Genomic DNA, 57671 nt, shown 5'->3' with positions numbered 1-57671 from the left:
TGATTTGAGCTGTTTTGGATCTTCCAGCGCTGTTACTGTAGCTGATATGTTTAATTCCTGTGATTCATTAAAGAATATTAATCTATCAAATTTCAGCGCTTACAATATTTATATTGCAGACAGAATGTTTGCAAATTGTCCGAGCCTTGAATATTTGGATATGAGTTGCCTTGATCTGTCAGGTGCAGCAAATACTGATGCAATGCTCTTTGGCTGCTACAACTTAAAAGCGGTTATGACACCTAAGGCTACAAAAGGATTTATGGATTTTCCCACTTTAATGGTTATTGATAATAACATAGACGGAAAGCCGGACGTGGCAGGAACTTACCATAAAAATCCTGTATCAAATTCTATAAACAGAATGATCCCTTTTGATGAAAACACTATGACATATGCACCTGCCTTGGATACTCCTAAGGATGATCCTGTAAGCGAGAATGTTTATGGCGCCAAGGAGATTACGATAAAAGGCATAACTTACCGGTTTAACAGTGATGGCAGCGCAGTTGTAACGAAGATTACCGCGAAAGGAAATGTATCTGTAAATAAGGTTACTTATGAGAAGATGACACATCCGGTAAGAAAAATTGAAGCAGGTGCTTGCAAAGGAAATAAAAAAATAAAATCGTTAAGTATAGGAAAAAACGTAACTATAATTGGAAAGGACGCGTTTAAAGGCTGTAAAAAACTTAAGAAGATTAAATTTGATGCAAATAAATCATTGAAGATTGAAAAAAATGCGTTTAAGAAAATTGCAAAGAAGGCAACAGTTTCTGTAAAGGGTATAAAAGGTAAGAAAAAAGCCAAGCTTGTAAAGACTTTGAAGAAACAGATAGGGGCGTAAGTATGAAAAAATATAAGAATGCATTTTTGATTGTTGCAGGATTTATTCTGATAATCTGTATGTCATCGCTAAAAAGTGAGGCAAGAACATATTCAAACGAAGTCGGAACGATTAATAATTTTAGCAATGTAAAGAATCGATTGGCCGGAAGTATTTCATATTTTGCACCGGGAAACTATCAGTATCTAACCGGGATGAATAATACTGTTAAAAAAATGAAATTCATTACAAATGCTGATGTATCTCCGTATAACGGTATGCCAAGTACCTCTGTTGGAAATGGCGTGACTGCATACTATGACTCAAAAAACGGAATAGTATATATATGCACAACCGCGTCTAAACTTATTTTTGATTCGGCGCAGGCGGTTTTCTCTGAATACAGAGCACTGGAAGAGATTGATTTCTCAGGTGCCAATGTTTGCTTTTATAAAGATGTTGATTCCACAAAAAACATGTTTTATAACTGCAGAAATCTTAAATTCGTTGATCTTAGTACCTGCGATACGTCGAATGTAACCGATATGACTTCAATGTTTGAAGGCTGTGAAAAATTAAAGAGTGTGAAGCTTGGCAACTTCAAAACGTCAAAGGTTACATCTTTCAGACGAATGTTCTACGGATGTGAGAGATTGGAGAACCTGACGCTTCGAAGCTTTGATACATCAAACGCCAGTGACATGAGAGGAATGTTTGGAAAATGCAGAAACCTTAAAGAACTGGATGTTTCAACATTCGATACTTCCGCAGTAATGTATATGGGTTATATGTTTGGACAGTGTAACGGTCTTACAGCTTTGAATCTCAGCTCCTTCGATACCAAGGCAGTATTAAACATGGGATCAATGTTTGAAGGCTGTGAGAATCTTGGGTCATTGGATCTGTCTTCCTTTGATGTGAGCAGTGCGACTTATCTTAATGCGATGTTCTACGGATGTCGCAGCCTTAAGTATCTGAACCTGAGCTCTTTTGAGCTTTCGCAGAATACAATTACAGGTGCGGGATTCCTGAAGGGCTGTAAAGCAATTACTATTCTTGATGCACCGAAGAAGGTTGCAAAAGAGATTGATCTTCCAATCGAATATTATATTGACAATAATAAAGATGGAAATCCTGATACAAAGACAAAATATTCTAAAATGGCGGTTACAAATAAAAGCAACAGATACATATTCTGGGTAGAAAAGCCCGTTGTAGCGCCTAAAAAGACTCCGACTATAACCAAGGTACACTCATTTGGTATCGACTATGATATACATCCGGATGGAAGAGTAGTCGTAACAAAGATAAGTGTCCTGGAAAATGTAGCTATAGATACTGTTAAAGCAAAGGGTGTGAGATACCCCGTAACAGAGATAGCGGATGGCGCATGCAAAGGAAACAAAAATATTCAGACTATAGAAATAGGTTCTTCAGTTAAGTCTATCGGTAACAGTGCATTCTACGGATGCAAAAACCTTAAGAAGGTAACTATAAATGCGAATAATCATTTGCATGTGGGCTCTAATGCATTTAAAAAAATGAGCAGAAAGACCGTGATACAAGTAAAGGGCATCAAGGGAAAGGCAAAGAAACAGCTTGTAAAGACGATTAAAAAGAATACGAATGCTAAGGTAAGATGACCTTTATGAAGGAAATACGGGGAAATAATGTATGAAAAAGATATTTAGATATATGATGTTTGTCTTTGTTGTTTTATTTGCACTTGTTCTTACGCCAAAGACAGCTTTAGCGGCAAGTAAAACTGCAGGACAGCTTTATAATGGGACAACCTTTAATAAAAAAATCAAGAAGATTACGGTTGGCGAAGAGGATAGCAGCTATATTGCCAGTGGTGTTAAGAAAATTATTTTTACAAGAGATAGTAAAACGTATCAGGCATTAAAAAATAGAACAGTAGCTTTACCTAAGGAAACAGTTGGAAGCGGCGCTACTGCTTATTATGATGCAGCGGAAGGTACTGTTTATGTTTACTCAGCAAATCAAATGATTTTTGACACCGACTGCAGTAACATGTTCACCGGCTTTGATAATCTGGAAACTATTACATACGATAAGCTTTCAAGCGTTAATGTAACTAAGGTTTCAAGAATGAAGAATATGTTTGACTTCTGCAAAAAGCTGACCTATTTTGACGCAAAGATGTTCAAGGGAATCAAAGCGACAAATGTATATGGAATGTTTGCAGGATGTCAGTCTTTAAAAAGTATTGATCTTAGCGGGATTGATTTGAGTTCTGTAACAGACTTATCCTACATCTTTGATGGTTGCAGCAATCTTGAATATATAAGCTGGAAAAAATTTGATACATCTAAAGTTACAACGATGAAAGGCGTATATCGCGGCTGTAAGTCGATTAAAACCATAGTCTTTCCTGATTGGTTTACGATGCCAAATGTAACAGATATGATGTTCTGTTTTGATGGCTGCTTAAGTCTTGTGTCTGTTGATTTCGGAAAAATGACCGCAGCAAAAGTAACCAATATGCAGCAGATGTTTGAAGGTTGTACATCCTTAAAGTCGATCACCCTGTCAAAGCTTAATACGAGCAAGGTGAAAGATATGTCATGGATGTTTGCAGGTTGTACAAGCCTTGAATCTGCTGATCTTCATACTTTTAATACATCAAATGTTACCGATATGGGACACATGTTTAAGGGCTGCACAGGCTTGAAAACAGTCAATTTAAGCGGCCTTGATATAAGGAAAGATGAATCGGTTGCTGAAATGTTTTGCGGCTGCAGCTCCTTGGAATCACTGGATTTAAAAGATTTGGACTTTTCTACGGTTTGCAGTAAAACTTATTATGCTGATTTGATTTTAGGGTGCGATAATTTAAAAGTACTTACATCACCTAAAAATGTCACCAAGGCTATACCGCTTAAGGCGACCTTTGCTCTTGATGATAATAAAGATGGCAAGCCGGATACTGCTGAAAAATACAAAGTATTTCCTATATCCAAGACAAGCCACAGATATATCAGGATATCTGATGAGAAGCAGACGGGAGATTACAGCGGATCTCAGGAATACCAAAATGATCCGGTTGTAGAATCCAAGCCTGTCGATAAGAGTGTAAAAGTGGGCAGCAATACCTACATAATTCATCCTGACGGAACTGCTACGGTAACTAAGATCGCAGCTAAAGGAAAAGTAAAAATAGACGAAGTAAAAGCTTTCGGAGCTAAGCACCCTGTAACAAAAATTGCAGATAATGCAGCAAAGGGAAATAAAAAGATTAAGTCCCTTACCATTGGTTCAAAAGTGACATCTATTGGTAAAAACTCATTCAAGGGCTGCAAAAAACTCAAGAAAGTAACAATTAAAGCCAATAAGAATCTTAAGGTTGGAAAAGGTGCTTTCAAAAAACTTCCCAAGAGGGCTGTGATTCATGTCAAAGGAATCAAAGGCCATGCTAAGAAGAAGCTTGTTAAGGCAATAAAGAAGCAAACAAATGCAACTGTTTCTTGACTTTTCATTACATGATAGTTAAACTAGTTTGCAGAGCGTTGAAGATGTGGGGCATGCCCCAAGATGTTCTGTTTTCCATAACAGAGAAACTGGTCGGCGGCTGAGAGCCAGTTTGGTAAAGACAGTTCGGAATTTTCGCATCGGAGCTACAATTTCATTAAGAATTAAGCGTCTGTCATTTGATGACAGGAATCAGGGTGGTACCGCGGATTATATTCGTCCCTTACATCGTTTTTGATGTAAGGGATTTTTTTATTGGTATTTAGAAAAAGTTCCTTAGATAAAACGATATCAGAACTTCATTTTTTAAGGAGGATTCACATGATAAAAGAACAATTGGAAAAAATCAGGGAGAGCGCGCTTAAGCAGATCGGCGAGACAGATGGTCTCGACATGCTTAATGATATTCGTGTTAATTTCCTTGGAAAAAAGGGTGAGCTTACAAGCATCCTTAAGAGCATGAAGGATGTTGCTCCCGAGGACAGACCTAAGGTTGGTCAGATGGTTAACGAGGTTCGTGAGGAGATTGAGAAGAGCCTTGAAGCTACCAAGAAGAAGATGGAAGCAGCTGTTCGTGAAGCTAAGCTTGCCAGCGAAACCATCGATGTAACTCTTCCTGCCAAGAAGAATAACGTAGGACATCGTCATCCCAACGCAATTACACTTGAGGATGTTGAGAACGTATTTATCGGAATGGGCTACGAAGTTGCTGAAGGTCCCGAGGTTGAGAAGGACTACTACAACTTTGAGGCACTCAATATTCCTGCAGATCACCCCGCAAAGGATGAGCAGGATACTTTCTATATCAGCGGAGATCTGCTTCTTCGTACACAGACCTCATCTACACAGGTACATGAGATGGAGAAGGGCAAACTTCCTATTAAGATGATTGCCCCCGGCCGTGTTTTCAGAGCAGACGAAGTAGACGCTACACACAGTCCCAGCTTCCACCAGATCGAGGGACTTGTTATTGATAAGGACATCACATTTGCTGACCTCAAGGGAACACTTGCTGAGTTTGCAAAGGAGATTTTCGGCGAGGATGTTAAGGTTAAGTTCAGACCTCATCACTTCCCGTTCACAGAGCCCTCTGCAGAGATGGACGTAAGCTGCTTCAAGTGCGGCGGTAAGGGCTGCCGTTTCTGTAAGGGTGAAGGCTGGATCGAGATCCTCGGTTGCGGTATGGTTCATCCTCACGTTCTTGAGATGAGCGGAATCGACCCTAACGAGTACACAGGCTTCGCATTCGGACTCGGACTTGAGCGTATCGCAGTTCTTAAATATGAGATAGACGACATGCGTCTTCTGTACGAGAACGACATTCGATTCTTAGAACAGTTTTAACTTAAATAGAAAGTGAGGTTGCGCAATGGACGCAAATTTATCATGGATTAAAGCATACGTACCGGATTTAAACGCAAGTGATCAGGAGATCCTCGATGCACTTACACTTTCCGGAACAAAGGGCGAGGGATTCCATCGCCTTGATAAAAACTTAGAGAAAATCGTAGTTGGTCAGATCGACAAGATCGAGCAGCACCCTGATGCTGACAAGCTTGTAATCTGCCAGGTTAATATCGGATCCGAGGAGATTCAGATCGTTACCGGCGCAAAGAACATGAAGGAAGGGGACAAGGTTCCCGTAGTTCTTGATGGCGGAAGAGTTGCCGGAGGACATGACGGAAGCCCGAATCCCGAGGAAGGTATCAAGATAAAAGCAGGTAAGCTTCGCGGAGTTCCCAGTGCGGGCATGATGTGCTCAATTGAAGAGCTTGGTTCAAGCAAGGATTATTATCCTAACGCTCCCGAGGACGGACTTTATATCCTTCCCGAGGACACAGAGGTTGGAGCAGATGCTGTGGAAGTTCTCGGACTTCACGACACAGTATTCGAGTTCGAAGTAACAAGTAACCGTGTAGACTGCTACAGCATCCTCGGTATTGCAAGAGAGGCAGCTGCTACATTTAAGCTTCCTTTCAAGGCTCCTGTTGTTAAGGTTGAGGAGACATCTGAGAAGGCTTCTGATTACATTTCAGTAGAAATTAAGGATGCAGACCTTTGCTCACGTTACTGCGCAAGAGTTTGTACAGACATCAAGGTTGGTCCTTCACCCGAATGGATGCAGAGAAGACTTGCTGCAAATGGTGTAAGACCTATCAACAACATCGTTGATATCACAAACTATGTAATGCTCGAGTATGGTCAGCCCATGCACGCATTTGATCTTTCAACAATTGCAGGAAACAAGATCGTAGTAAAGCGCGCTAAGGACGGCGAGAAGTTCATAACACTTGACGGACAGGAGAGAAATCTCGACAGCGAAGTTGTCATGATCTGCGATGGCGAGAAGGAAGTTGCAATCGGCGGTATCATGGGTGGCGAGAACTCTATGATCACAGAGGACGCTAAGACAGTTCTCTTCGAGGCTGCTACATTTAACGGACCCAACATCCGTAAGAGTGCAAAGAGAATCGGACTTCGTACAGATGCATCAGGCTTCTTTGAAAAAGGTCTTGATCCCAACAATGCTGAGGACGCAATCAACCGCGCATGCCAGCTTGTAAATATTCTTGGCTGCGGTAAGGTTACAGCCGGAATTGTTGAGGCTAAGTCACCTATCAAGGAGCTTAACAGAATCAAGTTTGAGCCCGACAGAATAAATGCACTTCTCGGAACAGATATCGACAGACAGACAATGCTTGATATCTTCGCAAGAGAAGAACTCGTATATGATGAAAAAACAAATGAGATCGTTGTTCCCAGCTTCAGACAGGATCTCATCGGTATGTGTGATATTGCAGAGGAAGTTGCAAGATTCTATGGCTATGACAAGATTCCTTCAACTCTTCCTAAGAACGCACCTACAACAGGTAAGCTTACTTTCAAGATGACAGTTGAGAAGACAGCACGCGAAGTTGCTCAGTTTTGCGGATTCTCACAGGCATACGGCTATTCCTTCGAGAGCCCCAAGGTATTTGATAAGCTTCTTTTACCTGAGAATGCTCCTGAGAGAAATGCGATTAAGATTTCCAACCCGCTTGGTGAGGATTTCTCAATCATGAGAACAATCCCGCTTAACGTTATCCTTACAAGCCTTGCTACAAATTACAAGCGCAGAAACAAGGATGTTAAGCTCTATGAGATAGCTAATATCTATATTGCAAAAGAGCTTCCGCTCAAGGAACTTCCTGATGAGAGATCACAGTTTGTTCTCGGATTCTATGGAGATGGCGACTTCTTTACAATGAAGGGCGCTGTTGAAGAGTTCCTTGGCCAGATCGGCATGGCAGATGACCTCGAATATGATGCTAAGGCAGGTAAGCCTTTCCTTCATCCCGGACGTCAGGCTCTTATAAACTTCAAGGGCGAGACTATCGGATATCTCGGAGAGGTTCATCCTGAGGTACTTGACAACTACGGAATCGGAACAAGAGCATATATCGCAGTTCTTGACCTTCCTTCAGTTGTTCCGCATGCAAGCTACATGCGCGTATACACAGGCATTGCAAAATTCCCTGCTGTAACCCGTGATATCAGTATGGTTGTTCCTACAGCTGTAACAGCCGGTGACATCGAGAAGATGATCAAGCAGCGCGGTGGTAAGAAGCTTGAGAAACTCGAACTTTTCGACATCTATGAAGGTTCACAGATTGAGAAGGGCTTCAAGTCTATGGCTTACTCACTTGCCTTCAGAGACAAGGAAAAGACCCTTGCAGACGATGAAATAAACGCAGCTATGAAGAAGATTCTTAATGGCCTTGAAAGCCTTAACATCTCACTTAGAAGCTAATATTATTTTCTAAAAAATGATGGAAGCCTTCCCTCAGATAAATGGGTGGAAGGCTTCTTTATGCCCATAATCTATTTTCAGTAATTTTTTTGATACCGGATGCAACATATTTGCCTCCAAATCTGTATATAGTATAGAACCTCAAAAACGCAGATTTATTCGGAGGATTTATTATGAAAAAGAATATTATCGCAGTTGTATTAGGACTTATACTTGCATCCGGTTTGTTCGTAGGTGCCGGAAAATATATTGCTTATTCTCGTAGACTGGTACCTGCTGAGCCTATGGCTCAAGAAAGCGAAACAGAGCTAAAATACAGTGAAAATAGCAATTCCTACGGGGCAACGGATAAAAAAGAATTTGATAAGAAGCTTGTTGAGTTTATAGAAGAGAATGGGTACGAAAACAAGAACTACATGATATCGCCTACATCTCTCAGAGCAGCACTTGGAATAGCAAATATTGTCACTTCAAAAATGATGGAAAGATATGTTGAGGTTCCGGCTTACATAACTGATGTAAGCTTCAGACATTCGCACATACGTCATTATAATGTGAAATATTACTATACACTTCATTATAGTTATGAAGGGCAGGAGTATGAAGTCGAAAAGGTAAGTAGAATGGCTCCTAACGAGAATCTTGATAGGGCATGGCTTGATCCTGTATATATGAAAAATGTGGAAATTGTTAGTAAAGAGAAGCATGTTATATACGGATTTGTGCTCCTGGCTGTTTCCGCGATATTTGGATTTATAACAGTATTTATAACAATTTTAAGAAAGAAAATATCCAAGATAAAGCAGGAAAAGCAGAACTATCAAAATTATCAGAATGATCAAGTCTATAATATGTTCTCAAGAAAATATATGAACGAACAGATTAGATCCATAAACTATGGTAAGTTTCCGATAGGACCAATTATTTCTGGTATTTATGCAGCTGTATTTGCATTTTTGGGAGCGATTACATCCATTCTCGGTGCTGTATTTACAAAAAATCCGAGCGGGGCACGAATACAAATAAACGGAAGACTTTTGCAGGGACAGGAATCAATCGATACAGCTATGAAGTGGGGAAAGGTACTTCTTAGAGTTGGAAGTGTTGCATTCGTTGTGGCTTTCATAATGATTGTACTAACAGTTATATTATTTACACGTTATAATAATGAGATGAGATATCAGCGAGACGCAATATAAAAGACAAAGACAAAGTAAGCGAATGATTATTCATCATTGCGCTTACTTTGTTTTTTAGAATAATATTTTTTGACATATTTATAGATGGAATTTTTATGATCATCTGAGAGATTATCGTATGTTTCTATAATAAACGAAAGCTTTGGATCCTCAGAGTTAATCATATATTCAGGAGCGGAAGAGGGTTCGGTATTTGTAGAAGCACTATTGTTTGAAGTGTCTATGAAGGCTTCCATGAATTGTGTTAGTGCAGCGGCTTGAGATATGCCGGATTTTGAGCAAGCTTCTTTAAAGTTGTCGGTAAGATCTTTTTTTAACTTATAACCTTTTGTAATATAGCCGACCTTCTCCTGATAGCGCTGAGACCATATTGTTTGATTTTTTGGGTTACCTACAGGCATATTGTAATAACCTCCTATAATTGTTATAATAAAACTAATCTGAGTGGAGCGATGCGAGAAGTTTTGGGCTCGCCCCACTCGTCGCCTTAATTAAGAATTACTTTTTTTCAGGTTCTGTGATTAGTTCTTGAAGATACGCCAAAATTTTTTCTTTTGGCGTATCTTCTTCAATTAGCTTGATAATCATTTTGATGATGCCGATGAACATATAGTTAGTCATTTCTTCATTCTCCATGATATTTCGCTCCTTTCTCGCTTGACCCACGACTATTATATGATAACATAAGGTGCACCATATGTAAATGTGCTTTATATGCGACCTTTCGGCTTTTTATGAAAGAGGCCTCTATGACTGTATACAGACTTGATAGTAAAAAAATCATGTTTCCGGATCCCCGGCTTGCAGAAGATGACGGTCTTCTTGCAATAGGCGGGGATCTTTCTATGGACAGGCTTATTCTGGCCTACAGCAATGGAATCTTTCCGTGGTATACGGAGGGTGAACCGATATTGTGGTGGGCTCCCAAGGAACGCTTTATTATCAGGCCTGCTAACATTCATGTGTCTCATTCAATGAGAAAGTTTTTCAGAAAGCATGAGATATCAATACGGATAAACCGCGATTTTGCTGATACGATGCATAGATGCAGAATCAAGAGGGAGTTCACGGAAGAGGGAACATGGATAACCGATGACATGGAGACAGCTTATAAGAGGCTCTTTGACAATGGCTTTGCGCTGAGCGTGGAATCTTTTATTGATGGAGAACTTGCAGGCGGTCTGTATGGAGTAAGTCTTGGCAGATGCTTTTTCGGTGAGAGTATGTTTTCTGAGATGGAAAACGGGTCAAAAATTGCACTTATACTGTTCTCAAAGGTACTTGAAGAAAATGACTATGTAATGATTGATTGCCAGTTTGAGACAGAGCATCTAAAGAGCATGGGTGGGGAGATGATCAGCTTTGATGAGTATAGGGCACTCCTTGTGGAGGGCTTTGACCGAAAAGTGAAACAATAGGATTTTTTGATAATTTATTATTTTTTTGTCAACTATTATTCATATGTGATGTTATAATTTTAGCAGAAGATGTCGGCATTTTAGGGGAGAATAATCTGTATGGAAGAATTATACCTTAGCGCTGAAAACCTGCTTCGTTACATAGTTGAATTTTCAACCTTATTATTGGAATTCTTTGGCATATGCATTCTTGTATATACCGGCTTAAAAAGCTTTTATCTCTGGATAAAAAAGGATGGCTCAATTAGACTGGAGCTAGCACAGGGAATTGCACTTGCGCTTGAATTTAAGCTTGGCGGCGAGGTTCTGAGAACAGTTGTTGTCAGGGAATGGGCAGAACTCGGCATTCTCGGCGCTATCATTGCGCTCAGGGCAACGCTGACCTTCCTTATCCATTGGGAAATTAAAAACGAGGAGAAGGCTTTGCAACCTACGCTCAAGGAAAGTCTTGAAAGTAAGGAAGAGCATAAAGTCTGACTTCATCTTATGAACACTTTTAATCTAATGACATATCCCGTGACTTACGGGTTAATCGCAATTAACATAATCATTTTCATTTTAATAAATCGTAAGGTATTAAGCGTAGGGCAGCTTGGCTCATCCTATATTCAGACGCTCCAGGAGAAGGAGTTCTACAGGATTGCTACAAGCGCCTTTACTCAGAAGGAATTCCTGCACCTTGCCTGCAATATGTATTCTCTTTATAACATCGGACGTGTGCTGGAAGATGCACTGAAGTCCGATGTCTTTGCTATATGCTATTTCACTATCATGATCGTGGGCGGCGCGATTTCCGCAAGACTTCACAAAAAGGGCTCGCCCTTTACTCTCAGCATCGGAGCCTCCGGCGTTATCTGCGGCCTCATCGGGATTTACATGGTAATTGCATTTTCTGTCTGGGGATTTTCCGCCTTAACCTCCATGATTCCAACAATTGTTATTCTTGCTCTTATGACCACTTCCAAGAAAATTGATTCCATCGGCCATTTCACAGGCCTTCTCTGCGGCATTCTTGGAGGAATTGTGTTAGTGAATATCTATCATTTCGGATGAGCTTTCTCATGTTTTTCTGATTACCTTTAAGTGCCTGCTTTGTTGGAAAAAGGTAAATGTGGGCTTTGGATTTTTTATGGAAACAACAAGTTCTAACACTAATTCTTGATTTGTTGTTCGACCTTTCGCCAGGCACAATAAAAGTGAGTATTTCCTTCTGATTTGTTGTTAGGCATTTCTCCAAGAACAATAAAAATGTAATTTCCTTCTGATTTGTTGTTTGGCTTTTTTCTGGGAACAACAAATGTGACTATATCATCCTGGTTTGTTGTTTGACCTTTTTCTAAGCACAATAAATTTTGATAATGCTACTTGAATTGTTGTTTGAGCCTTTCCTCAGGTACAATAAAAATCGGTATTTCTTGTTTATTTATTGCATATGAAATTTGTTGTCACTAACTTGAAGAAGTTCTTGATAAAACCAAATATATTTAGTAGCTGATTAGTCGCAGAGAACTTGAATGCTGCGGAATATATACTGTGTTAGTGTTGGCACATTATTTTAAATAAAAAACTATATATAACCTTTTGCTTAAAAAACGATTAACACGCTCATCTGATGCTGGGCGTGTTTTATAATGGGAATAAGGTTGATACTAATGTTACTTAGGAGGTGGGTTTAATGAGAAAAATAAAGAAAGTTTTATCCATTCTGATATGTATGGCACTATGTTCATGCTTGTTGCCTATGGGATCAGCGAAAGCAGCTACAGATTTTAAAGCTGCGGTAACTCTTATTCTGTTTGATGATAATGGAAATATTATTTCTGAAGGGTCGTTTGGTGAAGCAAATGTTGTGTTAAAAAATAACAATAAGCCCTATGATACATATACTCCTGAGGATGGAATTGTAATACAAAATTGCACCGTGGCTGAAGGAGATGTATATAGTTTAGCAGGAGTAGTTGTTGACGAGGGATATGATACATTTGAGTGTAATATGTGGTTTATAAATTTTACTGCAGCAAGTTGGAACCAAAGTGATGTTATTCAGGCAGATATAACATTTAAGGTTCCCGAGGGATATAGTCCTGCAACAGTTAAAAGAATATATCAGCACAATTTAGATGAAGAAAGTATACAAAAGGTTAATTGTATAAGTTATACAGATACAACTGTCACAATATCAGCAGATTTGGGTGTACAAGGGCAAAATACTAATGCAGATCCTAAGGTATGGGGACTTAAGGACGAGTTACTTCTTGAGATGAAGAAGACTCAAGATATTAGTCAAAAGACAGCTGTTCTTTCAGCTGAAGAGTTCACCTACACAGGTAGTCCCATTACTCCTGAGGTTAAAATTGAAGGACTGACTAAGGATGTTGATTTCAAAGTTGAATATTCAAACAATATAGAGGTTGGTGAAGGCACGGTTACTATTACCGGAATAGGAGCTTATAAAGGTAAAATAACAAAAACATTTAAGATAAAAGCTAAGGAATACAGTAATTCAGAATATGTCGATGAAACGGGTGGAGCAAACTACATCCTTAATACAGATGCAAATGGTAATACAACCGCAATTTATACAGGACCAACAAATAAGAAATCGAAAAAGATTACAATTCCTTCAAGTATAACTCTTCCTGACGGAACAACAGCTAAAGTTACCCAAATAGATGCAAACGCATTTAAAGGTTCCAAAGCTAAACAGATTACAATACCAAGCACAGTAACTAAGATCAGTAGTAAAGCTTTTGCAGGATCTGAGGCAAAGAAGATTATAATTAAGACCGATAAGAAGGGAAATATATCAATTGGAAAAGGTGCTTTCAAGAATATGAAAGCCAAGAATGTACAGATTGTTATAAAAGGATGCAAAGGTAAAGCAAAAGATAAGCTAGTAAAGAAGATTAAGAAACAGGCACCTAAGGGTACGAAGGTTAAATAATCAATTATTGGAACAAGCAGGCATGTGCCTGCTTGTTCTTTTCTATAAGTGGAAACAGTCTTAGTGATTTAAAAATTGATTATTCTTAATTGACGGTAATTTAATAATAATATTTTTATAAAATGGTTTGGCACGTTTCGTGACAAGACTGAAGTCATTGACAATTTACCTTCTTGTATTGATTAGGCTATAGTAAATGTCAAAATAAAATTATGAATTCATCTGTGAAAAAAGCTATGGATTTTTGATAAAGAAAATAACTTAAATGTTGATTTAAATAGGGTGTTTAATTGAAAGAGAGGTGCGTTTATGAGGTTTATGAGAAGAGTAGGAAGCTTAATTTTATGCGCTGCGATGGTGGCTTGCTTAATGCCTGGGGTGGTTGCGCGTGCTGCGACTGAGGTTGAGGTAGTTGTCAGAGATAAGAACTCCGAAAAGACAAATGATAAAGCAAAACTTGTATTTAGTGAGGCAGATGCATTTGATACTTATAACGAGCTTGATACCATAGAATTCAGATTTTGGAAACTGTCTGAGGAAGATGGTATGTGGTATCAGGAAGCAAAGGAGCATGCGGATGAGGGATATGATTTGTTTGCGCTTGGGTGTAATTTAGAGACTTTTACATCTCAAAAATGGACTGAAAGATACATGACTGTCAGAATAACATTTCCGATTCCTGATGGCTATGATTCTGCTTCATTGACTCGCGTTTTTGATTACATTGAACCACCTGCTTATGAAAACGCAGACAGAGTGAAAGCAGTAAGCTCTACTAAAAATAGTTCAACGATAGACGTTGTATTAGCGGCAAGAGGCAATGCAGGATATTACCTTACTGGTGAGATTTTCTTCCAGATTAAAAAGACTGAAGATATCAGCGGAAAGAAAGCCACACTTTCGGCAACAGAATTTGATTACACAGGAAGTCCTATAACACCTGATGTTACTATAGAAGGTCTGGTAAAAGATCGTGATTACACTGTGACATATAAAAATAATATTGAACCCGGAACAGCTACAGTTACCATCACCGGTATTGGATCTTATAAAGGGACAATTGATCTGACCTTTACAATAAAACAAAAACAATATAAAGATGAGGAAGTGTCTGATCAGGAATCGGGTGCAGATTATGAGGTTAATACAGAAGCCGATGGAACTACCATTGCTACCTATAAAAAATCAACAGATAAGAAGGCTAAGAAAATAAGTATTCCTTCTGAAATCAAGCTTCCAAACGGAACAACTGCAAAGGTGACTAGAATTGGAGCTAAGGCATTCAAAGGTTCAAAGGCTGAGCAGATTACTATTCCGTCGACAGTAAAGAAGATTGATGCCAAAGCTTTTGCCGGATCATCAGCTAAAAAGATTATTCTTAAGACAGACAAAAAACCAAATGTTTCTATTGGGAAAGGCGCATTCAAGAACATGAAGGCTAAGAATATAACAATTCAGATTAAAGGATGTAAAGGGAAGGAAAAAGCTAAGTTAATTAAAAATGTACAAAAGCAATCATCAAAGGGAACAAAGGTAAAATAGGGTTCCTTAGATTTGCAAAGATAACTGGCGTGTTTTTATAGGAGGGATTATATTATGACAATGAAGAAACTATATAAAGCAATAATGCCAATGTTTATGGCATCCGTAATATTTTTGGGTGGAGTGTCGGCAGAAAAGATAATTGCTCATGCAGACGCGTCGCCGTCGCCATGGCAAGTTTTTATAATGAAAACGGGAGCGAGGGTTAAGATCAATTTCTATGATGACCCGGCAACAGCAAGCACATATGCAGCAGATCCCAATACAGCGTTTTATTTTCATCATACAAATGAAAATGACCTTAATAATATCGGGTATGATTCAGCGTCAGATAGTATTACATTAAACAATGTTACAATTAAGAACTATGACGATGGAACATATATTTATTCACAGATGCCTAACTTTACGAATATTAAAGGCTTAAAGGCAAAAGGAAAAAATGTATTTGATGAGGATGTATATGTAGCTTTTCCATGCCTGAATGGTTACACCAATACCTTTCTTATTGACTTGGATCCCGGTGCTTCTTTTACTTTTTATGCAAGTTGGTGGAATGGAGCAGAAGATGATCTATATGATAAATTAACAGTGGGAGATGGTGTTACAAAAAATAAAACAGAGACACCTGTTACAGGTGGAATACTTGCAAAATATACATTTGAACGCAAGGCAATTGATATCGCAACTCTAAAAGATAAAGCAACACTATCACCTCCAACTGCTGATTATACTGGTGCAGCCATTACTCCTGAGGTTAAAATTACAGGTCTTACAAAGGATGTGGATTTTACTGTTGCTTATACGAACAATATTGAACCAGGTACAGCAACTGTTACTATAACAGGAATAGGCGCATATACAGGATCATTTACACTTGAATATACTATTAACAAGAAAGAATATAAGCAGGAAGAAGTAAAGGACGAAAAAACAGGCGCAAGTTATGAAGTAACAACAAATGCTGACGGAACAACAGTTGCGACTTACAAGACGACTACAAATAAAAAGGCAAAGAAGATTAAAGTTCCTGAGACCGTAACACTTCCTGACGGGTCAACAGCAAAAGTTACACAAATTGGATCAAAAGCCTTTAAAGATTCCAATGCGACTCAGATTACTATTCCTAAATCTGTAAAGAAGATTAGTGCCAAGGCTTTTGAAGGATCATCAGCAAAGAAAATCATCATTAAGACTGATAAAAAGGCTAAAGTTTCAATTGGTAAAGGTGCATTTAAGAAGATGAAGGCTAAGAACACAACAATACAGATTAAAGGATGCAGTGGAAAGCCTAAGCAAAATCTTAAAAAGAACATCCAAAAACAGGCTTCGAGCGGAACAACAGTAAAATAAAACTTTTAATTTTTTCTGATAATATATTATATTCCTCAATTTTATAGCATGTTTTTGAAATTTAGCCTTAAAAATTCATGTTTAAAGAAAGGAAAATACTTATATGAAGTCAATTAAAAGAATAGAGTCTATTAGTCTTGCTATATTGATGATTGTTGCATGTGTATTTCTGATGCCAGCATTGACTGCTAAGGCAGCAACAACATTTACTATGGATGCAGAAGAACCTACAGGGACAAAATTCAAGGTTGATTTTTCGACAGATACTGCGATAACCTATCAACAAATTGAACAATGTACTTGCGGTTTCCAGCAACTTGTAATAGATGGGGACGATTTATCCCCACAAGAATGGCCTGAAATAAAGCAACGTATGCCGGAAGGATATGATGATTTGTATATGTATGCTCCCAATATATATCTTTATAACACTGATTTCACACCGGGCAGATGCAACGGTACACTCACAATACCAATTCCCTCATTAAATAAAAAAGAAGAAGCTTATGATGCAAGAATTATTTGTAATTTTGACATGGAAGAAGAGCATTACGAAGTTATTCAGCCTTCTTCAGTTACCGATAAAACAATAAGCTTTAATACTTTTTTATTAGGAAGAGAGTCTGGTGGTAATATACAATTTTCAGCTCATTTTTATATCGCATTCAAACCACACACCCACACCTGGGATGAGGGCACAGAGACAAAGAAAGCAACCTACACTGAGGATGGCGTAAAAACCTACAAATGCACAGTATGTGGTGAGACGAAGACCGAAGTTATACCTAAATTGCCGGTAACCAATGAAGCAGTACAGGATGCGCAGGCAGCTGCTGAATATACATTTACAATTGCAAATGATGGAACAGCTGAAGCAACATTCGTTAAGCCTACGAATAAAAAAGCAAAGAAGTATACTATTCCTGAGAATGTAACACTTCCGGATGGATCAACTGCAAAAGTAACACAGATTGGCTCTAAAGCATTTAAGGATTGTAGTGCGAAACAAATCACTATTCCTAAAACTGTAAAAAAGATTGCTGCTAAAGCTTTTGAAGGTTCATCAGCAAAGACGATTATTCTTAAGACTGATGCAAAGGGTAAAGTTTCAATTGGAAAAGGCGCTTTCAAGAAGCTTAAGACTAAGAAAACAACAGTCAAGATTACAGGATGCAAAGGGAATGCAAAGAAGAAACTCTCTAAGCAAGTAAAAAAACAGGCTTCAAGCGGAACTACAGTAAAATAATTTGTTACAACTAATGATAGTATCTATGTATCATATCTCTTCAGAGAGGCTGTTGCACTATTGTGTGTGGCAGCCTCTCTGAAATTTTATAAGCCAAACACCACTTTTTTTCATAAATCCCCATAAACGAAAAATAACAACAATAATGTCGCAATGATGGATATGTATTCTCCTCCAAACTACAAATAAAATAGTATCAACAAAGAAAAACTAAGTTTGTCATTCGTTTTATTAAAAAGGAGGCGAAATTTTATGACAATCACTTGGAAACAGAGTACATATTCATTTTTTCTTGCTGCAATTCAGTTGATCCTGGGCATTAGTTGGTGTGTGGCTGGAAAGAGCAGATGGCTGTACCTCATGGCATTCGGACTTGTGATAATTCAGGTTGTGAATGGAATATCCTGCAGGATCCGTGAGAAAAATGAAGAATCAAAGTAAAAGTGTGGTATTATTGTTTAGCATGTAAAAAGTATTTTGAGAGGAGAACCAAAATGGGATTATTAAGAGGACTTATACTTGGTGCAATAGAAGGTTGTATAGCAAGCAGCATCATGAATGAGAAATCAGGAATGGTGAAGAATATTGTTCTTGGTATCGTTGGTGGATGCGTTGGTGGTTTTGTGTTCGGTCTTGCAGGCTTATCAGCAAGCGGACTTATAGGAAACCTTATCATTTCAACAATCGGTGCATGTATCTGCATCTGGATTGGAAGAAAGCTTTCCAGTTCTGACAATAAAGATTGAACCTGAGAAAATCGCACTATCTGAGCAGCACATATTCATTAGTGAATAGAGCGCTGCTCTTTTTATTTGTATAATTCATATAAATCATTTGGAAAAAGAGGGAGCATAAGGAATTATGGATGCAGTATACAGGAAAACTGTATGTGTTGCTGTAATAATAGCGTCTGCTGTTTTTCTAAGCGCAATCATTTTCAGCAATCATATTGGGACAAAAGCAAGTAAGGAGAATGACGCAATGAGTGAAGAAGTTACTTTCAGGAAAAATCCTATTATAACGGATATTTATACAGCCGATCCGGCTCCGATGGTGTATGGGGATACTCTTTATCTCTACACGACACATGATGAGGATGAGCTGATAAATGATTTTTATACTATGAGGGATTGGAGATGCTTTTCCACCAAGGATATGGTGAACTGGGAGGACCATGGATGCATTTTCTCTCTGGAGGATATCTCCTGGGCGGACGACAGGGCATGGGCTCCGCAGGCGATTGAGAGAAACGGTAAATTCTATCTGTATTGTCCTGTTCATAAGAGAAACGGCAGTATGGCAATAGCTGTAGGAATTTCAGACAATCCGGCAGGCCCTTTCAAGGATTTGGGCCATCCGCTTGTTGATGAGGGAGATTGGAACGACATAGATCCTACGGTTTTCATCGATGATGACGGACAAGCCTACCTTTATTTTGGCAACCCTGAACTTAGATATGTTCTTCTTAATGAGGATATGATATCTTACGACAAGGAAGTTGGAGTTGTGAAGATACCCATGACAGAGGAAGCCTTTGCAAAGGGCAGTCATGATACCGGAACCTCCTATGGTGAGGGCCCCTGGTTTTATAAAAAAGACGGCCTCTATTACATGGTTTACGCTGCTTTCGGTGTGGGACAGCAAAATGAGCACCTGGCATATTCGACTTCGGATTCTCCGACAGGTCCCTGGAAATATGGCGGAGTTCTGATGACAGAAGAGGGCGGAGTGTTTACAAATCATCCCGGAATTGCTGACTTTAAGGGACATTCGTACCTGTTTTATCACACAGGAGAGCTACTGGGGGGAAGTCTTTTCCACAGAAGTGTATGCGTAGCGGAATTTAAGTATAACGAAGACGGTTCCATAGACACTATTTCAAAGTGTGATGGAATACCGGCCATAAAATGAGCAAATGATTGAAGGCTCCCAAGGGTATAGCGTTTATCTACCTTTGAGAGTCTTTTCATGTGGTGTGATAAATTTGTGATAGTAATATTGATACTATCAATATTACAATATCCAAGGTGATTTTGAAAAATACTGCGATTCTGGGAAAATCCGTATCTGAGATTTTGACCCTCACCAATGATGGACTTACTAAGGAAAATAACACCGGTATGTTTGTGACTATCTGGTTAGGTATTCTGGAGATATCAACCGGAATACTTACCTGCGGAAATGCCGGTAATGAGTATCCTGCGATTATGAGAAAGGGTGGCAGTTTTGAGATTTTCAAAGATAAACACGGCTTCGTTCTTGGCGGAATGGAAGGCGTGAAATACAAAGAGTACACTATTCAGATGAATCCGGGAGACAGGATTTTCCTTTATACAGACGGGGTGCCCGAAGCAACGAATAACGTGGAAGATATGTATGGTATCAAACGCATGATAGGTGCACTTAATAAAGAACAGGAAGCTCCTTTGGAAGAACTACTGAAAAATGTTCGCACGGATATTGGATCCTTTGTCAGGGATGCGGAGCAATTTGATGACCTCACAATGATGTGCCTCGAATACAGAGGATAGTTTTAATCATATATTTATGTGTAGTTTATCAGGTTTTTATTTCATTAATGCATAATGTAAAGTGTATATGAATACACAAATCTGAGTACTTATGAAGGGGAGATATTGATGGAAAACAAAAATGCAGAGGTTAACTATCTAAAAGTAGTAATTGTAATTGCGGTAATTTTTCTGATCGCAGCTTTCTGTATTATAAAGGGTAGTAACGGAGCGGTTAAGACGAATACTTCTTCCGGCAACGCCCTTGCATCCTGGACAGATACCGCACCTGCGAAGGAAGCACTTATAAATTATATGAGTGCAATCACTGATGAAAACAGTGCGGATTATATTCCTGTTGAGAGACGAATTGCCGTATTTGATCTGGATGGAACACTCTTTTCCGAGACAAATCCGATCTATTTTGATCACAGCCTTTCTTCTTCACAGAGTACTTGAAGATCCCGATTATAAGGATAAGGCATCCGATTTTGAAAAAGATGTTGCTGCACAGATTCTTCAGTGGATTCAGGACGGTGAATATCCTAAGACAATGGATATTGACCACGGAACAGCAATTTCAACTGCTTTTGCCGGAATGACTGTGGATGAATTCCAGGATTATGTTGAGGAATTCAGCAATCAGCCGGCTCCCGGATACGACGGTATGACAAGAGGAGAATCCTTCTATCAGCCGATGATGGAGGTTATTGATTTTCTTAATGAAAATGACTTTACAGTCTATGTTGTCAGTGGAACAGACAGATTCATAGTCAGGGGCGGAGTTAGAAATAACTTAAAGGTTCCAATGAATCAGATTATCGGTTCTGATGAAACTATCGAAGCCAGCGGACAGGGAGACGAGGATGGCCTTAAATACCAGTTTACAGCTGATGATAAGGTTATTACCGGCGGCGAGTTTGTGGTTAAGAATCTTAAGACGATGACTGCGCAGAGCAGGGATTTATTCCGGTTTCCATGAAAAATGACTGGACTACAATTTATAAAGAAGGCGTTAAAAAGAATCCTAATGTAGGTCTTGATATCTATGATCAGGAATACGAAGAAATGATGGATGATGCGGCATGAGTGATAGAAGAAATAACGAGAGAATTCAAATGTACAGTAGTGCCCTTGTTTATATTGAGGGCTATGACGCTGAAATAGAAGGTATTGTCACCAATCTCAGCGAAGAGAATATTGGTTTAAAATGCCGTATTTCCGATGAACTGAAAAAGAAGATTGAGGACAGTAAAATGATTACTTTCCAGTTTGTTGATACCTATCTGGAAGGTAAAAAGGCAAAGACGGATGTTGTACAGGCCTGTGCTCTTATACAGCGCATGGAATATTCAGATGGAGAATGTTTCATCGGTGGGGTGGTAAGAGACGAGAATTTTAAACGTTATGTTCTTCGAAGGAAGCTATCACCGTATTATAAATAAGTGATATAAAAAGCGTAGCAGTAGATGGTTTACTGCTACGCTTATTTTTATTTGGATTATATGGCTGTCTTATTGGATTTTTATTTCCACCTTGATATGTGAATCTACATTTGCCTTAAATACCTTCGCATCGGAAGGGCTGCCAACAATGTTTCCATAATGAGTGGGAATAGCCACTTCGGGTCTGATGATATTTACAAGCTCTGCTGCCTTCTGGGCATTCATGGTATACTTCCCTCCGATGGGAACAAGAGCGATATCACATCTGACCTGTTGTGCGTCCTTGGTGAGGCTGGTATCACCGGCCACATATATTCTTTTGTGATCAATTCTGAAAATGTAGCCTACATAGCCTGCTGCCTTCGGATGGAAGGGTTTAAGGTTGTTATAGGCGGGTACTGTCTCAAATTCAAGACCATCAAATTCTTTGTAAATTTTAGGCTTTACCCCAAGAACTTTTCCGTTCTCCAAAAGAAGAACTTCTGCTTTACTTGCGATTTTTTCCGGAGCAACAATACGAGTATCACTTTTAATGATTTTCTTTATATCATCCGGAGAGAAGTGATCATAGTGATCATGTGTGATGAAGATATAATCCGCATCATGCGGAGCGCCCTTTATCTCAAAAGGATCAACATAGATTACTCCTTTGTCGGAATTGATTCTAATGCTACTGTGAGTAAGCACTTCAATGTTTTCAACCATTTACAACATTTTCCCCTGAAAAGATTCGTGTAGAAACACTATATATAGTATACCAGAAAATTTGCTCTACAAACGAGAAAATGTTGTTTTATATTCATGCGGTGTAACTCCATATTTCTGCCTGAAGTATGTTATGAAAGCGCTGGTACTCGGGAATGCCAGAAGATCCGAGAGCGAAGATATGGATATGTCAGTAATCTCAAGTGCATGCGCTGCATATTCAAGCTTCTGATTTCTTATGAAAACAGAAGGCCTCTCAGATAATTCCTCCTCAAATATTTTTGAGATGTAGCCTTCACTTTTTCCTGTTATGGAAGAAAGGTCGGAAAGAGTGATTTTTTCATGGAGATGTCTTGAGATATACTCGCAGCATTTCTTCACATACAGACCGCAGCTTCTGTATTTGTAGGCGCTCACCTGATAGGTAAAATCGTAGAGCGCACAGTTTTGAAGATGATTGAGTTTTGAGATATCCGTCTCCATGAGGCTGTATTTAATATAGTTGTCGCTAAGGGAGTAGGCGATATGATCCGGGAGTCCGCCATCAAGTGCAGCTCTGGTATAGAGTGTTATTCCGCTGACAAACATACTGATTGCCTGGGAAAGAGGATTTTCCGAGACTTCTCCGATATCGTTGAAGGCTCCGGGACTGTAATGATTCTCGGAGGGATCAAAGCTCTCGATTAGAGCAAGAATCTTGGTGAGATTCCCTGTTGAGATATAGTACATGATTGTTTTTTCCGTGGCTCTCTTGTAGGAGATAGGATCTCCCTCGCCTTCAGTTTCGAAAAATACCTGCTCCTTGAAGCCCTTGAGGATGGTGTTTCTTATTTTTGAAACAGACTTGTCCGGTGTGAAACTCTTTACTTCCGGTGCGAGCTCGTCATCGAGAAGGAGACGGTATAGATCTTGGGAGGTGGTAGTCTTTTTCATAAGGATTCTCCTTAGGGGGAATTAATAATATATATCATATAAAATAAATCGATTTCATATACATCCATTCTACAAAAATGCTATTCTGAATTCAATGAGATAAAAACTTAAAGATTCTTTTTTAGGGTAAGGAAGCTTTAAGGGTTAGCAAAAACTACATTATTTATAGGAGAGATTACAATGGAAAAATACGAACAGGAACACTTGGAACTCGTAAGAAATACAGCCGCTGAGGGCACACTTTTTCTTAAAAAGGATGAGTCCTTCCCGCTTGCAGGTCCCTGCAAAATAGCGGCATTCGGAAACGGAATTCGTCACACAATTAAGGGCGGTACAGGTTCCGGTGAAGTTAACAGCAGATTTTCTGTTAACGTTGAAGAAGGTCTTAAGGATGCGGGTTTCACTATTACATCAGGTGAGTGGCTTGATGCTTTTGACGACGTTCTTGCACAGACACATGAGAAATTCCTTGCAAAGATCAGAAAGGATGCAGAAGCTGTAGGAGCAAATCCTGTTATGTTTGCGTTTGGTATGGTTCAGCCTGAACCCGAGCATGACCTTGAACTTACAGGTGATGGCGATGCTGCGATTTACGTTCTTTCAAGAAATTCAGGAGAAGGAAATGACAGAAAGCCTGAAAAGGGTGACGTTCTTCTTACGGATACAGAGGTAAGAGATATCCTCGCGCTCAACAAAAAGTTTGATAAATTCATGCTTGTTCTTAATGTAGGCGGCCCTGTTGATTTATCACCCGTTATGGAAGTAAGAAACATTCTTCTTCTTTCACAGCTTGGTGTTGTTACAGGTAATGTACTTGCGGATATCCTTCTTGGTAAGGCTAATCCTTCAGGAAAACTTGCTACAACCTGGGCTAAGTGGGAAGACTACAGCACTCTCGGAGATTTCGGTGACAATGATGATGTTCACTACAATGAGGGAATTTATGTAGGTTACAGATATTTTGATACTCAGAATGTAACTCCGCTGTTCCCGTTTGGATTCGGTAAGTCATACACAGAATTCACTGTTGAACCTGAAGCTGTTTCTAACAGTAAAGAGGAAATCACTGTTTCAGCTAAGGTTACAAACACCGGTAAGGTAGCAGGAAAAGAGGTTGTTCAGGTTTATGTATCATGTCCTTTCGGAAAACTGGATAAGCCTGCAAAGGACCTTGTTGCATTTGTAAAGACTTCAGAACTCGGAGCAGGACAGAGCGAGACAGTAAAAGCTACTTTCAAGCTTTCAGATATCGCATCCTATGATGAAGAGGGACAGGCTTACATCCTTGATAAGGGCAATTATGTGATCTATGTAGGTAACTGCTCAAGAGATGTTAAAAAGTCAGGAGCTGTTGTTCTTGCTGATACAGTTACAACCATGAAGACAAGAAACTGCCTCGGAACTCCCGGATTTAAGGATTTTGTTCCCGCATCCGCAAAGGAAGAGTCAGTAGAGGGTCTTACCACAATAGAGCTTTCTGCTTCCGATTTTGATACAGAGACAGTAACATATGATGTTGATTATCCTGTTGACGATATTATTGCAGGCCTTTCTGATGAAGAACTTGCTTATATCAACACCGGTGCTTTTGATCCCAAGAACTCAGGTCTTCAGGTTATCGGTAATGCATCCTTTGCTGTTGCAGGTGCCGCAGGTGAGACCACAACAAGATATAAGGATAAAGGCATTAAGAGCATGGTTATGGCTGATGGCCCTGCAGGTCTTCGTCTTACAAAGGAATATTTTGAGGACGAGACCGGTGTTCACGGTATCGGTTCAGCACTTGGCAGCATGATGGAGCTTATGAGCGATGAGGAGAAGGCAGCAATCGCAGAGCTTGCCAAGGCTAATGCGCCTAAGCCCGGAACAGAGATTAAAGAGCAGTATGCTACAGCAATTCCGATTGGAACTGCTATTGCACAGTCTTTCAACTATGATCTTGCTTATTCTTACGGTGATATTGTAGGAAAAGAGATGGAGAGATTCCATGTACAGCTCTGGCTTGCACCTGCTCTTAATATTCACAGAAGCATTCTCTGCGGAAGAAACTTTGAGTATTATTCAGAGGATCCGTTAGTAGCAGGACTTTTTGCAGCTGCTATAACAAACGGTGTTCAGAAGCATAAGGGATGCGGTACAACAATTAAGCACTATGCAGCAAACAATGCTGAGACAAACAGATACAATAACAACAGCCATGTTTCCGAGAGAGCAATGAGAGAGATTTATCTCCGCGGTTTCGGAATCTGTGTAAGAAAGTCACAGCCTAAAGCAGTTATGACATCTTATAACCTTCTTAATGGCCAGCACACCTCAGAGCACAGAGGACTTATCGAAGATATCCTTCGCTGTGAGTATGGCTTTAAGGGTATCGTAATGACTGACTGGGTTGTTGAGATGCTCACAGTATCAAGCAAAAATAAGCACAGAGGTGCTCTTGCAAATGAAGTTGTAAAGGCTGGCGGAGATCTGTTCATGCCCGGAACTCAGGGTGATTTCGATAGAATCCTTGCAGACATTAAGTCCGGTGCAATCTCAAGAAAACAGATTGAGCAGAATGCTACAAGAGTATACAGAATGGCAAATGAACTTTCATGAATTTGATTCATAAAAGGTGATTATGAAAAATCTATTTGCAGATAAAGAATTTTATAACAAACTGGTGAGGCTCACTCTTCCAATTGCATTTCAGAGTCTGATGCTTGCTGCGGTTGCAGCTGCGGATGCCGTAATGCTTGGAAGAATAGAGCAGAACCAGATGGCTGCGGTTTCGCTTGCTACGCAAGTGCAGTTTATTCAGAACATGGTTCTGAGTGCTGCTACAGCGGCGGGTTCGATTCTTGGAGCTCAGTACTATGGTAAACAGGATACCGATACCATAAATAAAATTTTTGCGATGATGATGCGCTGTGTCGGCATTGTTTCCATAATATTTGCAGGTGCATGTCTTCTTGTTCCGGAACTTCTTATGATGATATTTGCTCATGATCCGGAACTTATAAGAATTGGCGCGTCTTACCTTAGAATTGCAGGCTGGTCATATCTTCTTACAGGAATATCCGAATGTTATCTTACGATTATGAAGATAACGGATCATGTAAAGAGAGGAGCCCTGATCAGTTCCGGTACGGTTGTTATAAACATTATTCTGAATAGTATTTTTATCTTTGGCTTATTCGGAATCCCTGCTATGGGAGCAAACGGAGCAGCACTTGCAACGCTGCTTTCCAGAATCATCGAAGTTATATGGGCAGTTAGCTCAAGTTACCAGAAAGGATTTCTTCGTCCGCGGTTCAGTTATCTTTTGAAAAGCTTTCCGGGACTTAGAACCGATTTTATTAAAGTGTCGCTTCCATTACTCGGCGGTGGTCTTTTCTGGGGAGTAGGATTTACTTCTTACACCGCGATTATGGGCCACCTTGGAAGCGATGCGGCAGCTGCCAATTCTGTTGCAGCGGTGGTGCGTGATCTGTTCTGCTGTATGTGTAACGGTATCAGCAGTGCCGGCGGCATCATGGTTGGTAACGAACTTGGTGCAGGAAAACTTCAAAAAGGAAAGCAGTATGGAATACGCCTTGCAAAGATTTCTTACGTTATCGGATTTCTTTGCACAGCACTGGTACTTGCCGTAACAGTACCGGTGGTGAATTTTATGAAGCTTACGGATATTGCACGAAGCCATCTGATGGGGATGATGGTTGTCATGGCGATTTATATGATAGGGAGATGCGTAAACACAATTATCATCAACGGCATTTTCGGAGCAGGTGGAGATACACTTTTCGATGTCTACAGCCTTGCTGTTTGTATGTGGTGTCTTGCTATTCCGACAGCACTCCTCGGCGCTTTTGTATTCCACTGGCCGGTAGTGGCAGTATATGCCTGCACCTGTCTGGATGAAGTCGGGAAGATACCGTGGGTGATGTACCATTTTCAGAAGTATAAGTGGGTGAAGGACCTTACGAGGGAAGTTGTATAAAAAAGAACCGCGCGAAGCGGTTCTTTTTTGTGTCTTATTGTGAACTCATAACGAGCTCATCCTGTTTTTCTCTGTATTCTTTAGGCGTCATGCCTTCTTTTTTCTTAAACAGGTTATTGAAGTAACTCTGGGAGCAGAAGTTCAGCATATTACTGATCTCCGAATAACTAAGATCCGTATTTCTAAGAAGGCGCTTAGCTTCATTGATCCTGATATTCTGCATAAAGTCAGATATTGAAGTTCCTGTCTCTTTATTGAAGAGAGCAGATAAGTATTTTGCTGAAATATGAAGTTCGGATGCAAGATCATCAAGAGTAATCTTATCAGGAAGCTTCTCAATGATGCGTTTAATGCACTTGTTGGTCATAGGAGAGTAGTTCTCGCTTGTATGTGCGTTAACCTCATGCGAACTCTTGGCAAACTCAAGTGTTCCGTTTCTAAGTACCGATACGATTTTTTCATAGCTCTTGCAGACCTTAAGCTCCTGCACAAACTTCTCGAACCTTGCCTGGCAGACCTTCTTGTCGGTCCCGCTCTCTATAGAGGCGATTTTTGCAATAGTTAACAGCTCAATTGAGCGGATGCCGCAGTCTCTGTATGAAGCCTTGTCAGGGAACAGAACATCCATGATTTTTTCATCATCAAAAAGAGAGAAGAGCTTGTAAACACTTCCGTTTACAACAAAAACATTGAATAATTCCTCGATTCTGCTGATCTCTTCATAGGCACGGGCATCCTCTGCAGATAACTCCGCGTCGAATGCTGCGATATCCGAAGACTGGGATTTCTTTTTTGCTGTATTAAGAAACTTCTCGGAATGAGCACTGAAATCCGGAGGCGTTTCTTCAAGAACTTCATTAAAGAAGTTCGTTATATGTAAAAGGAATTCTTCTTTGTTAATAACCGGAAGAGCATTGGAAAGAATTCTCTTTTGCTCAACGAACAGATTCTCGCCGAAAGTAAGATTAGGCCAGACGTTTCCGCTTGGCTTAACAGTCATGACGGGACCTATGACAACTGTATAGAACTGATGCTTTCCACCGTCGGAATTAAAGGAATAGTACATCTCATAAGGATTATCCAGATCGAGGTAGGATCCCTCTATAGAATGAGATATACGGAAATTCCTTGCCTTCTGCAACATTTCCTCCATGATATTAAGGATAGCGGAAGTGGTGAAGTTGGTAAAAACAAGGCTGTTATTCTGGTCGAAAACCCATACAGGAATTCGCGTTTTCTTGTAATACTCTTCAAATCGCCATGCAATGACTTTAAGATTAGTTTGCATATCATTTTCCTTACAATTATCAAATATTGCCTACACGAAAATTTTACATTAAATTCATAGAAAGTTCAAACTTATTATGCAAAAAGACAACTGAAAACATGCGGATTTGGCAATAAAGGACAATCAAAATAGAAAAAAGAGAGTAAAAGTGTACAAATTGTATAAATGCGGAAATTTTTATATACATGTGGATATTTTTATATATAAAGCAATTTTTGATAAGTAAAATATTAATATGTTGTGGGTTATAAAACCCGAAAAAACACTTTTAGAAAGGGAGGTAAGTTATGAAGAAGAACTTACAGAAGGTTATGTCACTTCTGTGCGTATCAGCTATGTCACTTTCGATGATAGCTGGATGCGGCGGCGGTAACAACGGTGGCACAACTACAACTGAGACTCCTGCAGCTACAGAGGAAACTTCTGTTGAAGAGACCACAGCAGCTGAGGAGACCACAGAGGAGACCGCAGAAGAGACAACCGAAGAGACAGCTGAGGAAGAGACTACAGAGGAAGCTACTGAAGATACAGCAGCAGCTGACGGCGAGTCAACACCCAGAAACGAGACTCTGTATGAGGCTGGTCAGCAGTGGGGAACAATCAATGACTGGAACCCGATGTCAGCTAACTCAAACAATGGTCTTGCACTTTCAGCTAATGAGTCAGCACGTGAACTTGTTTATGAGACATTGTTCATGTTCAACGCTCTTGATGGCAAGCTCTATCCTCTTCTTGGATCAGAGTACAGCTGGAACGATGATCAGACAGAGCTTACTGTAACTCTTAACAGCGATGCTAAGTGGAGTGATGGCTCAGCTTTCACAGCTGAAGACGTAGCTTATACTTACGACACACATGTTAAGTATCAATCTTCACAGGGTGCTGATTTCTCAACCTATGTTGATTCTGTAGAAGCAGTTGATGATTCAACAGTTCTCATTAAGGCTAAGGTTGAAAACGGCGTTGCTGTTAACCCTCTTAAGGTTACTTCAATCCTCAACACAATGTACATGATGCAGAAGGCTTATCTGCAGACTGTAGAGGAGAGAAACGGTGAGGATGCTGACAAGGTTAAGCAGGATACTATGGAAGATCTTGTTCACACAGGCCCTTATGCTCCTTACATTTCTAACGACCAGAAGGCAGTTCTTCAGAGAGATGACAACTATTGGGGACAGGCAAGTTCCATGTGGGGTAAGCTTCCCGTTCCGAAGTACATCGCTCACACAATCTATAAGGACAATGCAGCAGGTCAGGTTGCTCTTTCTCAGGGCGAAGTTGATGTCTGCCAGCAGTTCATTACAGATGTACAGAACCTGTGGCTCGAAGATGATCTTCCGATTTCCACATGGCTCGATGATGCACCTTACGGCGCATGCGAAGTAATGCCTTCAATGTTCTTCAACACAGAGAGAGAAGGACTTGATCAGAAGGAAGTTCGTCGTGCAATCGCTATGGCAGTTGATTATGAGCAGATCATTGCATCCGCTATGTCAGGCCAGTCACCTACATTTGCTGAGTATCCGAGATCAGTTGTTGGACCTACAGACGGCGAGAGAAAGTATGTAGACTTCGACGCTATCGCAGATCTTCAGTGGGATAACGCAGACGTTGACGGCGCTAACAAGCTCCTTGACGATGCAGGAATCGTTGATAGTGACGGCGATGGAATCCGTGAGTACAACGGCAAGAACCTTTCCTTCAAGGCTGAGTGTCCTACAGGATGGTCAGACTGGAACGCTTCTATGGAAATCGTAGCAGCAGCCGGCGAGAAGATTGGTATTGATATCCAGACATACTTCCCTGAGGCTTCTTCCTTCTACGATGACATGACAACATGTAACTTCGATATCTGCATGTGGTCAACACCCGGCGCAGGCGTTATGAACCCTTACTCAAAGGGAATGTTCTACTTCTCAGAAGAGTATGCAAAGCTTGCATCTAACTGGAGTGGTAACTTCGGTCACTACATGAACGATGATGCTGAGAAGATCCTTGAGGCTCTTCCTTCAGAGACAGATGAAGCTAAGCTTAAAGAGTACTACACAGAGCTTTCAAGAATCCTTCTTGATGAGTGCCCTGCAGTTGCTCTTATGTATCGTCCTACATTGTTCTACGCTGTAAACGAGTCTGTATGGACAAACTATCCTGCAGCTGATGACGGAAGAAATATTCCTCCGACAGACTGCACAGACGGTTATGGTATTGCAGCACTTTACGAGCTCGAGCTTGTTGAGTAATTTGTAACAAAATAGTTTTAGTTAAGTAAATTGGGGGCTGCCGTGGGGCATGATCGCCAACGCGGCGACAAAACCACGCGGCAGTCCCTTAAATTACGCAAAAATTCGGCGTATGTTAGAAGAAGGGAGGTATTTCTAAATTGAAAGGCTATAAAAAATACTATGGTCAGAAATTATTCTGGTATTTTCTGACACTCATTTTCGCCGTAATCCTCAACTTTATTCTGCCGCGCCTGATGCCCGGAAATCCTGTTTCCGCTATAGCATCAAAGGCAGTCAGCGGTATGACGGATTCAACGGCTATTCAGAAGGTCTTAAATGACTATGCTACAAAATTCGGTATCAATGAGCCGATGTACAAACAGTTCTTTATGTGGCTTGGAAATGCATTAAAGGGTGACTTTGGTGTTTCCTTCAGCCAGTATCCGAGACCTGTTTCCGACATTATTGCCAATGCGGTATGGTGGACAGTATGCCTGCAGCTTCCTGCAATTATAGTTGGATGGATTCTCGGTAATATCTTAGGTGCGATTGCCGCTTATATTAAAGGTGCTTTTGATAAGGTAATCCTTCCCATTTTCCTCTTTATTGGAAATATCCCGGCATTTGGTATGGCAACAGTTCTTCTTTATCTGTTTGCAATCAGACTTAAAATAGCTCCTTCATCAGGTGGATATGGTTATGATCTTATACCTAATATGAGCTGGACTTTCATGAAATCGATTATCGCGCATTACCAGCTTCCTTTCTGGTCAATCGTTCTTATTACGATCGGCGGTCAGGCAATCGGTATGCGATCAATGTCAATATATGAGTTGAATGCAGATTATGTAAAATACTCAAGATTCCTTGGTATCAAGGATAGCAAGATCGTAGGATATGTGTTCAGAAATGCTATGCTTCCTCAGATCACAGGTCTTGCACTTTCACTCGGAACTATGATGGGTGGTGCCCTCGTTGCAGAGATGGTTTTCTCTTATCCCGGACTTGGAATGACACTTCTTTCAGCTGTAAACGGTCAGGATTATCCACTTCTTTCAGCTTGTACACTCATCATTACAATCATGGTACTTATCGCCAACCTTGCGGTCGAACTCCTTTATGGTGTTATTGATCCTCGAGTTAAGGCTAATCAGCAGGATTAAGGAGGGAATGAAAAATGAAAAATACAATAAAACAAGTTTTCCATTCCGGAAAATTCCTGTTTGGATTTGTAATCTTTATGTTTATACTGCTTACAGTCCTCATCTATCCTTTATTTGTAACGGCTGACCCGCTGCAGATGATAGGACAGGGTAACTTCTTCAAACCCGGTACATATGTATCTGTGGAGGAGTCAACACTTGAAAAATCTTATACCTTACAGATTCCCAAGCAGTTTTCAAAGCTTGAGATGGTACTCGATGTAGAAACAAGAGCAAAAATTCAGGATTTCCTTCTTAAGCAGGGCGTTGCAGAAGCTGATATAGATGTAACTGATGCTGAGGGTCTTGTAGCACTCTGGAAAGCAAATTATGATCCCAATACTAAGTATAAGGGATACACAACTGCCAAGAGAAAAGCGCTCAAGAGACTTGATTCTCAGATTACAGCTGCTATGAAGGATTCCGGTGTTATCGTTGCAGAAAAGGACGAAGAGGGTAATCTTCAGCAGAGCAAGGTCATCAAGGATACAGATTATGTAAACATCAAGGATGTATCTAAGAAGACTTTCCTCCTTGGAACAGATAACTTTGGACGTGATGTCCTTACAGAGCTTGTAGCAGCTACAAAATCTTCCTTGAAGATTGGTCTTCTTGCAGGACTTATCGCAACAGCTATTGGTCTTTTACTTGGACTTCTTGCAGGTTACATGGGCGGACTTGCTGATAATATCATCATTTTCATCACAAACCTGTTTACAGTTATTCCTTCCTTCGTAATCCTTATCCTCATTTCTTATTCAGTAGGAGATAAGGCAAGAGGTATTGCAATGGTAGGTATCATTATCGGTCTGACATCATGGCCCTGGACGACACGTTCAGTTCGTTCACAGGTTATATCACTCAGAAACCGAGATCACGTTAATTTGTCAAAACTGTCAGGACACAGCATGTTCAGGATCATCTTCACAGATATCCTTCCTTACATCGCATCCTACGTTGTTATGGCTATGATCCTGCAGATTTCTTCAGGAATCCTTGCAGAAGCACAGCTGTCAATGATCGGACTTGGTCCTGCAACAACAAAGACAGCAACTCTGGGACTTATGATGCAGTGGGCAATGCAGTACTCTGCACACCTCAATGGTTCTTGGTGGGCATACTTCCCGGTAGTAATACTCATCGCACTTATTTCGTTCTCACTGAACCTTATGAATACAGGAATGGATCAGGTATTCAACCCGCAGCTGCGTGACTGATCGTAATCCGGAACAAAAGGTAACTGTGAATCTCACTTAAAAGAAAAGGAAAAGGTTAATAATGGGAAAAGTAATGCTTGAGGTTAAAGACCTCAAAACAAAATATATAACCAGATTCCATGAGGACGTATATGCGGTTGACGGTGTTTCTCTTAAAGTAGAAGAGGGAAAATCACTCGGTATTGCCGGTGAGTCCGGATGTGGTAAATCCACACTTGCATTGTCACTTATGGGTTATTATTTCGCACCGCTTCATTATATAAGTGGTGACATAATCGTAGACGGTCAGACAATTTCTAATATGAAGCCCGACGATGTTCGCCGTAAGATTCTCGGTAACGAGATCGCTTACATCCCTCAGGCAGCTATGAATGCTCTGAACCCTACTCAGAAGATTATTCGTTTTATCGAGGATGTTATACATGCACATGGAATCAAGATGTCCAAGAAGGATATCTATGACATGGCAAGAGAGCGTTTTGCTGAACTCGGACTTCCCGAAGAGGTTCTTGAGAAACATGCGGTAGAACTTTCAGGTGGTATGAAACAGCGTACTGTTATAGCTATTTCTACAATCCTTTCACCTAAGGTACTTATCGCCGATGAGCCTTCATCAGCGCTTGACGTTACATCTCAGAAGATGGTTATCCGTATGATGAGACAGCTCATGGAAAAGGGCTTTATCAAATCCATGATTTTCATCACGCACGAGTTGCCGCTTCTTTATAACGTTACAGATGATATCGCTGTTATGTATGCCGGCCAGTTTGTTGAGCTTGGAACAGCAAAGCAGATGGTATTTGATCCTATTCATCCGTACGCTAAGGGCCTTATGGGTTCCATCATCGTTCCTGAGGAGGGTATGAAAGCTCACAACCTTACAGCTCTTCCCGGAACTCCTCCGAACTTGAAAAATCCGCCTAAGGGCTGCAGATTTGCACCCAGATGTAAATATGCGGTTCCTACCTGTACCGCTATGGCACCGGATGAGAAAGAATTTGAGAATGGCAGATGTTATCGCTGCCTGATGTCAGTAAGAAAACTAAGGGAGGTATATGCAAATGGAAGCGACAGCAAACCAGAACCAGAAACAGACTTCGACTGATACCAATAAGCCCGCTCCGAAGCCTTGCCTCTCAGGTAGAGGACTTACCAAGGTATTCGGTGTAGGTAAGGTACAGACCGTAGCAGTTGACCATGTAGACTTTGACTTCAACGAGGGTGAGATCATCTCAATCGTTGGAGAGTCAGGAAGCGGAAAGACAACTCTTTCAAAGATGCTTCTCGGACTTATCAGTACTACAGAGGGCACCATTGAATATCAGGGAAAACCCCGTGATATCAGTACAAATGCTAAAAAGAAGGAGTACTGGAAAAATATTCAGCCGATTTTCCAGGATCCGTTTTCATCCTACAACATCTTCTACAAGATCGATGCGGTTCTTGATGACTGCCTCAATATGAGAGGCTTCAAGAATCTTCCCGAGGAGCAGAAGATACAGATGAAGACAGAGGCCTGCAGCTTCGTTAACCTGAAGTATGCAGAGCTCACAAATAAGTATCCTTTCGAGCTTTCAGGCGGACAGATGCAGAGACTTATGATCGCACGAATCTTCCTTCTCAAGCCGAAGATCCTTATGGCAGATGAGCCTACATCCATGATCGATGCCTGCTCAAGAGCAACAATCCTTGATATGCTCTTAAAGCTTCGTGATGAGATCAATATGACCATAATCTTCATCACACACGATATCGGTCTTGCATATTACATCTCCGATAAGGTTTACATCATGGAGCATGGTAAGTTTGTTGAGTCCGGTACAGCAGAGGATGTAATTATCAATCCTCAGGCTGATTACACCAAGAGACTTATCAGCGATGTGCCGAAGATCTATGAAAAGTGGGATCTTGATACTGTTGTAAACTAAATAAGTATAAGAACTATTTCTTATAGTAAATATTCCTCCCTTCAGGTAGAAACAAGTTTCTTCTTCTACCTGGCAGGGAGGATAATTTTTACCCTTAAGGAGATTTGAATTGCAAACAGTTTTTTATAAAAAAATAAGATTTAAAGACGCTTAAATATCCGGTGAACTGTTGAAAGTACTATTGATTTCATTTATCATATATAAGCACGATTTTTATGTAAATCTTACTGTTTTCTATAATAATAAACACGAAAACAGAGAAAGGAATAAATAAATGAAAAGAGCAAATGTATGGACAAAGTACACTGCAAAACAGCTTAAGGAAGTAGAGGCTTTTGCTGATGATTATAAAAACTTCCTTGATAATGCAAAGACAGAGCGCGAAGCAATCGACTGCATTGTTAATGAAATAGAGGAGGCGGGCTACCGCGAGCTTAACACGCTGATTGGATCTAAGACAAAGCTTAAGAAGGGTGATAAGATTTACAGCGTTTGGATGAACAAATCCATCGCAATGTTCCAGATTGGTTCAGAGCCGTTGGAGAACGGTATGAATATTCTCGGTGCGCATATCGATTCTCCCAGAATGGATGTTAAGCAGAATCCGCTTTATGAGGATGGCGGTTTTGCTTATCTTGATACACATTATTACGGCGGAATCAAGAAGTATCTTTATGTAGCAATTCCGCTTTCACTTCACGGCGTTGTTGTTAAGAAGGACGGTACCACTGTTCAGCTTAATGTCGGTGAGGATGAGGATGATCCGGTATTTTTTGTAAGCGATCTACTTATCCACCTCTCAGGTGATCTTATGAGCAAGAAGGCTGCTCAGGTTGTAGAGGGAGAGGCTCTTGATCTTGTAATCGGTAACAGACCTTTTGTTGTTGAGAGTGATGAAAAGAAGAAGGCAGAGAAGAGAAACTCTAAGCTTACAGAGGGCCAGCAGTATGCTGTAGATTATGAGAAGGCAGAGAAGGAAGAGAGCGGCAAGGTTTCAGGTGCAGTTAAGCGCGGAATCCTTGGAATCTTAAATGACCTTTACGGAATAGAGGAGGAGGATTTCCTCTCAGCAGAACTTGAAATTGTTCCTGCAGGTAAGGCAAGAGATGCAGGCTTTGACCGCTCAATGATCCTTGGCTATGGCCAGGATGACAGAGTATGTGCTTTCCCTTCAATGAGAGCACTCCTTGGAGTAAAGAACTTAAAGAGAACAGGCTGCTGCATTCTGGTTGATAAAGAAGAGATCGGCAGCGTTGGTGCTACAGGTATGCAGTCACGCTTCTTTGAGAATGCTGTTGCAGAGCTCATGAACCTCTGCGGTGATTACAATGATCTTAAGCTCAGAAGATGTCTTGCAAATTCCTGTATGCTTTCCTCTGATGTTAATGCAGGCTTTGATCCTATGTACGCAGGCCAGTTTGAGAAGAAGAATGCATCCTTCCTCAGCCTTGGCCCGGTACTTAGTAAGTTCACCGGAAGCCGCGGAAAGTCAGGATCAAATGATGCAAACGCAGAGTTTTTAGCACATATCAGAAGCATTTTTGAAGAGGATGATATTACTTTCCAGACTGCCGAGCTTGGTAAGGTAGATGTAGGCGGTGGCGGAACGATCGCTTATATCCTTGCTCTTTACGGAATGAACGTAATTGATGCCGGCGTAGCTGTGCTCAATATGCATGCACCTTGGGAGGCAACCTCCAAGGCTGATATATATGAAGCGCTTCGCGCCTACAAGACATTCCTTAATAAAGCAAGTCTGATGAATCAATAACAGGAGAATATAGTGACCATAACAAATAAAGGTGCGAACGACCCTAACCTGGGTCTTCGCACCAGCGATTATTATTTTGATCTTCCCGAGGAACTGATAGCACAGGATCCGCTTCCTGCGCGTGATGATGCTAAGCTCCTTGTGATGAATAAAAAGACAGGCAATATCGAACATAAGATATTCCATGATATTATCGATTATCTTAAGCCCGGTGACTGCCTTGTTCTCAATGATACAAAGGTTATACCGGCAAGACTTCTTGGAACAAAGAAGGATACCGGTGCTGCAGTCGAGATTCTTCTTTTAAAGAGAAGAGAGAACGATATCTGGGAGACTCTCGTTAAACCCGGTAAAAAGCTTCGCCCCGGTGCGGAGGTTACTTTTGGAGAAGGACTTTTAAACGCAAAGATCCTTGATATTGTTGAAGAAGGTAACAGACTCGTTCAGTTTTCATACGAAGGAATTTTTGAAGAGGTCCTTGATAAGCTTGGAGAGATGCCGCTTCCTCCTTATATTACGCATAAGCTTCAGGATAAAAATATGTACCAGACGGTTTATGCAAAATATGAGGGATCAGCAGCTGCGCCTACAGCAGGACTTCATTTTACCAATGATCTTCTTAAGAAAATTCAGGACAAGGGAATAGATCTTGCTTACGTAACGCTCCATGTTGGACTCGGAACCTTTAGGCCTGTTAAGGTTACAAACGTTCTTGAGCACCATATGCATACCGAATGGTATCAGGTGAATGCAGAGGCAGCTGAGAAAATCAATAAGGCAAAAGAGAGCGGACATCGTGTTATCTGCGTTGGTACAACCAGCTGTAGAACCATTGAAAGCGCAGCAGATGAGAACGGACATATTGAGCCCTGTGCGGACAATACTTCTATTTTTATTTATCCCGGTTATAACTTTAAGGTGACAGATTGCCTTATTACTAATTTCCATCTTCCGGAATCAACTCTGGTCATGCTTGTTTCAGCACTAGCAGGCAGAGAGAATGTTCTGAATGCATATGAGGAAGCTATAAGTAAACGGTACAGATTCTTTAGTTTTGGTGATGCTTGTTTCTTTACGGATGACGAGATTTAGGCTATAGTAATACTATATCTTATTCGAGGGGGATATTATGGAAGAGAGACGTAAATACAAAAGACTTGATCTGGACGGAGAGCTTTTAATGAGCCCTATCGGTAGTACTCAGGAACCGGAGGCTGTGGCGATTTCAGTTATGAACTGTTCACGTGCAGGAATGGGGTTTCAGTCAGATCTCCAGCTAACAATGGGAGACAATTACGAGTGTAATCTTACCATCTGGACCAAAGAGGTTCTTCATGTTTTTATTAAAATTGTACGAGGAACAGCTCTTGAGGATAGCTATGAGTACGGGGCTATTTTCATCGGAATGCCCGAGTATGACAGACAGAGAATCTCGGTGTACGAGACTGTTCAGGATACGCTCGATGAAATGTAGGGGTTAGAATCATGCGTGATTTTAAGAATTTGCAGATCGCGGTTGCAGGTGCCGGTTATGTGGGACTTTCAATCGCGACTTTGTTGTCACAAAAACATAAAGTGACTGTTGTGGATGTCATTCAGGAAAAGGTGGATATGCTCGAAAAGAGGGTTTCACCGATTCAGGACGAATACATCGAAAAATATTTTAAAGAAAAAGATTTGGATCTGCATGCGACAACAGACGGTGAGGCTGCTTATCGTGATGCAGATTTTGTAGTCATTGCAGCACCGACTAACTACGACAGCAAGAAGAATTATTTTGATACAAGTGCGGTAGAGGCTGTTATCAATCTTGTTCAGAAGGTTAATCCTGATGCGTATATGGTTATAAAAAGTACCATCCCTGTTGGATATACTGAGAAGATCAGAAATAAGACCGGCTCTGACAAGATTCTTTTCAGTCCGGAGTTTCTCAGAGAATCCAAGGCGCTCTATGACAATTTATATCCAAGCCGAATTATTGTAGGAACGGATATGGATGATGAAGATCTGACAAATGCCGCTCATATATTTGCAGAGCTTTTGAATGAGGGAGCACTCAAGGAAAATGTTGATGTTCTCTTTATGGGCTTTACTGAGGCAGAAGCTGTAAAGCTTTTTGCAAATACCTATCTTGCACTTCGTGTTTCGTATTTCAACGAACTGGATACCTATGCGGAGATGAAGGGACTTGATACAGACAAGATCATCAAGGGAGTTTGTCTTGATCCCAGAATTGGTGATTTCTATAATAACCCCTCCTTTGGCTATGGTGGATACTGCCTGCCAAAGGATACAAAACAGCTTCTTGCAAACTATTCGGATGTTCCGGAAAACCTCATTGAGGCTATTGTTGAATCCAACAGAACCCGTAAGGATTTCATTGCAGACAGAGTACTCGACATCGCAGGAGCCTATGGCAACAGCGAAGCTTATGATGCAGCTCGTGAGCATGAAGTTATCATAGGAGTTTACAGACTTACTATGAAGAGCAATTCCGATAACTTCCGTCAGAGCAGTATACAAGGCGTAATGAAACGCATCAAGGCAAAAGGCGCAACCGTAATTATTTATGAGCCATCTTTGGAAGATGGATCAACCTTTTTTGGAAGTAAAGTAGTAAATAACCTCGATACCTTTAAAAAACTAAGCGGTGCCATCATAGCTAACCGTTATGATTCGTGCCTTGACGATGTAATTGATAAAGTATATACACGAGACATATTTAAACGGGATTAAAAAAATGAGCCCCTAATAAAATATATTCAGGACCATCCGATTATTCGCGTAGCGCAACGAGGATGGTAATGAATATATTTTATTGGGGGCGTATTATTTTAATTCCATTGAATTTCGCGCTTTAACGTGGTATAGTGTTTACTGTTCGTAGTATTTATTGCAATTAAATTTCGTACTTCCAGGAGAGTAATTTAATAATGACTAATGATAATCTGACCTGCGGTTTTATAGGTCTTGGCCTTATCGGTGGCTCAATGGCCAGAGCCCTCAAGGCTAAACGACCTGAAATACGCATTATTTCATATACACCACATCCGGAGACTTCATTAAAAGCTAAACAGGATGGTATTGTGGATGTGGCCTGCGACAAGGTTGATGAGAGATTTTCCGAATGTGACTACATCTTTTTATGCGCACCGATTGAAAGAAATAATGATAATCTTGCATTGATAAAGCCATATCTCAATCCCAGAACGACTCTTACCGACATTGGTTCGGTTAAAACAAGTATACATGAGCATGTAAAAGAGCTGGGATTGGAAGAGCAGTTTATCGGCGGTCATCCGATGGCCGGTACTGAGAGGATTGGTTACATAAACTCAAAGGCTTCCATTTTGGAAAATGCTTTTTACATACTTACAAAGACAGAAAAAACTTCTGATGAGAGACTTGAAAATTACAGAGAGCTTGTTGAGCTTATGGGGGCAACACCGCTTATTATTCCCTATGAGCAGCATGACTTTATCACAGCAGCAGTAAGCCATGTACCTCATGTAATAAGTGGATGCCTTGTTAATCTTGTTCATGACAGCGACTCGGAAGACGGTCTTATGAAAATGATCGCGGCCGGCGGCTTTAAGGATATCACCAGAATTTCATCCTCATCACCGGTGATGCTGCAGCAGATCTGTCTTACAAATCATAAGAATATTTCTACGCTGTTGGATACTTATATTGATTATTTGAACAGGATGAAGCAGGTGATTGATAAGGTTGATGGCGATGGCCTCATGGACTTTTTCTCATCAGCCAGAGAGTACAGGGATTCCTTCAATGATCTTAGAAGAGGACCCATTCAGAAGACCTATGTTATCAGAGTTGATATTGCGGATGAACCCGGTAACATCGCCTCTGTTGCAACACTTCTTTCAGTGAACGGTATCAATATCAAAAATATTGGAATCGTTCATAACCGTGAGTTCGAGCATGGTACTCTTAGCATAGAATTCCACGATGATAAGGCTATGGAAAAGGCGCTAACACTTTTGGAAGCTCATGGATATCCGTCAGTTGACTGATACATTTTTGACACTATATTAAGGCTTGAAAAAAGAGGGAATTAACAATGATCAGTATTGAAAAAAGTTCAAAACCATTAACGGGTAATGTTTTTGTTCCCGGGGACAAATCAATTTCACACAGAAGTATTATGTTTGGGGCTTTATCAGAGGGAACCACTGAAATAACAGGCTTCCTCAAAAGCGGAGATTGTCTTTCTACAATAGAATGTTTTAAAAAGTTGGGCATTCTGATTGAGCATTCTCAAAGACCGATGAACGGTGTTCCTACAATAACAGTTCACGGAAAAGGACTTCATGGCCTAAAGAAACCTGATTCTACACTCTATACAGGTAATAGTGGTACAACTACCAGACTATTATCCGGTATTCTTGCAGCGCAGCCTTTTGATTCTATGATCACAGGCGACAGTTCAATCGAAAAGAGACCCATGAACAGAATTATCAAACCACTTTCGCAGATGGGAGCGGATATCAGTTCTGCGATGGGGAATGACTGCGCACCGCTTATAATAAAAGGCGGTAAGAAACTTCATGGTATTTCCTATCATAGTCCTGTAGCATCAGCCCAGGTAAAATCAGCAATTGTGCTTGCCGGTCTTTATTCCGACAGTGACACAGTGGTTTATGAACCTGCACTTAGCAGAAATCATACAGAGCTTATGCTTCGTGCTTTTGGTGCGGACATACACAACGAAGTCGACGTCAGGGGAAGCTCTGCTACAATCCTTCATCCCGGCATGCCGCTTCGCGGAACCAAGATAAATGTTCCGGGCGACATATCCTCCGCGGCATACTTTATCGCTGCAGCGCTTCTTGTACCCGGCTCTGACGTAGTCATTCATAATGTTGGAATCAATAAAACAAGATCAGGAATACTCAGCATCCTTACTCAGATGGGCGCTGATATTCAGCTTGAGAATGTGAATGAATCCATAGAACCAAGAGCAGATCTTCATGTTCGTTATTCGGAACTTCATGGCAATGAAAATGGAAGATTCGAAGTTGGTGGAAAACTAATTCCCACTATGATAGACGAACTTCCGATATTTGCTGTTATAGCAGCGACCGCTAATTGCACAACCATCATTAAGGATGCAGCAGAACTAAAGGTAAAGGAATCTAACCGTATTGATTCTGTTTGCAATAACTTAAAGGCTATGGGCGCTGACGTTGAGCCCACCGACGATGGCATGATAATCCATGGCGGAAAACCGCTTCACGGTACAGATATTGATTCCGATGCCGATCATCGCATAGCCATGAGCTTCGCCGTTGCAGCCCTTGCTGCCGAAGGCACCACCCGAATCCTCGATGACAAATGCGTAGGAATATCCTACCCGGAATTCTTTAAAGATTTAAAGACCTTAACTAATTAATTGCTTTAATATTCTAATCCCAAAAGTTCCTCATAACCTTCCCTTTTGGGGCAGGGGCTGGCGTTCAGATTTGTGACATGTACAGATATGAAATGTGTGGCGAGATCTATTTGATATATTATTAGCCCAATATGTGGAAGTGAGAAATTTATAGTTCTCGGACGAGGAGATGATTTGCAGCAAAATGAAAAAGATGAATGACGACTGTTTCGAACAAAGAGAGAGTCGACATTCATCTTTTTTTGTTTTGTTAGCAAATCACGACGTAGACGAAAACATAAATTTATCAATTCCACATAAAGGGCTAAAACACAACGTATATTTCTCGCCACACAGTTCATGCCCTTATAAGTTGTGCAAATTTGATGGAATTACTTGTATTGTTTGTACAATTTTAGTAAAATGTTCCTATAGGGTTTGGGGGAAATCTAAATATTCTTCATTAAATTTTCCCAACATAATTTAAGACTTGGAGGAGCAAGAGATGAAAGTTTACACAAGTGACAAAATACGCAATGTCGTACTCTTAGGCCACGGGGGAGCCGGAAAGACTTCACTCGCTGAAGCTATGGCTTACCTCGCAGGAATTACTTCCCGTATGGGCAAGGTTGCTGATGGAAATACAGTCAGTGATTTTGATAAAGAGGAACAAAAGCGTCAGTTTTCAATCAGCACATCTACAATTGCATTGGAGTGGGATGATCATAAGATCAATCTCCTTGATGCGCCCGGATTCTTTGACTTTGTTGGTGAAGTTCAGGAAGCTATGAGTGTTGCAGATGCAGCTATTATCGTTGTTTCCGGTAAGGCAGGTGTTGAAGTCGGAACAGAGAGAGCATGGGATCTTTGCGAAAAGTATGGTATTCCGCGTATGTTCTTCGTTTCTGATATGGATATCGATGATGCTTCCTACAGACAGGTTGTTCAGGATCTTACAGATAAGTATGGTAAGAAGATAGCACCGTTCAACATGCCTTCTCGTGAAAATGAGAAGTTTGTCGGCTATGTAAATATAATTCAGGAAAAGGGCTTCCGTTGGGAAGGCAAGGATGCGGTAGAGTGTGAAGTTCCCGAGTATAACAAGGAATACATGCAGCAGTATCGTGACACTCTTATGGAAGCAGTTGCTGAGACCAGTGAAGAATTCATGGACAGATACTTCAGCGGCGATACTTTCTCAGAGCAGGAGATCAGATCAGCACTTAGAACCAACGTATGTGACGGATCCATTGTTCCTATCGAGATGGGATCAAGTATCCTTGCACAGGGTGTTTACACACTTCTTGACGATATTGTTAAGTATATGCCGGCTCCCGAGAACCGTAAGATGGCCGGTATTAACATGAAGACCAATGAGATTTTCGAAGCTAACTTCGATTTCTCCAAGCCGAAGACAGCTTTCGTATTTAAGACCATGATGGATCCTTTTATTGGAAAATACTCCATGATCAAGGTTCGTTCAGGCGTTATCAAGACTGATGACATAATGTACGATTCCAATAAGGATACAGAAGTTAAGATTGGTAAGATATATGTAATGCAGGGTAATAAGACTATCGAGGTTCCCGAGCTTCATGCAGGTGATTTCGGTGCTCTTCAGAAACTTGATGTATCCACAGGTGACACACTTTCAACCAAGGCTAATCCTGTACAGTATGCACCTATGGATATTTCACAGCCCTATACATACATGAGATATAAGGCTCAGAATAAGGCTGATATCGATAAGATTGCTCAGTCTCTGGCTAAGCTTTCTGCTGAGGATGCTACTCTTAAGGTTGTAAACGATGCAGAGAATCATCAGTCACTTATCTACGGTATGGGTGATATGCACCTTGAAATCGCAGTAAGTAAGCTTCTCAACGAGTATAAGGTAGCCGTTGATCTCGATAAGCCGAAGGTAGCTTTCAGAGAGACTATCCGCAAGAATTCTGATGTGGAATACAAATATAAGAAGCAGACCGGTGGACACGGCCAGTACGGACACGTTAAGATGCGCTTCGAGCCTTCAGGTGACGACAGCAAGGCTTATATATTTGATCAGGTTGTAGTAGGCGGAGCTGTTCCGAAGAATTACTTCCCGGCAGTTGAGAAGGGTATTGCTGAGGCTTCTCAGAGAGGACCTCTTGCAGCATATCCCGTTGTTGGTGTTAAGGCTACTCTTTATGACGGTTCCTATCACCCGGTAGATTCATCGGAAATGGCCTTCAAGGTTGCTGCAAGTAATGCCTTCAAGAAGGGCTTTATGGATGCAACTCCCGTCCTTCTTGAGCCTATCGCTTCACTCAAGGTTACTGTTCCGGATTCATTCACCGGAGATGTAATGGGTGATCTCAATAAGAGAAGAGGACGCGTACTCGGTATGAATCCTACCGGCGACGGCAAGCAGGTTATTGAGGCTGATGTTCCCATGATGGAACTCTTTGGATATTGCACAACGCTTCGTTCCATGACCGGTGGCGCAGGTGACTATGAGTATAGCTTCGCTCGCTACGAACAGGCTCCTCAGGATATTCAGGCTAAGGAAGTAGCAGCTAGAGCTGAGAAGGTTAAGGAGAATGGCATCGAAGACTAATCTCTTAAAGAGAGTCTTTAAGGATTTGCTATTTTGAATTTTATTAGCTGACATTCTATATACGGAATGTCAGCTATTTTATTGTTATTTTATAGTTTCTTTAAATCGTACTTATATCTTTGTGTTACCATAAAACTGAAGATGTATAACTGTGAGTTTTTATAAATCGTTTTCTTATGAGGGGTTAAAATATGCCGCATTTTGGTATGCACATAGGCTTAAGATATGACATTATTGGAGAGTATGCCAGCCTTCTTCTTGCTATTCTTTTGCTGGTTTTCATGTCACTGACTAAGCCTAAAAAATCAAAAAGCTATAAATTCCTTGTTCTTGGAGTCTTGACAGCCATAGTGGCAACGGCTACGCAGATAATGATTGTTGAAGTGGCAAGTAACGTTTCTGTCTACTACAACAGGTCAACTTTTACTGCACTTCTTACCTTTTTCCTGGTGCTTTACGCGGCTATTCTTGTCTTGATTTTTAATTACATAAATCTCATGAGCGAAAAGAGATTAAAGAAACGTTCTGTAATTATTATGCTCTATGTTTCCATTGCGCTTTTTTATTTTTCAGGCGTAGTCTATCAGGTTGCAATGAAAAGCCTTTATTTTGTCAGGACAGATGGTATTGATATTACACATTTCACAACTTTTTATTGCATGATGGGCATGTTGTGTGCAGTCATATGTTTTATTGTAGTCATGATCAGAAGACGCACCATAGCTCGAATTGTAATAAGAGGAGTTCTGATTGTCGTGCCTCTCGATATTATAGTTCTCATTTTGCAGATTATCGACAAAAAGGCTATTTTCAGTGCGTCGACCTACGTCATCCCTTTGGTTGCTTTCTATCTGCTATTCCATTCAAATCCTTATGATGAGGATACCGGATGTCAGAATGTGAGTGCTATGGAAAGCAGGTTTATTACAGATATAAGAAGAAATAGATTTTTTTATTTGGCTTATATAGATTTCCCGCAGCTTACAGATACATCCTTTAGTCCGGATTATGAGATGCTCTCTATAGAAATGGCAAGAGTATGTAGGGAGATAGAAAGAATTTCAAGAAAAATACAGCTGTATAGAATTAGTTTTGGAACCTATATGGCTCTTATCGAGACAAAAGAACGTTCAGATGCTCAGAATTATTCCGAACAAATGCGGGATATTCTTGATGCATTTCATGACAGAACAGAGGATCATTTCCACTATTTTCTTGGGGTATGCGGAGACAGTAGGAGATTTTCTTCTGTCGGCAACAAATGGACGCAACTGTTCATGATGTATATCAAAGAGACAAAGCATATTGATGGAGAGAATGTTTATTATTTTGCAAACGGTTCGGATTTCAGAGATTTTGATGAGATTTATAAGATTGAACAAACTCTTCTTGATGTCAGAATGAAGATGGATGCAGAAGATGAGCGTATTATCTGCTATGCGCAGCCTATTTATAGTGTAGACAAAGATGAGTTCAGATCTGCAGAGGCACTTATGAGATTGCACATAGATGGAAAGATGATTCCTCCGGATATGTTTATTCCGATTGCGGAGAGGAATAATTGTATTCATGCGCTCACGGTCATAATGATACATAAAGTATGCAAGGCTGTAGAAAATCTGTCTATGGAATACGATTTTGATGCTATAACCATAAATTGCTCGACTGCAGATTTTACCGATAAGACTTTTTATAAGGAAATTCTCGATATAATTCATGGTTACAATATTGATCAGAAGATGATCAGACTTGAATTAACCGAGTCCATGATGGCAGAAAACTATGAAGCAGTTAAGCATAATATGGATATGCTTAATCGTGAAGGAATTCATCTTTATATGGACGACTTCGGAACCGGCTATTCCAATCTTGAGAGAGTTGTTGACGTGCCCGTTCAGACAATCAAGTTTGATAAATCCCTGTTATACAAGTCAATTAAGGATGACAGGGTTGATGATATCATTTCCTATATGATCGAGTTTTTCAAGAAAAACGGCTTTGTCACACTTATTGAAGGTGTAGAGGATGAGTCACAAAAGAAGTACAGTATTGATCGTGGTTTCGATTATATTCAGGGCTATCACTATGCTAAGCCCGGCCCGATCGAAAGTCTGAGTAAATATTTTAAGCATAAGTAATCTGCGATAATCTGCAGAATCCTTGAATTATGATACTTCGGTATGGTAAAATCTTGACTATGTTTATAATTTCAATAAAAGCCGAGGTATCATAAATGTCAGAGTTATACAATCACAAAGAAGTCGAACAGAAATGGCAAAAGGTTTGGGATGATGAGAATGCATTTGCTGCAAGTAATGATTATTCCAAGCCTAAGTATTATGCGCTTGTTGAGTTTCCGTATCCTTCAGGACAGGGACTCCATGTAGGTCATCCCAGACCGTATACAGCGCTTGATATTGTTGCGCGTAAGCGCAGAATGCAGGGATATAATGTTCTTTATCCCATGGGATGGGACGCTTTCGGTCTTCCTACAGAGAACTATGCGATCAAGAATCATATTCATCCTAAGATCGTAACAGCCAATAATGTAAAGAAGTTCAAGAATCAGCTTCATTCTTTGGGTTATTCCTTTGACTGGAACAGAGAAATAAATACAACAGATCCTGATTACTACAAGTGGACACAGTGGATTTTCCTTAAGCTTTTCAAGGAGGGCCTTGCTTATAAAAAGGAGATGCCCATCAACTGGTGTACATCCTGTAAGGTTGGTCTTGCCAACGAGGAAGTTGTAAACGGCGTATGCGAGCGCTGTGGATCAGAGGTTGTCCGCAAGGTTAAGAGTGAGTGGATGCTGAAGATTACAGAGTATGCTGACAAGCTTATTGATGGTCTCGACGGCGTTGATTATATCGAGAGAGTTAAGGTTTCACAGAAAAACTGGATCGGACGTTCAACCGGTGCTGAGGTTGATTTCGAGATTGCCGGTACTGAGGATAAGCTTACTGTTTATACCACAAGATGTGATACTCTATTCGGAGCAACTTACATGGTAGTTTCTCCTGAGCATCCTTATCTTGATAAGTACAAGGATAAAATAAACAATTTTGATGCTATTCTTGCATATAGAGAAGAAGCAGCAAAGAAATCCGACTTTGAGCGTGCCGAGCTTGCAAAGGATAAGACCGGTGTAGAGATTGACGGTCTTAAAGCTATAAATCCCGTAAACGGAAAAGAGATTCCGATCTGGGTTTCCGATTATGTACTTATGAGCTATGGTACAGGTGCTATCATGGCGGTTCCTGCACATGATGACAGAGACTGGGAGTTTGCTAAGAAATTCGGTCTTCCTATTATTCAGGTTGTGGCTAAGGATGGCGAAGAGGTTGATGTTAACGAAGCTGCGTTTACGGATGTTGCTACAGGAGTTCTTATCAATTCAGACTTCATCAACGGTCTTTCCGTAAACGATGCCAAGGAAAAAATGATTTCATTTCTTGAGGAAAAGAAGATCGGACATGCACAGGTAAATTATAAGCTTCGTGACTGGGTATTCTCTCGCCAGAGATACTGGGGCGAGCCTATTCCGATTGTTGAATGCGAAAAGTGCGGATTTGTTCCGATTGATGAATCAGAGCTTCCGTTGCTTCTTCCCGAAGTAGACAGCTATGAGCCTACGGATAACGGAGAGTCACCGCTTGCTGCTATGACAGACTGGGTTAATACCACATGTCCTTGCTGCGGAGGCCCTGCAAAGAGAGAGACAGATACTATGCCTCAGTGGGCAGGTTCATCCTGGTACTTCCTCAGATATACAGATCCTACAAACAAGGAAGCACTTGCAAGTAAGGAAGCACTTAAGTACTGGCTGCCCGTAGACTGGTATAACGGAGGTATGGAGCATACAACACTTCACCTTCTGTATTCCAGATTCTGGCATAAGTTCCTCTATGATCAGGGCGTAGTACCTACATCAGAGCCTTATCAGAAGAGAACCAGCCACGGTATGATCCTTGGTGAGAATGGCGAGAAGATGAGTAAATCCCGCGGTAATGTCGTTAATCCCGATGATATCGTTGAGGATTACGGCGCTGATACACTCAGAACCTATGAGATGTTCATCGGTGCATTCGATCTTGCTGCATCATGGTCAGAAGATGGAGTTAAGGGCTGTCGCAGATTCCTTGAAAGAGTTTGGAAGCTCCAGGATATTATGGTAGACGGCGATGAGTACTCAGAGGAACTTAAGGGTGAGATGCACAGAACAATCAAGAAGGTTTCAAGTGACTTTGAAAACCTTAAGTACAACACAGCTATTGCAGCAATGATGTCACTTATAAATGATTTTTATAAGAAAAATGCTGTTACTAAGGCTGAGTACAAGACACTTATCACTATGCTTAATCCTGTAGCACCTCATATTACTGAGGAAATATGGCAGAGAATCGGCGGAGAGGGCAGACTCTATCAGCAGACATGGCCTGAGTTTGATGAGGCGCTTACAGTTGAAAACACTGTAGAAATTGCTGTACAGGTTAACGGTAAGGTAAGAGCTACAATTTCAATCGGTAAGGACGATCCTAAGGATGAGGTTCTTGCCAAGGCAAGAGAGGCTATATCCGGAAAATTTGATGGCAATATTATCAAAGAGATCTATGTACCCGGAAAGATTTGCAACATTGTTATGAAGTGACTATAAGGAGGGACATATATGCATTTGGGTAAACATTTTAGACAGTTAGTAGTAGGAATAGTATTTGCACTCTTCATTTTCATCTTTGCTAAGGGCTTCGGTATGGAAGATGTAGAATATGCCGGATCTGTATTAGCTGTAACTGCAGGAGATGCATATTCTGAACTTTCGCTTACGATGAATGAGATACAACTTGATCCCGGAGAAGTAGAGACCGTCGAAGGGATAGCTACACCGGTTGTTGTTAAGGATAAGACAATTTACTGGGAGAGCGATGATATCACTGTGGCAACCGTAGATCGAGATGAGGGTGCCTACAATAAAGCTTATATTACTGCTGTGGAAGTTGGTAAGACTCAAATTAAAGCCAAAAACGCTGTTGGAAATGTTATAGCAGTTTGCAAAGTTACTGTCGGAAATCCGAGCGGCCTTGAAAAGATGAAGCAGGTTAAGGCTTCAAAAGTAACTGTTTCTTCTCTTAGGGCTGCAAAGGGAACTCTTAAGATAAAATATAAAGCGGTTTCTTATGCGACAGGATATCAGATTCGTTACAAAAAGAGCGGCGGCTCATGGAAAGACATTGATACAAAAAACAAGACATATACGTTAAGTAAACTTGCCAAAGGGAAGTACTACATAAAAGTAAGAGCTTACAAAAAGTATGATGGCAAGAAGTATTACAGTAAATTTACAAAAACCTATAAAGTCAAAGTAAAATAACATTATATAGCCTGCAACAGATTATTCTGTTGCAGGCTATTTTATTAAATCATAAACGAAATATTAAATTTTTGAAAAATCGTATACAAATCAATGCATATTTAGATTAGTCTGCTAAAATGTATGTGTAACAGTTTTTTGTTTTGAGGGGCGGGAAATATCAATAATTTCGAGTATGCGCCGGAAAATGAACGGAGACAATTATGGGTATAAAAAATCTTGTGAAAGTCAACGAAAAAAAGATGCATGACATGAGCGTGCAGGAGAAGTTCAATTCCACGTTCAAGCAGATCATTATCATGTTCTGTGTTGCTATAGCAATTCTTGTATTAACCCTGGTATTTGCTGTAGTTTCCATAAGAACTATCTATCGTAAGTATTACAATATGAATACTATTCAGGCAGATATCAGAATTGATATGCAGGCGCTGTCAAAGGCTTTTCTTTGGGGGCTGTCATCACCTGATGATGCTATAAGAGAGGAACAGCTTGGTAAAGCTATGGAAAAGTTTGGCGAGTTCAGCGACAACCTAACTAAGCTTGCTGCTATTTCCGATGACGACGAAGCCATAAATACTGTTTCTAATGATTTAAAAACAGTAGAAAACAATGGGAAAACACTAGGGAATATGTTTACGGATGGATCCTCTTCAGATGATTTGTTCTACTATTTTAATGATACCCTTTATCCCTCAATAGATGTTGCTGTAAAAGACTTTAAGACAGTTTCGAGTTCAACTACTGAAGCTGCAGCTGCTGCCTACAGAAATTCGCTTATTATCGGAGCTATAATGTCCATAATCACATTTATCATAGTTGCGATGGTACTTATCTATATTGTGGATGTTAAGAAGAAACTGTCCTATTCAATTCTGGCACCTGTTGAGGAGATTTCCAAGGCTGCTGATCAGATGTCCAGAGGTAATCTTGATATCAATATTGATTACACATCAGAGGATGAGCTTGGTAAACTGGCAAGTGATCTGAATTCTTCAACAGCTGTAACAGCTCAGATTGTTTCCGATATCAGGGAAACTTTGAAAATGGTTGCCGACGGTGACTTTACTCAGGGAACGCTTCATCCTGAACTTTATAAAGAAGACTTTGCACCCATAAATGAAGCTCTTAACAATATTACAGATTCACTGTCAGATACTCTTTCACATGTACGGGAATCATCTAATCATGTATCCGAAGGTGCAAACGGCATGAGCAGGGGAGCAACTGACCTTGCTGAAGGTGCAACGGACCAGGCGGCAGCGGTTGAAGAATTAACGGCATCTGTTGCTACGGTTACAGCTCAGACTAAGACTATGGCAGAAACAGCTGAGAGATCAAGGCAGATGGCGGACAGAGTTCGCGATGATGCTGATGCAAGTGCACGAAAGATGCATCTTGTAACGGATGCGATGATTAGGATTACTGAGGCATCCAATGAAATCGAACAGGTAACCAATACTATTGAATCAATTGCAAAGCAGACACAGCTGCTTGCTCTTAATGCTTCAATTGAGGCAGCAAGAGCCGGCGAATCTGGTAAGGGCTTTGCGGTTGTTGCAGAAGAGATCAGTACTCTTGCCAGTCAGAGTAGTGAGGCTGCAAAGAATACACATCAGCTAATTCAGGATACTATGGAAGAAATCCGAAACGGAAATGACGTAGTAGGAGAAACCACCGATGCTCTTCAGCAGATGCAGTCCTCAGTTGAAGAAATTACAGGTATGATAGTAGAGACGGGAGAGATGGCACAGCAACAGGCAGCCAGCATGGAGGAAATCAATGACGGTATTGATCAGATTTCAACGGTTGTCCAAAGCAACTCCGAAACAGCCCAGGAATCCAGCAATGTTTCCCAAGAGCTTACCCAGCAATCGGAAGACCTTAATAGACTGATAAATCAATTCAAACTCAGATAAACAGAAAGCCCACGGAAAAAATTCCGTGGGTATTTTTTATAAGTTGCACTTTATTGCATTAACGCGTTGACATATATGGTATTATTGTATACAATAATGCAAAACAATTATTTAAAATCATTTTAATGAATTCTATTAAGTTAGGTGTTTTTAGGAGGAACCAGAAATGCAGGATCAGACTTTCCAGAACAGACCGGTGACAATGAATGAGCACAACAATCTTTTACAGATTGAAGAGCATATGTATATTTTGGACGATGTTGAAAAGCCCAATGTTTTCAGAAACATGTTCCCTTATGATGAGATTCCGAAGATTCCGTTTAATGATAGAATTGTTCCGCATAATATGCCAAAGGATATCTGGATTACAGATACTACTTTCCGCGACGGTCAGCAGTCAAGAGCTCCGTATTCCACAGAGCAGATTGTAAAGATATATGATATGCTTCATGAGCTCGGCGGTCCTAACGGCATGATCAGGGCAAGTGAGTTTTTCCTTTACAGCAAGAAGGACAGAGATGCAGTTTATAAATGTATGGAGAGGGGATATAAGTTCCCTGAAGTAACAAGCTGGATCAGAGCCAGCAAAGAGGATTTCAAGCTTGTAAAAGAGATTGGAATGAAGGAAACCGGAATTCTTGTAAGCTGCTCTGATTATCATATTTTCCTGAAGCTTAAAATGACAAGAAGACAGGCACTTGATCACTATCTTAGTGTAATCAGAGATTGTCTTGAAGAAGGTATTGCCTGCAGATGCCACCTTGAGGATATTACAAGAGCTGATATTTACGGATTTGTTGTTCCTTTCTGTGTTGAGCTTATGAAGCTTCGCGAGGAGTATGGTATTCCGATTAAAGTTCGTGCCTGCGATACGATGGGATATGGTGTTAATTTCTCGGGTGCTGTTATTCCCAGAAGCGTACAAGGTATTATATATGCTCTTAACACAAATGCAAGTGTTCCCAGTGAGCTCATCGAGTGGCATGGACACAATGATTTTTATAAAGCAGTGTCCAATTCAACTACTGCATGGCTCTATGGTTGTTCAGGAGTCAATGCTTCTCTGTTCGGTATAGGAGAGAGAACGGGAAATACACCTCTCGAAGCTATGATCTTCGAGTATGCGCAGCTAAAGGGCACACTAAACGGCATGAATACACATGTTATAACAGATCTTGCCCAATATTACGAGAAGGAACTTGGTTACAAGATTCCGCCTCAGACACCTTTTGTAGGGAAGAACTTTAACGTGACAAGAGCCGGTATACATGCTGATGGACTTCTCAAGAATGAGGAAATTTATAATATATTTGATACGGATAAGTTCCTCGGAAGACCTCCGGTAAGCGCAGTTTCCAACACTTCGGGTCTTGCGGGAATTGCACATTGGATAAACGTTCACTATCACCTTAAGGACGATGCAGCACTTGGTAAGGATTCCAAGCTTGTTCAGATATTGAAGGAATGGGTTGACAGTGAGTACGAGAACGGCCGTGTAACCGTAATGTACGATGAGGAGCTAACAGCAAAAATAGATGAAGTATCAAAACTAATTGGTATCGAAGTTCGGGATGGCTCAATCAAATAATGCCTTCCCCTTGGGGGGAAGGTGCCCGAAGGGCGGATGAGGGGCAAAGGTGAAATCATGGAAAAGAAAGATTTAAAACAGGAAGTTACCGATAAGTATTCTCTTCGGGGCCGTGTTTTTCACAGGATAAGAGAGGATATTTTAAATGGTAAATATGAAGATCATGAGGAATTAAAGGAAGTAGCAATCGGCGAAGAGCTTGGAGTAAGCAGGACGCCGGTGAGAGAAGCTCTGCGCCAACTAGAGCTTGAAGGCCTGGTTCAGATAATACCGAACAAAGGCGCGTATGTAGTAGGTATAAGTGCTTCTGATGTCAGAGACATTTATATGATTCGTTCAAGACTTGAGGGACTTTGTGCAAGATGGGCCTGCGAGAATATAACAAAGGAACAGCTTGAAGAGCTTGAAGAGATAGTTTATCTGGCTGATTTTCATGAGAAAAAGGGCCATTTTGATCAGCTTGCAGAGCTTGATAACAGATTCCATACAATTCTTTATGAATCATGCAATTCGAAGATGCTTGAGCATCTTTTAAAGGATTATCATCAATATGTATGGCTCATAAGACAGAAGACTTTAACCGGTAGCCGAGGTAAGGATTCCAATAATGAGCATCGCAGTATAATGGAGGCAATAAGAGATAAAGATCCCGACAGGGCCGAAGAAATTGCCAATAGGCACATGCACAGTGCTTATGATAATATGGTTAAAAATGGTTTACTTGAAATGTTTAACTAAGGAGAGGAGCTTATATGTCCAGAATTAAAATGACTACACCCATTGTTGAGATGGACGGGGATGAGATGACCAGAATTCTCTGGAAGATGATCAAGGAAGAACTTATTGAACCCTATATCGAGCTTAAGAGTGATTATTATGATCTTGGTCTTAAGTATCGTGACGAGACAGATGATAAGGTTACTATAGACAGTGCCAATGCCACAAAAAAGTATGGTGTTGCAGTAAAATGTGCAACCATTACGCCAAACGCAGCACGTGTTGAGGAGTATGATCTCAAACAGATGTGGAAGAGTCCAAACGGTACAATCAGAGCGATGCTTGATGGAACAGTTTTCCGCGCACCGATCCTTGTTAAGGGTATCGAGCCAAATGTAAAAACCTGGGAAAAACCCATAACTCTCGCTAGACATGCTTATGGCGATGTATATAAAAATGTTGAAATTGCTGTTCCCGGAGCAGGCAAGGCAGAGCTTGTATTTACAGGGGAAGATGGCAAAGAGATAAGACAGACAATACAGGAGTTTGACGGCCCCGGTATCATTCAGGGAATCCACAATAAGGATGCCTCAATAAAGAGCTTTGCAAAGGCTTGTTTTGAATATGCTCTTTCAACCAAGCAGGATCTTTGGTTTGCAACAAAGGATACTATCAGTAAGACCTATGATGCAAGATTTAGAGAAATTTTTGATTCCACTTTTGAGAAGGACTATAAGCACAGATTCGATGCAGCAGGTATTGAATATTTCTACACACTTATTGATGATGCTGTTGCACGTGTAATGAAGTCAAAGGGTGGATTCATCTGGGCATGCAAGAATTATGACGGAGATGTAATGAGTGATATGGTTTCCTCTGCATGTGGATCTCTTGCAATGATGACTTCAGTTCTTGTTTCTCCGGAAGGAATATATGAGTACGAGGCAGCACACGGAACCGTTCAGCGCCACTATTACAAATACCTAAAGGGTGAGGAGACTTCTACCAATCCTGTGGCAACTATCTTTGCATGGACAGGCGCGATGAGAAAGCGCGGAGAACTTGATGGAATACAGGGACTTATTGATTGGGCTGATAAGATGGAAAAAGCAACACTTAAGACTATTGAGGATGGAAAGATGACAGGAGATCTTCTTCTCATTACTACCAATCCCAATGCTAAAAAGCTTAATTCCGAGGATTTCATAAGAGAAATCAGAAATACTTTTGATGCAATTTAATTAAAACTTTCCCAAATCGCCGGACTATAGGTTAAGCCCATAAATCCGCGGTTTGTTACTTCATTTGTCAGAAAATGAGTGCACCAAAGGCAAAAATCCTTGGTAAACCGCATCATTTTCCTTGATTTTTACTGCACTTTGACATCAGATTTTTGTAAAATGGGACAGAGAAAGCTTGAATATATAGTCCTGATATGGTATAATAGGACTATATAAAAGGAGGCTTTCTTATGCCAGTTCCAGCAGATATCCGTGCAGTTCCCAGACCAGTAAATACCATCGTAGATGACAGCGGACGTGACGGCCCTAAAAGATACGCTGTTCGAGAAAGGGCATCCACGAAATATGTTGCAGGTGGAAATCCTCAGCCGCGCAACGGCAAGGTTGTCGGACATATCATCAATCACGAGTATGTCCCTGTTACAGCAACTGCTTCATCTGTTCCGGTGGTTCCTGATATGCTGTCCTATGGAACCTCTGCCCTTGTTCACTCAGTGACCCGGGACATTGAAAAAGATCTGCTGGCAGTTTACGACCCTTCTGATGTCTATGCGATTATGGCAATCGCTTCGCTCAGGGTCATTAAGCCTCAGGTCACTGACAGCAGGCTTTCGCAACACTACAACCGTTGTTTTGTCTGTAAGGACTATCCTGGTGCAGCCATATCGAAAAACTCTGTCAGTAAGCTGTTTAACAAGATTGGTATGGACGGAGCGCGGCGCAGTATGTTTTATCAGCTACGCATGAAAGCTACATCTGCTGACCATCACGTAGCAATTGATGGCACCTTAAAGCAGGACACAAGCATAGTCAATGACCTGTCGGCATACTCCTACAAAGCGAGAGTACGAGGATGCAGCGAGGTCTCCGTTCTCTATGCTTACGACATTGAACTGATGGAACCCATATGTGCCGAGATATTCCCTGGCAACAGTATAGATTCAAAGTCATATCCTGCATTTATACGCGATAATGATCTTAGAAGAGGAATCATTGTCGCAGATAAGGGCTTTCCTCCGAGCAAGATTAAAGAAGAGCTTTCGGAAAGACCTGATCTTCATTTCCTTACACCTATCAAGCGAAACGACAAACGCATTTCTGATAATGACATGCTATCGTTTGATGGTGTACTTGTGGGCATAGATGCCCATGTGGTTTATAAAAAAGCCAGAATTAAAGGTGGTCGTTACCTTTACGCATTCAAAGATGCAAAGAAGGCTGCAAAGGAAGAAACAACTTACCTTGCAAACGCCAAGCGTAAGAACACTTTTTCTCCTGAGAAGTACTCTGATAAAAGGAATACGTTCGGCGTAATGGTTCTCGAATCAGATCAGGACCTTGCTCCTGAAGTAGCATACAAGTGTTATCAGGACCGCTGGCTTCTGGAGATGGTCTTTAAACGCTATAAGAGTGATGAGTGCCTTGACCATACTGGTGAGCAGGGTGACTTTGCTGTAATAGGCAGCGAGTTTGTAAACTTTATCTCAACTGTTGCAACCTGCAGAATTATCCGCAAAGCCGAAAATGCTGGACTTCTGAAACAGATGTCCTATGGTGAACTTATGGATGATCTTTCATCAGCATGGCGTAGGGCAGATGCACCAGCAGAGCCATCATCCGATGACGGTTTTTGGGTACACACAATACAAACCGCAACGGAAGAGCTCGAAGCTCTTGGGCTTTCAAAGCCGGCTCCAAAGCCTGAGCCTAAGAAACGCGGGCGAAAGCCGAAGCCAAAGAATCAGATTGAAATAAAACCCAAGCGGCCACGTGGTCGTCCAAGAAAGGACGCTAACCCTTCTGCCGGAAATCTATAGTCCGGCAGATTGGGAATCTTTTA

Annotated in this window: 47 protein-coding genes (1 of these 47 running past the window's edge); 42 read left to right on the top strand and 5 right to left on the bottom strand. The window is 40.7% G+C overall.

Annotated elements, in window-relative coordinates; translation table 11 throughout:
* The 6 genes from BLR42_RS05160 to BLR42_RS05135 form a co-directional block, all read left to right on the top strand.
* On the top strand, nt 1-847 hold the 3' portion of the coding sequence (locus BLR42_RS05160; RefSeq protein WP_091867168.1) for a BspA family leucine-rich repeat surface protein. 716 nt of this gene lie to the left of the window's left edge; only the last 847 of its 1563 coding nucleotides appear in the window; its start codon lies off the left edge, out of view; its stop codon occupies nt 845-847.
* Between the two features lie 2 nt (nt 848-849).
* On the top strand, nt 850-2469 hold the full coding sequence (locus tag BLR42_RS05155; RefSeq protein ID WP_091867166.1) for a BspA family leucine-rich repeat surface protein: 1620 nt from the start codon (nt 850-852) through the stop codon (nt 2467-2469).
* A gap of 31 nt (nt 2470-2500) precedes the next feature.
* Nucleotides 2501-4318 (top strand): BspA family leucine-rich repeat surface protein, encoded by a 1818-nt coding sequence (locus tag BLR42_RS23490; RefSeq protein ID WP_091867164.1) that lies wholly within the window; start codon nt 2501-2503, stop codon nt 4316-4318.
* Nucleotides 4319-4642: 324 nt separating this feature from the next.
* Nucleotides 4643-5662 carry a phenylalanine--tRNA ligase subunit alpha gene (gene pheS / locus BLR42_RS05145; protein ID WP_091867292.1) on the top strand — a complete coding sequence of 340 codons (1020 nt, stop codon included), beginning with the start codon at nt 4643-4645 and terminating at the stop codon, nt 5660-5662.
* 25 nt (nt 5663-5687) lie between these two features.
* Complete coding sequence (gene pheT / locus BLR42_RS05140; RefSeq protein ID WP_091867162.1) at nt 5688-8108, top strand: phenylalanine--tRNA ligase subunit beta; 2421 nt, start codon at nt 5688-5690, stop codon at nt 8106-8108.
* Between the two features lie 173 nt (nt 8109-8281).
* A complete protein-coding gene (locus tag BLR42_RS05135) occupies nt 8282-9307 on the top strand; it encodes a hypothetical protein (protein WP_091867160.1) in 1026 nt (341 codons plus the stop codon).
* A gap of 26 nt (nt 9308-9333) precedes the next feature.
* Here the strand turns inward: BLR42_RS05135 and BLR42_RS23260 are convergent, their stop codons facing one another.
* Both BLR42_RS23260 and BLR42_RS22620 read right to left on the bottom strand, forming a co-directional pair.
* Entirely contained in the window at nt 9334-9708 is a 375-nt protein-coding gene (locus BLR42_RS23260; protein ID WP_207648513.1) for a hypothetical protein, read from the bottom strand.
* Nucleotides 9709-9805: 97 nt separating this feature from the next.
* Nucleotides 9806-9943, bottom strand: a complete 138-nt coding sequence (locus BLR42_RS22620) for a hypothetical protein (protein ID WP_170832639.1) — start codon at nt 9941-9943, stop codon at nt 9806-9808.
* A 113-nt stretch (nt 9944-10056) separates the two neighbouring features.
* Here BLR42_RS22620 and aat point away from each other — a divergent pair, with 113 nt between their 5' ends.
* From aat to BLR42_RS05060, 14 genes are all read left to right on the top strand, one after another.
* Complete coding sequence (gene aat / locus BLR42_RS05125) at nt 10057-10725, top strand: leucyl/phenylalanyl-tRNA--protein transferase (protein ID WP_091867158.1); 669 nt, start codon at nt 10057-10059, stop codon at nt 10723-10725.
* A gap of 99 nt (nt 10726-10824) precedes the next feature.
* Complete coding sequence (locus BLR42_RS05120) at nt 10825-11202, top strand: DUF1622 domain-containing protein (RefSeq protein WP_022759805.1); 378 nt, start codon at nt 10825-10827, stop codon at nt 11200-11202.
* 39 nt (nt 11203-11241) lie between these two features.
* Nucleotides 11242-11778 carry a rhomboid family intramembrane serine protease gene (locus BLR42_RS05115; RefSeq protein WP_207648512.1) on the top strand — a complete coding sequence of 179 codons (537 nt, stop codon included), beginning with the start codon at nt 11242-11244 and terminating at the stop codon, nt 11776-11778.
* Between the two features lie 622 nt (nt 11779-12400).
* On the top strand, nt 12401-13669 hold the full coding sequence (locus BLR42_RS05110; protein ID WP_091867154.1) for a leucine-rich repeat protein: 1269 nt from the start codon (nt 12401-12403) through the stop codon (nt 13667-13669).
* 369 nt (nt 13670-14038) lie between these two features.
* On the top strand, nt 14039-15211 hold the full coding sequence (locus tag BLR42_RS05105) for a leucine-rich repeat protein (protein WP_207648511.1): 1173 nt from the start codon (nt 14039-14041) through the stop codon (nt 15209-15211).
* A gap of 54 nt (nt 15212-15265) precedes the next feature.
* Nucleotides 15266-16564: a leucine-rich repeat protein gene (locus tag BLR42_RS05100; protein ID WP_091867150.1), complete on the top strand. Its 1299-nt coding sequence runs from the start codon at nt 15266-15268 to the stop codon at nt 16562-16564.
* A 103-nt stretch (nt 16565-16667) separates the two neighbouring features.
* Complete coding sequence (locus BLR42_RS05095; protein WP_091867148.1) at nt 16668-17810, top strand: leucine-rich repeat protein; 1143 nt, start codon at nt 16668-16670, stop codon at nt 17808-17810.
* 252 nt (nt 17811-18062) lie between these two features.
* Entirely contained in the window at nt 18063-18251 is a 189-nt protein-coding gene (locus BLR42_RS05090; RefSeq protein WP_091867146.1) for a hypothetical protein, read from the top strand.
* 53 nt (nt 18252-18304) lie between these two features.
* The gene (locus BLR42_RS05085) at nt 18305-18556 is read left to right on the top strand and encodes a GlsB/YeaQ/YmgE family stress response membrane protein (protein ID WP_022759812.1); all 252 of its coding nucleotides are present in this window, start codon (nt 18305-18307) and stop codon (nt 18554-18556) included.
* Between the two features lie 235 nt (nt 18557-18791).
* Nucleotides 18792-19721 carry a glycoside hydrolase family 43 protein gene (locus BLR42_RS05080; protein WP_091867290.1) on the top strand — a complete coding sequence of 310 codons (930 nt, stop codon included), beginning with the start codon at nt 18792-18794 and terminating at the stop codon, nt 19719-19721.
* Nucleotides 19722-19843: 122 nt separating this feature from the next.
* Complete coding sequence (locus BLR42_RS05075; protein ID WP_170832638.1) at nt 19844-20341, top strand: PP2C family protein-serine/threonine phosphatase; 498 nt, start codon at nt 19844-19846, stop codon at nt 20339-20341.
* Nucleotides 20342-20449: 108 nt separating this feature from the next.
* Complete coding sequence (locus tag BLR42_RS05070; RefSeq protein WP_091867142.1) at nt 20450-20779, top strand: hypothetical protein; 330 nt, start codon at nt 20450-20452, stop codon at nt 20777-20779.
* A complete protein-coding gene (locus BLR42_RS05065; RefSeq protein ID WP_091867140.1) occupies nt 20745-21302 on the top strand; it encodes an HAD family hydrolase in 558 nt (185 codons plus the stop codon). Before BLR42_RS05070 ends, BLR42_RS05065 begins: the two co-directional genes overlap by 35 nt.
* 103 nt (nt 21303-21405) lie before the next feature.
* Nucleotides 21406-21765 (top strand): hypothetical protein, encoded by a 360-nt coding sequence (locus tag BLR42_RS05060; protein WP_091867138.1) that lies wholly within the window; start codon nt 21406-21408, stop codon nt 21763-21765.
* A gap of 69 nt (nt 21766-21834) precedes the next feature.
* On the opposite strand, the gene BLR42_RS05055 is transcribed toward BLR42_RS05060, so the two are convergent.
* Nucleotides 21835-22470, bottom strand: a complete 636-nt coding sequence (locus tag BLR42_RS05055; protein ID WP_091867136.1) for an MBL fold metallo-hydrolase — start codon at nt 22468-22470, stop codon at nt 21835-21837.
* A 66-nt stretch (nt 22471-22536) separates the two neighbouring features.
* The gene (locus BLR42_RS05050; protein WP_026497597.1) at nt 22537-23403 is read right to left on the bottom strand and encodes a helix-turn-helix transcriptional regulator; all 867 of its coding nucleotides are present in this window, start codon (nt 23401-23403) and stop codon (nt 22537-22539) included.
* A gap of 180 nt (nt 23404-23583) precedes the next feature.
* Here BLR42_RS05050 and BLR42_RS05045 point away from each other — a divergent pair, with 180 nt between their 5' ends.
* A complete protein-coding gene (locus BLR42_RS05045) occupies nt 23584-26001 on the top strand; it encodes a glycoside hydrolase family 3 N-terminal domain-containing protein (RefSeq protein WP_091867134.1) in 2418 nt (805 codons plus the stop codon).
* Between the two features lie 22 nt (nt 26002-26023).
* Nucleotides 26024-27382: an MATE family efflux transporter gene (locus tag BLR42_RS05040; RefSeq protein ID WP_170832637.1), complete on the top strand. Its 1359-nt coding sequence runs from the start codon at nt 26024-26026 to the stop codon at nt 27380-27382.
* Between the two features lie 34 nt (nt 27383-27416).
* Here BLR42_RS05040 and BLR42_RS05035 read toward each other — a convergent pair whose 3' ends face one another.
* Nucleotides 27417-28670, bottom strand: coding sequence for a helix-turn-helix domain-containing protein (locus tag BLR42_RS05035; protein WP_091867132.1), 1254 nt, complete (start codon nt 28668-28670; stop codon nt 27417-27419).
* A gap of 287 nt (nt 28671-28957) precedes the next feature.
* On the opposite strand from BLR42_RS05035, the gene BLR42_RS05030 reads away from it, so the two are divergent.
* From BLR42_RS05030 to BLR42_RS04935, 20 genes are all read left to right on the top strand, one after another.
* The gene (locus BLR42_RS05030) at nt 28958-30910 is read left to right on the top strand and encodes an ABC transporter substrate-binding protein (RefSeq protein ID WP_091867129.1); all 1953 of its coding nucleotides are present in this window, start codon (nt 28958-28960) and stop codon (nt 30908-30910) included.
* A gap of 140 nt (nt 30911-31050) precedes the next feature.
* Nucleotides 31051-32055, top strand: a complete 1005-nt coding sequence (locus BLR42_RS05025; RefSeq protein WP_026497592.1) for an ABC transporter permease — start codon at nt 31051-31053, stop codon at nt 32053-32055.
* 14 nt (nt 32056-32069) lie between these two features.
* Nucleotides 32070-33311 carry an ABC transporter permease gene (locus BLR42_RS05020; protein ID WP_091867127.1) on the top strand — a complete coding sequence of 414 codons (1242 nt, stop codon included), beginning with the start codon at nt 32070-32072 and terminating at the stop codon, nt 33309-33311.
* A gap of 61 nt (nt 33312-33372) precedes the next feature.
* A complete protein-coding gene (locus BLR42_RS05015; protein WP_170832636.1) occupies nt 33373-34416 on the top strand; it encodes an ABC transporter ATP-binding protein in 1044 nt (347 codons plus the stop codon).
* Nucleotides 34373-35239 (top strand): ABC transporter ATP-binding protein, encoded by an 867-nt coding sequence (locus BLR42_RS05010; RefSeq protein WP_044958415.1) that lies wholly within the window; start codon nt 34373-34375, stop codon nt 35237-35239. Before BLR42_RS05015 ends, BLR42_RS05010 begins: the two co-directional genes overlap by 44 nt.
* Before the next feature lie 274 nt (nt 35240-35513).
* A complete protein-coding gene (locus BLR42_RS05005) occupies nt 35514-37010 on the top strand; it encodes an aminopeptidase (RefSeq protein WP_091867126.1) in 1497 nt (498 codons plus the stop codon).
* A 12-nt stretch (nt 37011-37022) separates the two neighbouring features.
* Complete coding sequence (queA, locus tag BLR42_RS05000) at nt 37023-38102, top strand: tRNA preQ1(34) S-adenosylmethionine ribosyltransferase-isomerase QueA (protein WP_278289162.1); 1080 nt, start codon at nt 37023-37025, stop codon at nt 38100-38102.
* 37 nt (nt 38103-38139) lie between these two features.
* A complete protein-coding gene (locus BLR42_RS04995) occupies nt 38140-38484 on the top strand; it encodes a PilZ domain-containing protein (protein ID WP_022759830.1) in 345 nt (114 codons plus the stop codon).
* An 11-nt stretch (nt 38485-38495) separates the two neighbouring features.
* Nucleotides 38496-39746 (top strand): nucleotide sugar dehydrogenase, encoded by a 1251-nt coding sequence (locus BLR42_RS04990; RefSeq protein ID WP_139165107.1) that lies wholly within the window; start codon nt 38496-38498, stop codon nt 39744-39746.
* Between the two features lie 197 nt (nt 39747-39943).
* On the top strand, nt 39944-41044 hold the full coding sequence (locus BLR42_RS04985; RefSeq protein WP_170832635.1) for a prephenate dehydrogenase/arogenate dehydrogenase family protein: 1101 nt from the start codon (nt 39944-39946) through the stop codon (nt 41042-41044).
* A 47-nt stretch (nt 41045-41091) separates the two neighbouring features.
* The gene (gene aroA / locus BLR42_RS04980; protein WP_091867123.1) at nt 41092-42423 is read left to right on the top strand and encodes a 3-phosphoshikimate 1-carboxyvinyltransferase; all 1332 of its coding nucleotides are present in this window, start codon (nt 41092-41094) and stop codon (nt 42421-42423) included.
* A 484-nt stretch (nt 42424-42907) separates the two neighbouring features.
* Complete coding sequence (locus BLR42_RS04975) at nt 42908-44998, top strand: elongation factor G (protein ID WP_022759834.1); 2091 nt, start codon at nt 42908-42910, stop codon at nt 44996-44998.
* Nucleotides 44999-45189: 191 nt separating this feature from the next.
* Nucleotides 45190-47136, top strand: a complete 1947-nt coding sequence (locus BLR42_RS04970) for an EAL domain-containing protein (protein ID WP_091867121.1) — start codon at nt 45190-45192, stop codon at nt 47134-47136.
* 95 nt (nt 47137-47231) lie between these two features.
* The gene (gene leuS, locus BLR42_RS04965) at nt 47232-49649 is read left to right on the top strand and encodes a leucine--tRNA ligase (RefSeq protein ID WP_022759836.1); all 2418 of its coding nucleotides are present in this window, start codon (nt 47232-47234) and stop codon (nt 49647-49649) included.
* A gap of 24 nt (nt 49650-49673) precedes the next feature.
* Nucleotides 49674-50369 (top strand): fibronectin type III domain-containing protein, encoded by a 696-nt coding sequence (locus BLR42_RS04960; RefSeq protein WP_170832634.1) that lies wholly within the window; start codon nt 49674-49676, stop codon nt 50367-50369.
* Nucleotides 50370-50572: 203 nt separating this feature from the next.
* Nucleotides 50573-52285 (top strand): methyl-accepting chemotaxis protein, encoded by a 1713-nt coding sequence (locus BLR42_RS04955; protein ID WP_091867117.1) that lies wholly within the window; start codon nt 50573-50575, stop codon nt 52283-52285.
* A 166-nt stretch (nt 52286-52451) separates the two neighbouring features.
* Nucleotides 52452-53873, top strand: coding sequence for a 2-isopropylmalate synthase (locus BLR42_RS04950; RefSeq protein ID WP_091867115.1), 1422 nt, complete (start codon nt 52452-52454; stop codon nt 53871-53873).
* Nucleotides 53874-53930: 57 nt separating this feature from the next.
* A complete protein-coding gene (locus BLR42_RS04945; RefSeq protein ID WP_026497581.1) occupies nt 53931-54611 on the top strand; it encodes a GntR family transcriptional regulator in 681 nt (226 codons plus the stop codon).
* A gap of 14 nt (nt 54612-54625) precedes the next feature.
* A complete protein-coding gene (locus BLR42_RS04940) occupies nt 54626-55831 on the top strand; it encodes an NADP-dependent isocitrate dehydrogenase (protein ID WP_091867113.1) in 1206 nt (401 codons plus the stop codon).
* Nucleotides 55832-56061: 230 nt separating this feature from the next.
* A complete protein-coding gene (locus tag BLR42_RS04935; RefSeq protein ID WP_091866914.1) occupies nt 56062-57648 on the top strand; it encodes a transposase in 1587 nt (528 codons plus the stop codon).
* Nucleotides 57649-57671: the final 23 nt, after the last annotated feature.

Origin of the sequence: Butyrivibrio sp. INlla16, from assembly GCF_900104155.1 — a bacterium.
Taxonomy (GTDB): Bacteria; Bacillota; Clostridia; order Lachnospirales; family Lachnospiraceae; genus Butyrivibrio.
This window is presented reverse-complemented; position numbering and strand designations above follow the sequence as displayed.

Excerpts from the sequence above, each read along its gene's own strand:
- BLR42_RS04995 (WP_022759830.1), top strand. The coding sequence starts at position 38,140 with ATGGAAGAGAGACGTAAATACAAAAGACTTGATCTGGACGGAGAGCTT.
- BLR42_RS22620 (WP_170832639.1), bottom strand. The coding sequence starts at position 9,943 with ATGGAGAATGAAGAAATGACTAACTATATGTTCATCGGCATCATCAAA.
- BLR42_RS05100 (WP_091867150.1), top strand. The coding sequence starts at position 15,266 with ATGACAATGAAGAAACTATATAAAGCAATAATGCCAATGTTTATGGCA.
- BLR42_RS23260 (WP_207648513.1), bottom strand. The coding sequence starts at position 9,708 with ATGCCTGTAGGTAACCCAAAAAATCAAACAATATGGTCTCAGCGCTAT.
- BLR42_RS04975 (WP_022759834.1), top strand. The coding sequence starts at position 42,908 with ATGAAAGTTTACACAAGTGACAAAATACGCAATGTCGTACTCTTAGGC.
- aroA (WP_091867123.1), top strand. The coding sequence starts at position 41,092 with ATGATCAGTATTGAAAAAAGTTCAAAACCATTAACGGGTAATGTTTTT.
- BLR42_RS04940 (WP_091867113.1), top strand. The coding sequence starts at position 54,626 with ATGTCCAGAATTAAAATGACTACACCCATTGTTGAGATGGACGGGGAT.
- BLR42_RS05070 (WP_091867142.1), top strand. The coding sequence starts at position 20,450 with ATGGAAAACAAAAATGCAGAGGTTAACTATCTAAAAGTAGTAATTGTA.
- BLR42_RS05135 (WP_091867160.1), top strand. The coding sequence starts at position 8,282 with ATGAAAAAGAATATTATCGCAGTTGTATTAGGACTTATACTTGCATCC.
- BLR42_RS05105 (WP_207648511.1), top strand. The coding sequence starts at position 14,039 with ATGCCTGGGGTGGTTGCGCGTGCTGCGACTGAGGTTGAGGTAGTTGTC.
- BLR42_RS04990 (WP_139165107.1), top strand. The coding sequence starts at position 38,496 with ATGCGTGATTTTAAGAATTTGCAGATCGCGGTTGCAGGTGCCGGTTAT.
- BLR42_RS05080 (WP_091867290.1), top strand. The coding sequence starts at position 18,792 with ATGAGTGAAGAAGTTACTTTCAGGAAAAATCCTATTATAACGGATATT.
- BLR42_RS05045 (WP_091867134.1), top strand. The coding sequence starts at position 23,584 with ATGGAAAAATACGAACAGGAACACTTGGAACTCGTAAGAAATACAGCC.
- BLR42_RS05110 (WP_091867154.1), top strand. The coding sequence starts at position 12,401 with ATGAGAAAAATAAAGAAAGTTTTATCCATTCTGATATGTATGGCACTA.
- BLR42_RS23490 (WP_091867164.1), top strand. The coding sequence starts at position 2,501 with ATGAAAAAGATATTTAGATATATGATGTTTGTCTTTGTTGTTTTATTT.
- BLR42_RS04935 (WP_091866914.1), top strand. The coding sequence starts at position 56,062 with ATGCCAGTTCCAGCAGATATCCGTGCAGTTCCCAGACCAGTAAATACC.
- leuS (WP_022759836.1), top strand. The coding sequence starts at position 47,232 with ATGTCAGAGTTATACAATCACAAAGAAGTCGAACAGAAATGGCAAAAG.
- BLR42_RS04945 (WP_026497581.1), top strand. The coding sequence starts at position 53,931 with ATGGAAAAGAAAGATTTAAAACAGGAAGTTACCGATAAGTATTCTCTT.
- BLR42_RS05090 (WP_091867146.1), top strand. The coding sequence starts at position 18,063 with ATGACAATCACTTGGAAACAGAGTACATATTCATTTTTTCTTGCTGCA.
- BLR42_RS05155 (WP_091867166.1), top strand. The coding sequence starts at position 850 with ATGAAAAAATATAAGAATGCATTTTTGATTGTTGCAGGATTTATTCTG.
- BLR42_RS05085 (WP_022759812.1), top strand. The coding sequence starts at position 18,305 with ATGGGATTATTAAGAGGACTTATACTTGGTGCAATAGAAGGTTGTATA.
- BLR42_RS05005 (WP_091867126.1), top strand. The coding sequence starts at position 35,514 with ATGAAAAGAGCAAATGTATGGACAAAGTACACTGCAAAACAGCTTAAG.
- BLR42_RS05020 (WP_091867127.1), top strand. The coding sequence starts at position 32,070 with ATGAAAAATACAATAAAACAAGTTTTCCATTCCGGAAAATTCCTGTTT.
- BLR42_RS05060 (WP_091867138.1), top strand. The coding sequence starts at position 21,406 with ATGAGTGATAGAAGAAATAACGAGAGAATTCAAATGTACAGTAGTGCC.
- BLR42_RS04970 (WP_091867121.1), top strand. The coding sequence starts at position 45,190 with ATGCCGCATTTTGGTATGCACATAGGCTTAAGATATGACATTATTGGA.
- BLR42_RS05055 (WP_091867136.1), bottom strand. The coding sequence starts at position 22,470 with ATGGTTGAAAACATTGAAGTGCTTACTCACAGTAGCATTAGAATCAAT.
- BLR42_RS05035 (WP_091867132.1), bottom strand. The coding sequence starts at position 28,670 with ATGCAAACTAATCTTAAAGTCATTGCATGGCGATTTGAAGAGTATTAC.
- BLR42_RS04950 (WP_091867115.1), top strand. The coding sequence starts at position 52,452 with ATGCAGGATCAGACTTTCCAGAACAGACCGGTGACAATGAATGAGCAC.
- BLR42_RS05050 (WP_026497597.1), bottom strand. The coding sequence starts at position 23,403 with ATGAAAAAGACTACCACCTCCCAAGATCTATACCGTCTCCTTCTCGAT.
- BLR42_RS05095 (WP_091867148.1), top strand. The coding sequence starts at position 16,668 with ATGAAGTCAATTAAAAGAATAGAGTCTATTAGTCTTGCTATATTGATG.
- BLR42_RS05015 (WP_170832636.1), top strand. The coding sequence starts at position 33,373 with ATGGGAAAAGTAATGCTTGAGGTTAAAGACCTCAAAACAAAATATATA.
- BLR42_RS05120 (WP_022759805.1), top strand. The coding sequence starts at position 10,825 with ATGGAAGAATTATACCTTAGCGCTGAAAACCTGCTTCGTTACATAGTT.
- BLR42_RS05010 (WP_044958415.1), top strand. The coding sequence starts at position 34,373 with ATGGAAGCGACAGCAAACCAGAACCAGAAACAGACTTCGACTGATACC.
- pheT (WP_091867162.1), top strand. The coding sequence starts at position 5,688 with ATGGACGCAAATTTATCATGGATTAAAGCATACGTACCGGATTTAAAC.
- aat (WP_091867158.1), top strand. The coding sequence starts at position 10,057 with ATGACTGTATACAGACTTGATAGTAAAAAAATCATGTTTCCGGATCCC.
- BLR42_RS05040 (WP_170832637.1), top strand. The coding sequence starts at position 26,024 with ATGAAAAATCTATTTGCAGATAAAGAATTTTATAACAAACTGGTGAGG.
- BLR42_RS05030 (WP_091867129.1), top strand. The coding sequence starts at position 28,958 with ATGAAGAAGAACTTACAGAAGGTTATGTCACTTCTGTGCGTATCAGCT.
- BLR42_RS04955 (WP_091867117.1), top strand. The coding sequence starts at position 50,573 with ATGGGTATAAAAAATCTTGTGAAAGTCAACGAAAAAAAGATGCATGAC.
- BLR42_RS04985 (WP_170832635.1), top strand. The coding sequence starts at position 39,944 with ATGACTAATGATAATCTGACCTGCGGTTTTATAGGTCTTGGCCTTATC.